This is a genomic window from uncultured Clostridium sp., assembly GCF_947072515.1.
Lineage (GTDB): Bacteria > Bacillota > Clostridia > Clostridiales > Clostridiaceae > Clostridium.
This window is the reverse complement of record NZ_CAMTIG010000025.1, coordinates 1-45881: the sequence shown is the minus strand read 5'-3', so window position 1 is coordinate 45881 and position 45881 is coordinate 1. Positions and strand designations below refer to the sequence as shown.

The window sequence follows — 45881 nt, the reverse complement described above, 5'->3', positions numbered from 1 at the left end:
TACATTCCTACTTCAGTACATTCTCCCATGAAGTTAGCTCTTAATCCTTCGATTACTCTCTCATCAACACCTTGTGCTACTCCTACTTTATGTTCGTCAGCCCAAGCCATATCTCCTGATTGTTCATTGAATTTATCAGCTCCAACACCACATACTGGACATTTTTCTGGTGCAGATTCCCCTTCATAAACGTATCCACATACTGTACAAATATATTTTTTCATAATAAATTTCCTCCTCTTATTTACACACATTTTATTTATTTCGCTAAGCTTTTATATCTTAGTTTATATTCTTTTTTTGTGTACCTCTTTGGTACATTTATTATTATATAATAATAATTATTAATTGTAAATACCTTTTTTAAATTTTTTTATTTTATATAAAATAACTTCTCTAAGCTTTACATATAAACAAAGTAAACCCCATAAGATATTCTTATGGGATTTTCTAAAGTTAAATTTTATATGGTAAACATGCTAAAATACATTTTTCTATTATACTTTTTTCTTTTACTTCTATAATACTTTTTATAGCATGAAAAAATTCGTACAAATATCCTAAAATAAATAATGGTCCCAATACAATTATCATTTTATTAAATTGTATTGCTTCTAAAATATTTAATCGTGATAAATTAAAAAAAGCCCTACTAAAACCACAGCCTATACATTCTATTCCAAATATATTATTTAGCATACAAAAGCTTCTTCCCTCAACATACTCTAAAGGAACCATATATAAAACTATTATTGCAATTATAAGTATTACTATTTTATATTTGTACCAGTTCTTTATCACCATTCACTTAAAACTTTATCTTCTGAATCTTTAAACTTATCAGTACAGATAAATACTATATCTATAATTTCTAATATTAAAGCTATAATACTTGTTACTCCGCATGTTAAAAATCCACTTAATGTTAAAACTATATATAAGATAGCTTTTCCTATTCTTCCTACATAAAATAAATGTGCTCCAAATCCTCCTAAAAATAATGCTAATAATAACGCTGGCATTTTTTTCTTTCCTGTACTCCCAACTTTCTTAAATTCTATTCCACAATTTAAACAGACTTCTTGATTTGGATTTATTCTTGCTGTGCCACAAGCTTGGCAAAACTTATCACCATTTTCTTTTTTTACCCCACAACTCGTACAAAACTTAGCTTCATCACTACCAAGTTCCGCTCCGCATTCTTTACAATACATATTAAGTCCCCCTTTAATTCAATATTCCTTTATTAAATATATTAAAGAGGGACTTTTTATATTCAGTTTAAATTAAAATATTTTCTTTACTCATCTCTCTAAAAAATTCAATTGTTTCTAACTCATGATTCTCATCCATAAAACCTGGATGTGCACTAGTTTTTATTATTACTGTGTTTCTTTTAGGATTTATATAAATCCATTGACTATAAATACCTATAGCAAGAAATTCTTCTTCATCTCCTTCTGGAATCCACCATTTGTATCCATATCCTAATGCACTATACGAGTCATTATTTGCTCTCGGTCTTAAATGTTTTTCTTCTATATTTATAGTATCCTTTATCCATCTCTTCGGAATTATTTGTTTCCCATTCCATTCCCCATTATTTAAGTATAATCTTGCAAACCTTGCATAATCTCTTAAAGTTATATTTAAACCACCCATAGCTAGTTCTTTATCATTGCTTAATGTCCAGTATGCCTCCTTCTCTACACCAATCTGCTTCCATATCTTCTCTTCTAAGTACTTACTTAAAGTATATCCTGTCGCACTTCTTATAACCTCTCCAATTATTTCTGTATTAATACTTGAATATTTTCTCTTCTTTTCCTCTTCATCTTTAACTTTTAATTTTGAAATATATTTGATTGCCGGTTTTCCAAGTAGCATAGAAATTGACATTTTACTCATATCTGTATCTTCATCAAAATCAATTCCAGAAGACATTTGCAAACAATCTTTTATTGATACATTTCCCACTTCTGTTCCTTTTAATTCTGATACATATTGCCCTACTGAATCCTCTATACTCTCTACTTTCCCTTCAGATACAGCTATTCCTAATAATGCTGAAACAAATGATTTACAGATTGAGTTTGATGCAAGTAATGTATTTTCTGTTGCTCCTAAATAATACTTTTCATGAATAATCTCATCATTTTTTATCATTAATAATCCTGTTGTATTAGTATCCTTAATAAATTGTGCAACTGACTTCTTTTCTTCATTAAATTCAAATAATCTGGGTAACTCTTCTATATTTTTTTTAAACTCAAAAACTCTGGTACCTCTATTAATTTTTTTTGATGGTTGAATCTCATACATTCTTTGAAAACTATCAGCTAGATTTTCCTTTTTAAATGCTTTTAAAGATCTATATAAAAGTTTTGCTTTTTTTATCATTTTACTTCCCCCTTTAATATTAATAGCTATATTTTTTTTGATATTTTTTTAATAAATAGATTGAAAGAATAAGCGCTAACACTTCTGATATAGGAACTGATAGCCATAATCCATTAATTCCCCATATTAATGGTAATAAAAGAATTGCTGCAACTAAGAAAATAAATGTTCTTGAAAATGCTATAATCGCTGAAATCTTACCATTAGATAATGCTGTAAATAACATACTTGCAAAAGTATTAAAGCCTACGAATAATAAAGCTATAGAAAATAATTTATTTCCACCTATTGCAAGGTTATATGATGTTGAACCAACACTCGTAAATGCTGACACTAATATTTCTGAACCTACATTGCTATTGTCCCAATAAACCCTATACTTATCTTTCTAATCTTCTTAAGTTTATAAGTCTCTTGAGCTCCATAGAAATAACTCAATAGAGGTGAAACACCAAACATATATCCCATATATAATGCACTCATAAATCCAAATACATAAAAAGTTATAGTACTTGCTGCAACACCACTTGGACCTGCTATTGCAAGCATTCGATTATTAAACAACATAATAACTACTCCACTTACTAAATTAGATGAAAACTCTGATACTCCATTCGTCATTGTTCTTATAACTACTTTCAAGTTAAAGCTAATTTTTGAAAAATATAATAATTTCTTTTTATTTAAAAAATTTGCCCCTAAAATAATACACGGCACAAGCATTCCTAATCCACTAGCAATTGCAGCCCCTGTCATTCCCATATTTTTTATTAAAATTGCATCAAAAATTATATTTATAACTCCACCTGCCAAAGCACTTACCATTGCAAGTTTTGAATCTCCTGATGCTATAGTGTAAATCTGTAATACAGAAAATAAAACTTGTGCAATTATAAAAAAACTATATGCAAATAAATATTCCCTACATAATTCAGTTACAACAGTATTTGCACCAAAAATACTTACTAGATATTTTGTAAAAAGTAAAAATACTGTACTTAAAACTATTCCGATTCCTGCGACAACTAAAGTTAATGTAGTAAAATCAGATCGTGCTTCTTCCTGCTTTTCTTCTCCCATCTTCTTCATTACAACGGCACTCCCTCCAGATGCAAACATAGCTGCAATTGCAATAAACAAACTAAAATATGGAGAAATTAAAGTTAATGACGACAATGCTTCATCACCTAAAATATTTGAAATAAACATTCCATCAATCATTGAATATGATGACTGAATCAATGTCATTAAAATTGTTGGAATTGTAAAAATTAAAATCCTTTTTAAATTAAGCTCTTTTGTATAAATAGCTGTATTATCCATCTCTTTCCCCTTTACCTAAATAAATTTCATAATATTTCCTATTCAATATAATAAGCATATACTTTACAGTTACTGTATAGTCAATATCTAAATTTTGTTTTATTAAAACTTATCTTTTAAGGTACTATCTTTTTAATATTTCAAAAAGTTAAACAAAAAAAGCTCAGTAGTTTTTCTCTACTAAGCTTCTTTTCAATTTATCTTAAATATTCTTATTCTATTGTGGTAAATATACAGTTATTCTTGTTCCTATTTCTTTTCTACTTAGAACTCCAAAGTACCCTTTGTGATTATCTATAATCCATTTAGCTATTGAAAGTCCAAGTCCTGTTCCACCATCTTTACGCACTCTTGCTGCATCTGCTCTAAAGAATCGTTCAAATATGTGTGGTAAATCTTCTGTTTCCATTCCTATGCCATTATCTTGTACAGAAAAATAAGGTTCTCCTTTTTCATTTAAGCCTGTTCTAAGAACTATTTCTTCATTATCATCTGTATATCTAGCTGCATTTTCAATTAATATTCTAGCAGTTTGCTTTAGAAGCCCTATATCTCCCTTAATGGATATTTCTTCTGATTCTATATATCTATATTCATGCTTTTTATCTATCATTTTAGATTCCTCTAAAACTTCATTCATCATATCATTAAGTGAAACCTCTATAATTGTAAGTCCCATCTTTCCATTAATTCCTCTAGCTAAGAATAATAACTGCTCAACTAAATTTTTCATATTTTCTGACTCACTTTTTATTGCAGTAATAGATTCATCTAATATGCTTTCATCATTTTTTCCCCAACGATCTAACATATTAGCATAACCTTGAATTACAGATATAGGTGTTCTAAGTTCATGAGATGCATCTGAAACAAATCTAGCTTGCTGTCTATATGCTTCTCTCATTCTATCTAAAAGATTGTTTATAGCCTCTTCTAAGCCTTTAAGTTCACTATCTCCTATATAAACTCTCTCATTAGATGTTACTGTTTCTATCTTAGATATAGCTTCCTCTAAACTATGAAATTTTTCCTCATTTATTGCCATTTCACTTAACCTATTTGCAGTTTCTACAATTTCATTAAGTGGCTTTAATACTTTCCTTGCTTTTGCAGTTCCGAATAAAATTTGATGTATTAGATATATTACTTCAACTATACTTATTCCTATTATGATATTCTTCACATTATTTAAAAATAAACTAGCACTCTCTACCATAGTTCTTCCATCAGGCCAAACAACTATATATTTAGCATCTTGTATTGGATAGAAATCAAAACTTCTCTTTGCATTTTGAACTAAGCTCCCATAAAAATCTCGTTCATTTTGAGCACACCATAATACAGTCATAATAACTATCAAACATATATTTAGAAAAAGAAATTTAAAAAATAAATCTCTCACATACATGGAATTAATCTTTATTGCAATAGATGATACATTTTTATGCTTCTTCTTACTCATCTTTAATTACATATCCTACACCACGAACCGTAGTAATTATTTTCTCATTTACTGCATCATCTATTTTAGTTCTTAAATATCTTATATATACATCTATTACATTTGTTTCACCAGCATATTCGTATCCACATACCTTTTCCATAAGCACATCTCTAGTTAAAACTATATTTTTATTTTCTAATAACACTTGAAGTAGGACAAACTCTCTATTAGTTAGTTCAATCTCTTTATTTCCATAAACAACTTTATGTCTTAGCTTATCTAAAGATAATAATCCACATTCTAATTTATCATTATCTTCTTTTTTATCTATAATAACTCTTTTCTTTAATGCTGTCCTTATTCTTGCAAGCAACTCTTCAATTGCAAAAGGTTTAGTTATATAATCATCTGCTCCTGCATCAAGTCCTGAAACTTTATCCATCACTGCATCTCTTGCAGTTAACATTATTACAGGAATATCTGATATTTTTCTAAGCCTTCTCAACACTTCTAATCCATTAAGTTCTGGAAGCATTACATCTAAAATAATTAAATCAACTTCTCCTTTTTCTGCGATTTCAAGTCCAACTCTTCCATTATCAGCTTTTATTATTTTATAGCCTTCATGAGTAAGTTCTAGCTCTAAAAATCTTGCTATATTTTTCTCATCTTCAACAATTAAAATACTTACCATTACTTAAACTCCTTTTTAATTTTTTCTTTTATAATTTTCACATACTTAGTTATCTTCTTAAAAACCTCATTTGTTTGATTAACCTTAGTTTTATCAATATTTTTAGCTTCTATTGAAAACTCTAAATCAAAAAATAATCCAACTATTATAGCTGGAACTAAAATCCAAAATCCAAAGAACAAAAGAACTAAAAGTACTGTTAATGGGACTTTTAATAATACCTTATTTTCTTTTTTTATTTCAAAAAATATATTATTTAAAGTATCTATCCCTCTACATATCGCTTCAAAAAAGCCTGTCGGATTATTCTTTTTTTCTCCCTCTTTATAATTTTCCTCTTTATATAAATCAAGATTTTCCCTAACTATTTCTTCATTAGTATAAAATATATCTATAGTTGGCTTTTTAATTTTCCCTTGCCTTTCTAAAGAAAGTACTGCATCTAATATATCCCAATCATTATTTTCCAAAGCATCTTTTGCTTCTTCATAACTTATATCAGTTTTTTCTCTTAATTTTTCTACTAATTTAAGATTCTCCATAAATAATCCTTTCCCTTATCTTTGCTTACTTTAATACACTCTTCAATTATTAAATTATATCATTTACCCACATATTTCTAAATATAATTAAATACAAAAAAGGTTGTTACACAACCTTAATTTAGTAACAGCCTTTTTTAATCTATATTAACTTTCATAACCAGCTTTAAAGTCTTTTTTTACAGAGTCAGCTGACTTAGAAACTTCTTCAAAAACAGTATTTACTCCATCATAGTTAACCTTTTTTCCTGCAAGAGAGTACTTATACCCACAGAATAATCCTACTATTAATAAAACTACTGTTGGAACTGATAAAAATACTAATAATAAAATCGATATTGTTAATGATATTCTAATTGGCTTCTCATTATTTTTTCTAATTTCAAAATAGTTTTCATTTCCCTTTTTAATAAACTTTCCTAAGAACTTAAACATTCTTCCTACAAGTTCACCTACACCGCCAAACTTCTCTTCTTTCTGTTTCTCTTCTTTTACTTCAATAATTGTAGTTACCTCATTATTTTCAACTTTCCCCTCTCTTTCTAACTTTACGACAGCATCTAAAACGTCCCAGTTACATTCTTCAAGAACTCTTTTTGCATCCTCATAACTAACATTTGTTTTTTTCATTAATAATTCAATTTTTTCTTTATTATCCATTATTATATTACCTCCACAATTTGTTTTTCTCATTCATCATGGTTATATAATACTTTTTCAAAATTAATCTAAAATATAAGAAAGATTAAAATTAGATTAAAAAACAATTTAATAAAATTTAAAGCCGGCATATCTCTATGCCGACCTTCTTAATAATATCCATTTTCACATAATAAATCGTAACAAGCATTTACTTCTTCATCAGTAAATAATGCTCCGTACTTAGGCTTAACTATTACTGCTTCCATAGTTAAATCAAGTCTTTTTACTTTTGCTAACTTTTCAAAACAATCTGAAGTTCTACCTTTTCTTAATATCTCTTGAATAGTTCTAACTGCCCCAAATCTTTCTATAGTCTGAAGAAGACGAGTCATTTTACACTCATAATCTTTTTCTGCCACAGCACAATTCTTTATAATCTCTTCTGTTAATTTTTTTTCTAACATTCTTATTTTTGCTCCTTTTGGTTAAATCTAATATTAATTTTAACAATCTCATTTCTTGATGCAAGTCTTACAGGTGGTCCCCATGTACCAAGTCCTGATGTTACTATAGTTTGTATTCCTGATTTTAATTTTACATAACCATAATGATTTTCAAAATGCATTTTAGTTATTAAATTAAAAGGAAATATCTGTCCTTTATGTGTATGTCCTGAAAGAATCAAATCGACATCTTCTTTGTTATACTCTTTGAATATAGGTTGATGGTCTAAAAGAATTATAGGAATATCTTTTACTCCATCTTTATTCCAATCCTTATGTCTAGTTCCTCCACTAAATCCCATAGGACTTAAATCTCTTCTTCCTCCAATTGCAAACTTTTTATCAAAAGTTACTGTTTCATCTTCTAACAACTTAATGTTTGTACTTTGAACAAAATTTTTCATACCTTCAAAAGTTCTTCCTGCATCATGATTCCCAAAACTTAAATATGTTCCATAAGTACTTTTTATCTTATTAAATATCTCTATAGCTTCATCTTCACCTTGCAGTGCTTTAAAGTTTTCATCAAACAAATCTCCTGCAATAGCTACTACATCTGGTTTCAAACTATTTATCTTTTCTACATTTCTTCTAAATTTTTTATTATCATTAAAATATCCTAAGTGCAAATCACTAATTAAAATAACTTCTAGTTTATCTAAACTGCTCTCTTTATCAATTTGTATATCATAATTAGTTATTTTCACTTTACCAGCATTATATCTTCCATATAAAAATACTATTAGTATAATAATTATCTGAACTACCCCAAAATATTTTTCATGAGTTGTTCCTCCAAGAACAATTTTCCCAATTAAATCTGTAATCAAGATTGTAAAGAAAGCCATCACTGAAAATCCAAAAGAGTATAACCCTATCTTTCCTGTTACTGCCCCTACATTTTTAGATAATAATCCAACTGTTATAACAGCTACTATAGTTCCTATTACTACTAAAATCAATAATATGTATTCTATATTTATATCAAAGGCATTAATTAATGCCCTATTAATTGTATCAGCTATGAAAACATTCATTAGTGCATACAATACTACAAATATAATCATTGCAATATTTTTTAATATTTTCATATCTATTCACTCCTCTCTTTAGTTAATCTCTCATTTTATCATTTGATTTTATTTTTAATATATCATTTTTTATTTAAGTATAATAGCACAAAATCTATTTGATAAATTTTGTGCTATCTTTAAATTTTTATTCTTTAATTTTTCTTTTCTATAAATTTAATTATTTTTGCTGGATTCCCACCTACAACTGCATTATCAGGAACATCTTTCACCACAACAGCTCCTGCTGCAATAACAGCATTGTCACCAATTGTGACACCTGGTGTAATCACTGCACTTCCCCCAATCCAAACATTGTCGCCAATTGTGACAGGTTTTCCAAACTCTACTCCTGATGTTCTTTCAATTGGATCAATAGGATGTGTCGCAGTATAAATACATACTCTTGGTGCAAGCATACAATTCTTACCTATTTTCACTTCACAAACATCTAATATAATACAATCGAAGTTTGCATAGAAGTTTTCTCCAACATAAATATTCGATCCATAATCACATCTAAAAGTTGGTTCTATATAAATATTTTCTCCTGTCGCACCAAAAAGTTCTTTTAATAATTGTCCTCTATAATCCACTTGTTCTTCCGTCGTATTATTAAAAAGTCTTGTTAATTTTCTTGCCTTTAAAAATTCTACCTTTAATTCTGCATCTTGTGGATTATACATTTCTCCAGCTAACATCTTTTCTTTTTCTGTTTTATTACTCATATTCTTCTCTCCTTGTATAAATAAATTCTCACTTCATATTACCATATTATCCCACACATTATCTATTTTTTTATAGCTGTTGCACAAAGCCATGAATTTTCTTTATTGTAATCTACTTTTATTTCTGAAAAACCAGCATTCTTTAATAACTTTTCTAGCTCTTCTGGTGATGGACAATTCATATTTAAATGATTTGCTATAGCTGAACTTTTTTCACTTAAGCTTCCTCCAACCATTTCTAAAACAGTCATGAACTTTCCACCTGTTTTTAAAACTCTAAATACTTCTTTTAAATCTTCTTGTTGATTTGGCCAGAAGTATAAACTTTCAACTGAATATACTGAATCAAATTCTTCATTTGAATAATCTAAATTTGAAACATTACTTACCTTTAAGCTTAATCTTCCATTCTTTATGATTTCTTCATTTTTTTCAGTTGAACATTCTATAGATGTAGGTGAAATATCACATCCACATATTATAGTTTCAGGATGCATTTTTGCAAGACGAGCTATAGCTCCTCCACCTCCACATCCAATATCTAAAACTTTCTTACCAAAGTTTATATGCTCAAATCCCCAACTAGTAAGGTCTCCATGATTTTCATTCATATTACTTAAAATCTGAGTTCCTCCATCTCCCTTTGGAAATGCTGCATTTTTTATAAAATCAAAATCTATTTTTTCTGACATAGTAAACCCTTCCTTTCTACCTATAAAATTTCTAATATTATTTTTATTATAACACTTCTATTTTTATTATCCGATGGCAACTTACTATAAAATCTCTCTTTTAACTTTATATAAGATAAAAACCACCAAAAAAACTTTTGGTGGTTAATTTTAATTTTGACATTCTATTTTTTGTTTTCTTTTATTTTCAAATGCCTTTATATCTTTTCTATTTAAATCTTCATTGCTCATGCTTATAGCTGATATCTGTGAATTTTCATAAGTTTTATAATAATAAGTACAGCTTTCACTACACATTGCCGCTGTATATAAAGTAAAGTCTAATTCCTTACCATCTTTTAATACTGCACCTTTAGGAACTTCACAATTTGCAAGAATATGAAAAAGTGAAGTAACCCCATCAATTTCATCTTTAGCAAGAACAGATACACTCTTTAAGTACGCTGCTCTAACAAATCTTGATGGTGGAGTATAATCTCCTGGAATACTAAATGTTCCGCCACCTTGACTAAATGCACTTAAATCTAATCCTGCCCAATTTACAGGATTGTTTTGAGTAGGTTTAACTCCTATATATTGACGTAGATTAGTAAAATGCCAACCAATTTCAGGACTATTAGTCATTACTCCTATTTGATTATCTGTAATTTTAAGTCCATCAATTGTATTTTCTATAGTTATTGATTTTCCGCTTCTATCAGTAACTATCCAATGTAATGGTGGTGTAAGTCCTAAAAATGATAATGAAACATCTATAAACTCTACATTTTTCACCATTTCACTAACTTCTTCTAAATCTGAACAATTTGCTAAAGCATAATAAACAAAATCATATGGTGCTAAATTTATCTTATCTTCGCTTAAATTCTTTTCATAATGTGCAAAGCCTGGAAAATATAAAGTTGCAACACAAAGCCCCTTTTCATTAACTCCATCTGCAAGTATTGGATGATTATTCATAACTACAGACATTCCAAGGCTTGCATATTTGCTCTTTTGCTCCTTTTTATCTGCAACACTATACCATTTAAAATCTCTAGGAATTAAATGTACACTTTCATCAAATGCTAATGGAAAATCCATTGTACGTGCTAAAAAGTTCTTATTATCTTCTGATTTTAAAGTTAAACTAGTACACATATTAACCACTTCCTTCTAATTTAAATAATCTCTATAATCTAATTTTACATATCTTGCTTTATTAAGTAAAATTAAATAAACTTAAACTATAGTTAAGTTGTACTTAACTATAAAACTTTACTCTAATTTAGAGTATGCTATATTTTTATATATTTTATTTATATCTAAAGGAGTTATTATGAATTTTGAACAACTTAAAATTTTAGTTGCTTTAGGAGAAGAAAAGAATTTTTCTCGTACGGCCAATCGATTAAATTTAACTACTTCAGCTGTCAGTCAAGCTGTTTCATCCCTAGAGAAAGAACTAGATATCAAACTTTTTAATCGTTCTAAATCTGGTAGTTTTACTACTGAAAAAGGACAATATATTTTAAGAGAGGCCATGCAAATTTTATCTATTCAAGAAAAAATTTATAAGTACTCAAGTGATAAAGAAAATAGGAAATTAAAAATTAAAATTGGTATTATTCCAGGTGTAAGCTATCCTCTAATGAAAGCCTTAAAAAAGTTAAAAGAAGAGTATGAATTTTTAGAGGTTTCTGTTGAGGAACATGATACTGAAATACTTTTAAAAGGACTTCAAAGTAAGAAATATAACTTTGCTATAATTTCCTTTGCTGACACTATAAAGAATCAAAATATAAACTATAAATCTTATAAATTAATAGAAGGAGATTTTTGTTTTATGATAAGCAAAGCCTCTCCATTAGCATTAAAAAATTCTTTATCTTTTAATGATGTCATTAAAGAAAATATTGCTGTATATAACGATAAGTTTCTCAAAAACTATATTAGTTATGTTGAAGATTGTTGTACTAAAAAAGCAGAAATATTTTTGCAAAGTAATAACATAAATTTTATTTTAAATGCAATAGAAGAGAATATGGCTATTGCTCCAACTTTAAATTATCTTACAAGACAGTTTCTATCTAATACCTCATCAAACATTAAAATTATAGATGTAGAAAAAAAAGAAAATTTTATTAATCCTAGTTTATGGTTTTTAGAATCTACTGATTTTTCAGGTCAAACTTTTTCTAAAGACTTTTTATCACATTTAAAAAAGGCAGTATTAGAAGTAAATTAATCTTCTAATACTACCTTTCACTATACGACACCTTCATATAGGTAAAATTTCATTTCATTTTTTACCTTAATAGGTACTTCATGTACTTTTTCTCCACATCTTAAAAGTCCTTGATGCTCATAAAATCCATAGTTACAAGTATCATCTGTATATAAATAAAAGTCATCTATTTTTTCTTTTTTAAAATATTCCATAGCAAAATTAAATAAAGATTTTCCTACTCCTGTTCCTCTACACTTTTCATTTACTGCAAAAAAAGCTATCTCACCTTTATATTCTTTATTTCGTTGTTTCAATAATTCTTTATCTAAATCACTTATACCTGAAAAAACCTTTAAAGTTTCTCTTCCTTCTTTATTCAAATATAATCTCAGTCCTTTCTTGAACTGATTGAACATAAGTCCTACTTTTCCTTTATATCCTTTTATATTTTTTGCCATAATAATTCCAACAGGTTCTTTATCTATTAACGCAACCTTTGTATATGTCTGATTTGCTAAGCAACTTGCAAGATATAAACTCGCCATATTTCTTGCCACTTCTTTTGAACAAAACAAGTCATATTGCCATGTTTTTCTTATTATATTTTCAAGAAATACTCGATCTTCTATTCTATATTCTCTAAACTCAATTTTTCCTTTCATATGACATCCACTCCTTCTTTTCTAAAATCTTATGTTATAATTATTATAAGGCTTACAGTAACTGTAAGGTCAATAGGAGGGTCAAATGAAAAATAATATTGCATACTTCACTGCTGGAGAATTTGCTAAATTACACCATCTTAATAAAAGAACTCTACATTATTATGATGAAATAGGATTATTTTCACCTAGGCATAAAGGGGATAATGGCTACAGATATTATACTTATGAGCAAAGCATAGAGCTAGAAAATATACTTGCTTTAAGAGAGTTAAATATGTCAATTAATGAAATAAAAGACTATACTAAAAAACCAAATAGTGCTGATTTTATTAAAATAGCTAACTTAAAGATTGAAGAAATAGATACTACTATAAAAAAATTAAAAAAACTAAAAAATGTTCTTTATAAAAGAAAAGAAATGCTTAGTTTATCTAACGAAATTTATGATTGTAAAATTGAGCTTGTTGAACTTAACGAAGAGTATCTCCTTACAACTCCACTAAATTTAAACTTTGATCATATAGAACAAAATGCCCTTCCTATAATGGAACACTTAAAAGAAGCTTGGGATTTGTGTTCTTATAAAAAAAGTTGTGGAAGCTTTATTTCATTAGAAAAAGTAAGAAAAAATCAACTTGATGAATATGATGGTATTTTTACTGTTATTGATATAAAAGGAACAAATCTTTTTCTTAAACCAAAAGGGACTTATATTCGTGGTTTCTTAATTGGTGACTGGAATAGACTACCTCTTCTTTATAATAAACTTTTTAAATTTGCAGAGGATAACAATCTAACTTTAACAGGATACGCTTTTGAAAGAGGTATTAATGAGTTTGCAATTTCTGATGTAGACGAATATGTTACTCAAGTTGAAATTCATTGTAAATAAAAAAGATTGCTGTCGCAATCTTTTTTTATTTATTACCAAATTCTTTGATTTTCTTCTCTAAACTTTCTCTATTTTTTTCAAGATCTTTTAATCTATTTACATTAGCTCCTGATGGATGTGGAAACCCTTTTAATATCTGGTTTTCATCTATTATATTCTCTTCTGAAAGCTTATATAAAACTTCTTCCACAGCTTTTCCAAGTGGCACTAAAAGAATACTTTTAAAGTTCTCAATCCTCTTTAACTCATCCATAAAATTACCTTGTACGTATTTCATTAAAAACTGGCTCTTCAATAATTTCGGAGTATGTCCTGTATAATTTTTTTTCTTCACAAAAACAGGATATGGAATTAATGATACTGTGTGTAATAAGTTATCTTTCTCTCCAAATAGCTCTAAACAACTCTCCACTCCACAAATTTTATTAAGGCCTACACTATCTAACATATTAATCATGTTCTTTCTTAAGCTACCACTAAACCTTGCAGCTGCCTTACAATCATACTGAATTTCTTCAATACTCTTTCCTTCTTCTAAATCTATTCTTGCTGTAGAAATAGCCTTAGACATTTGCTGAAACCCTGGAGTTATTCCAACAATAAAAATCTTTGCCTTTGCATTTAAATACTCATTATGCGGTGCATAATATATTTCAATATTACCATCTCTTTCTACCAATAAATCCTCTATTAATAATTCATCTTTTTCATACTTATCCTTTAAAGGAAGCTTTCTTATAACTTCCTTATAATCATATAATGTCTTCTTCATTTGTTTCACACTTTCTTTTAGTTTCTTTGTTTTTCTCTTTTTCTAAAAATATAATATGCACTAACACTAGATATTACCGTTATTATTATTACAAAACCATTTTCTTTCATAAACTTCTCATCTACCCTCTTATTTTTTTATCTCTATTTTAAACTTTATATTTGCTTCATCCTTTTCTACTTCTAACTTTCCATTGTGTAATTCCACTATTCTCTTAGCTATATTTAAACCTAATCCCGATCCCTCAATTTCATCACTTCTTGCTATATCAGCTCTATAAAACTTTTCAAAAATCTTATTTAAATCTTCTTTCGCTAATTTTTCGCATTTATTTATAAAACTAATTTCTGTTTTATCTTCAAAATCTAAAACCTGTATTTTAAACACTGAATTTCTATCACTATATTTCTCTGCATTTTTTATTAAATTTTCTAAAACTCGTGTAAATAATTTTATATCTACACTACATAATATCTCCCTATATGGATTATCTAAATTAACTTCAATATCTCTTTCTACAAATCCTAAAATACTTTCTCCAACAATCTGATTTAATAAATTAGATATATTAAATTTCATTTTATTTAATTTAATATCAGGACTTGTTAATTTTGTATATTCAAATAATTCATTTACTAATCCCTTAAGCCTTAAACTCTTATCATAAGCTACTTTTGAATATAACTTTTTCTTTTCAGACTGAATATCCTCTCTATTTATAAGCTCTAAATAACCTATTATAGACGTTAAAGGAGTTTTTAAATCATGTGAAATATTAGTTATAAGCTCATTTTTAGTCTCTTCTATTCTCTTTTCATTTTCTATTTTCTCACTTAACTCTAAAGACATTTGATTAATACTTTCACATAGTTCTGCAATTTCGTCATTTCCTTTTACTTCAATAGTTTTTCCAAAGCCTTCATCTTTAATTTTTTTTACTTCCTTAGTTAAAAATGTAATATATTTAACTTTCTTATTTATAAATAAAGTAAATATAACAACAAAAATAACTATACCTAATCCAATAGTTATTAAGCCTATATTTAAAGCCATAAAATAATTATTTTGCATATATTCTATAAGTTTTGGTGTAATATGTGGTCCTAAAATCATTGTCACAATAACTGCTGCTTCAACGGTTACAAATACTGATACTATAAGGGCTATAAGCAAATATATATTTAACCTATTTAAATTAAGCCTTCTCATTCTTTTTATATTAAAAATTACTATTGTTCCTATAAATATTATAAAAGCTAAAATCTGAACCCATATAATATTTTCTCTTGGCAGTCCATAGTCAATTATCCCTTGCTTTTGCTGTATAGATACCGAAACTGCGTACCCTTCTGCTAATACTAATTGAGCTAAAATAAATCCTACAATTGCACCCACTATTAAGTTATATTTATTTTTTATTTTACTTATCATACCTTATACCCAACTCCCCAAACAGTCTTTATATATTCAGGGTTTTTGGGATCTTTCTCAATTTTTTGTCTCAATTTAGTTATATGCACCATTATAGATGTATCTCCTACTGCATATTTATCTTTCCATATAATCTCATAAATTTGCTCTACACTAAAAACAACATTTCTATTCTCACATAAAAGTTCAAGTATCTTGTATTCTGTCGGTGTTAAATTTACTTCTTCACCTAAAACTGTCACACTATGCATTTTTACATCTAAAACTAAATCCCCTATATTAATTACTCTTTTATCTTTATTATTAAATACTGTATATCTTCTAAGTTGTGATTTAACTCTCGCAATTAACTCCATAGAGCTAAATGGCTTTCCTATATAATCATCTGCTCCTAATGTTAATCCCTTTATCATATCAATCTCTTCAGTTTTTGCAGTTAAAAAAATTACTGGCATTGTATGCTTTTTTCTAACCTCAATAAGAGTTTCTATTCCATCAACCTTAGGCATCATAATATCTAAAATAATCAAATCATAATTATTTTTCTCTACTAACTTTAAAGCCTCTTCTCCATTACAAGCTTTGCTAATTATAAACTCTTCCGATTGTAAATAAATTTCTATAAGCTCTCTTATATCCTTATCATCATCTACAACTAATATATTTTTCCTCATCTTTCTCTCCTCTACATTCAAGTACATAAGCTGGTGGTAAATTTCTTATCACTCTTTTATATTTAAGTTTAGAAAAATACTTCTTAAAAAAACCTAACTTTAAAAGAGAATATTGAAAGGTTATAAATCCCGCTTCATCTTCTAATATCTTTGCTGTTTTAGTCAAAATTTTTCTTGAAACATCACTCGGTAGTGATGTAAAAGGTAATCCTGATAAAATATAATCTACCTTTTCTATACTATACTCTTTCAATATTTTATCAATATTTTCAGCACTCTCATTAAGAATTATCACATTGTTTTTATGTCCATATTTATCCTTTAAAATATTATAAAACTCTTTGTTAATCTCTATCAATATAACTGTAGTATTTTCTTTAACTCTTGAAAGAATCTTCTCTGTAAATATTCCCGTTCCTGGTCCATATTCAATAATGCATTTTGCATCTTTAAAATTAATATCACTAATCATTTTTTCAGCTAAATACTTACTGCTAGGTGCAATCGCTCCTACAGTCCTTGGATTTTTTATATATTCTAATACAAACATTTTGTATTACCTCCACTCTCTTTTTTACTATTATAAAAATTAAAGCTTAAGTAATACCCTATAAAATTTTTAAGATTTCTTAATATTTAAAGTATTATTTTTACATCAACTCCATCTGATTTTATTCTAAAATAATTAAAAGGATGTGATTTTAAATCACATCCTTTTAATTTTATAAAGATAAATCTCTCTTTGAAAATATATATATTCCTATAGCATAAAAGACTGCTGCGACAACTAAAAACACTACTATAGGTGTCGCAATACTTTTTCCTGCTATTATATCCGATGGATTAAATAAAGTGAAAAGTGTACAATACTTTAATCCTTCAAGTTTATCACCCATCTGTGCTAACGCTTGTAGTAAGTAAAATAATATTGGTACTCCTGCTCCTATCATAAAATAAAGCTTTGGATTATTACTTATACAAGATGCAAAAAAGCATATTCCACTTATAGCTAATTGCAAGCACCATAATACTAAGTTTAAAAGGATAAACTTTTCAATATCTAAAGCTCCTGGATGCAACATATTACTTAAAATTATAATTAATCCTGAAGTATATAAAAGCAATACTCCACTAGCTATCCACATAAATACACTTTGAGTCAATGCAATTTTAGCTCTTTTATTTGGTGTTGCTAATAAATAAGCCATAGAACCCTTATCCACATAAGATACTATTAATTTATTCCCAAGAATTATAATGCAAAGTATAGGAAACATAAGCACTATGAATCCATATAAATAGTTTGCAATATACTCAGTTATATTTGTTACTACAGCAGCCATTCCAAAGGCTTTCATCATCTCTGGCATACTTTTAGCCATTTCCTCAAAAGCATTAGTAGTTGAAGGATCATACATATAAACAATACTTGTAGAATATAGCGTTAATACAACTAAAAATATAAGTATTATCTTATAATTTGACTTTACTTCTTTTTTTAAAAGAGTTAAACTAATCATTTTCCTTACCTCCATAAAAATGCATAAACAGTTCTTCTAAACCTTGAGTTTTTACATCTAAACTCTTCACTTCATATTTACCTAGAGTTTTTATAAATTCATTTACATCTCCTTCAACAGCTATAGTTATTATATCCTCTTTCATTTCTTCTACTTTAAATCTTTCATCTGCAAATTTTAATGCTGTATTCTTATCCTTAAACTTAATTACATAAGATTTATGCTTAGATTGCGACAATGTTTTTACATTCTCTATTGCAACAACATGTCCATCTTTTATAATAGCCGTTCTGTCGCAAGTTTTTTCAATTTCATCAAAGATATGAGATGACATAAATATAGTTTTTCCCTTAGCTTTTTCCTCTAATATTAGTTCAACAAACTTGTTCTGCATTAACGGATCTAATCCACTAGTTGGCTCATCTAAAATTAAAATTTCTGGATTCCCCATAAAGGCACAAACTATCCCTATCTTTTGTTTCATTCCCTTAGACATTCTTTTAATTTTTCCTTTAGGATTAAGCTCAAATAACTCAATTAACTCTTCTGCTCTTTTAAAGTTTTTTAATCCTTTCATATCTGCAATAAAATGAATAAACTCCATCCCTGTCATATCATCCATAAATGCAATTTCTCCAGGAAGATACCCAAGTCTATCTTGAATTTTACTACTCTCTTTACCACAATCTATTCCGTCTATAGTACAACTTCCTTTACCAGAATGTATAAATCCCATAAGATGTCTTATAGTTGTAGTTTTTCCTGCTCCATTTGGTCCTAAAAACCCAAAAACCTCGCCTTGCTTTATACTAAGATTAACGTCAAAAATCCCTCTATTATTTCCATAATCCTTTGTAAGATTTTTTATTTCAATTACACTCATCATTCTTCTCCTTATATTTATTCCAAATATAGTTAATTAAATTGTATTACTATTTTCCCTTTTATAAAAGACCTAAAAAAAGATTTTCAAATAAATTTTTATCTGAAAATCTTGGTGTTATTATTTAAATAGGATATCAACTGTCATTAACATTAATAAACTAATTACTACACACCCTATAATAAAAATATATGGTGAATTAATAACAAATAAGCTCGGTAATTTTATATTAAAAATCCTACTATTAATGCACTTACCACTATAAATGCTATATTAAAACTCCATTCAATTTGTCTTTTCTTTCTTCTTCTAGCTTTTCCTAAACTATACCCTTTCGAGCATACTATTCCTAATATCTCTCCAATTATTAAAGCTGCTGCTAAAAATACTATATCTATAGTAAACTCTAATACCCCACCTTTAATTCTTGTTAAGCTTATTGCTCCCATCCCCAAAATTAAATTTGATAATATCCGTCCACCTCTAAAAGCAAAAGAATCTTTTTTCTTAAAGCTCCCTAAGATATCTTGGATAAATTCTTTAGGATTATCTCCAACTATCTCTTTTGCGGATGTTCCATCATCTTGTGCTGACAGAAACATATCTAATATGTCATGTCTAATCTCTTCCTGATTAAATCTATTTATCTCCTCAATATCAATTTCAATCATTATCTCTTTAAAAGTTTCTAAATATTCCCCACTTAATCTTTGCTCATAGCCCATACCCTTTAGCTCCCCTTAACTAATTATTTGCCCATAATCTTTGAATATTCCCATTTATAATATCCCAAGCTTCTCTAAATTCCTCTACTTCAATCTTGCCCTCTTCAGTTAAACTATAATATTTCCTATCAGGTCCAAAAGGTGATTTCTTTTTCTTCGACTTTATTATCTCATTCTTTTCAAGCCTTAAAAGAAGTGGATACAATGAACCTTCAGCAAACTCTTCAAACCCATAACTTTGAAGCTTTTGATATATTTCATATCCATAAGTTTCTTCCATAGAAATTATTTTTAAAATAATCCCCTCCATAACACCTTTCATTAGCTGTGTCTTATTTAACATCTCATTCACCAACTTCTCTACATTGTATAGCAATGTAGTATATTTAAAAAATTTTATCTCTTTTTACTACATCTATATTGTAATACATTGTAGATGTTAAAACAATACTTTAATTCCTTTTTATTACAATTATTTCATAATCCTATTTTAGTTTTTATAAAAAGCCTATAGAATCTCTCTATAGACTTATCAATTTTAAATACTTAAAATTTTATATCTTTTTCCACTTTGCATTTCTGCCTTTTCCAATACTTTGTATTTTTCCTTCTTCTTTCATCTTTTCAAAAACTCTATTTACAGTTGACTCAGCTATATCAGGACAAATAGTTTTTATTTCACTTTTTGTAAAATATCCAAGTTTTCCTTCTATGGCATTTTCAACTCTTTCGCTTTTACTTCCTTTAGCATTCTCAATATATCCAACTCTACTTTCTAACTCTTTATAAGCATTTACAATAACACCAAGAAAATATTCTATCCAGATATATAAATTATTTTTCCCATCATGCCATAACATAGATGATTTATTTAATGCTTCATAATAAGTTTCCTTACTATCTTCAGTTATTTTTTCTAAGCTAATAAATCTACCCACTTCAAATCCATTTTGATATAAAAGCAATAAAGTTAATAATCTTGACATTCTTCCATTTCCATCATTAAAAGGATGTATACAAAGAAAATCTAAAATAAATGTAGCTATTAAAATTAATGGCTCTACTTCCTCTTTTGCAATCTCTTTTCTATACTCCTCACAAAGTCTTTCCATATAATCAGGAGTACTAAATGCATCTATAGGTTTAAATCTAACATAACTAGTTCCATCTGGTAATATCTCTTCAATTACATTATCAGTATTTTTATAGATTCCTCCTCTAAATGAAGAGTATTTATATAAATCTCTATGAAGTTGTAATAATACAGATGATCTTACAGGAATTGCATCAAAAGCACTATGAATGGTATTTAACACATCTCTATATCCTGCTATTTCACTTTCACTTCTATCTTTTGGTTCTACTTTATTGTTCATTATCTCACGTAATCTTTTATTAGAAGTATAGATTCCTTCTATTCTATTAGATGATTCTGTACTTTGTATTATAGAAACATTTTTAAGTGTTTTTAGTATTTGTGGCGACTGCTTTTTATATAAATCTTGCTTTCCTTTATACTCATTTATAGTCGTTAATAATCTTACTATATTCATAGGCAATGCTAATTTATTTAATCTATTATTTTCAAATGAAATCATTTTACTTTCTCCTTTCTCACTCTATATATTTATTATTATCATTTTATCATAAATATACTCATTTACCCCTAAATGAATATATTTAATGTGAAAATAGCATATAAAAACGCAAAAGAATATATTCATTTGCTTCCAAATGAATATATTCTTTATATTTATGAGTAGTAAAATAGCCTTAACCAAAGTTTTGGTTAAGGCTACAATTTCTAATAAAATCTATGTGCTGAATAGTTTTCTACAACTACTCCTTCTTTTACTTCTCTATATTCTAATGGTCTAAAACTTTCACCATTTCTTGTATCTATACAGTTAATCATTCTTTTATTTTTTATCATCTCTAATATCTTCTTCATTCGTCTTACCTCATGTATATGTCAATCTTTCTTAATGGTATTATATACTGTTAAGAAAACATTTTCAATAGAATTTCATTTGTTAATTTATCTACTTTCTTTTATATAATAATTCTCTTTTTTCTTTTTAATATTTCTCATATAATTAAGATAAGTTTTTACGAAAGGACTGAAGTTATTTGAGAGTTTATATCGCTATAGATTTCCATAATTCCACAAAAAAATATTTTGAATCCATAGGTAATAGTATTAAACCTTTCTGTTTAGAAGGAAAATTCACCGAAGTAAATAATTTTCATTTAACACTTCGTTTTATAGGAGACGTAGATGAATTAGAAATTCCTAAATTAAAAGAAGTAATAGATTCAGCTACATGCAGTATAGAGCCATTTTCTTTAAAAATATCTAGCTTAGGCATCTTTTCTAGAAAGAAGACTAATATTTTATGGCTTGGTATTGATGAAAATCAAATACTTTCTACTATTTGCTCTAAACTTTCTATTTTACTTCAGCAAAATAAAGTTCATTTTTATGATAAAGGTTTTATGCCTCACATAACACTTGGTAGACAGGTTACTCTTATAGATTCTTTTGATATTAATTCATTTTCTAGTTTTGAAAAATCTAATATTATCATAAATAATATCTCTTTAATGCAAAGTAAAGAAATCCATGGAAAACTAAATGGCGTTCCTATTTATACAGTTTATTTTTAAATATATTATTATCCAAATCTTAAATAATTTAATTTTAAAGGGAGTACTCATTTAAAGTACTCCCTCTTAACTTCATCTATTTAAATGATTTTTGTAATATCGAAACAACATTATCATTTGTTATTTCTATTGGATCTACTACAAATAATCCACCCATTGTTTCTCTTGCATTTATTGCATACTTTTCTAGTTCATCATACTTCACACCAAAGTCTGACATTTTTATATTATCTACATCACAAGCTTTTTGTAATTCTACTAAAACACGGACAAAGTCCATCGCTTTTGTCGCATCTTTTTTTCCAAGTGCTTTAGCCATTTCTATCATTCTTTCATCACAAATTCCACTATTAGCAATATGAGTATAATAAGCTTCACTTATCATTATAAGTCCTGCACCATGTGTAATATTTGGATGGAATGCACTTAATGCATGTTCTATTGAATGTTCTGATGTACAACCTGATGTTGATTCAACTAATCCTGATAAAGTATTTGCAAGTGCTACATTTGCTCTAGCTTCTTCATTTTCACCATCATTAACTGCAACTTTTAAAGATTTTCCTATAAGTTCAATAGCTTTAAGAGCATACATGTCACTCATTATATAAGCTGTATTATTTAAATAGCCTTCAGTACTATGAAATAATGCATCAAACCCTTGATATGCAGTAAGATTTTTTGGTACTGTCATCATTAATTCTGGATCAACTACAGCTATAACAGGAAATGTTTTTTCATATCCAAAGCCAATTTTTTCTTTAGCTTCTTCATTTGTTATTACAGTCCAAGGATCAACTTCTGTTCCTGTTCCTGCTGTCGTAGTTATTGCAATTATAGGTAAAGGATTATTTAAAACAGGTTTTCCCTTTCCAGTTCCTCCACTTATATAATCCCAATAATCACCTTCATTAGTAGCCATAACAGCTATACTTTTAGCTGCATCTATACTGCTACCCCCTCCTAAACCAATAACAAAATCACAATTATTTTCACGAATAACTTTAGCTCCATTTCTAACATTTTCAAGGGTTGGATTTGGTTGAATTTCATCAAAAACAATATAGCTAACATTAGCTAATTTCAATTCATTCTCTAACTTTTCTAAGTATCCAAACTTTCTTGTTGATTTACCTGCTGATATTACTATTAAAGCTTTATTTCCCGGTAAATTTTCCTTATGCAAATTCCCTAACTGACCCTTTCCAAATAAAAGTTTTGTTGGCATATAGTAATTAAAATTCATTTATATTTCCTCCTAAAAATCTTTCTGACCTCATGTTAAACCTTAGAGTAATCTCTAAGTCAATAAGTATTTTTAAAATAATTTTATTACTTTATAGTCTATGTAGTATAATTTGTTTATATTAAATAATTTAGGAGTAATTTTTATGTATACAATAAAGCAAGTTTCTGAAATAACTAATTTAAGTCCTTATACAATAAGATATTATGATAAAGAAGGTCTCCTTCCATTTGTAAGTCGTAAAGAAAGCGGTATAAGAAATTTCTCTGATACTGATTTAGAATGGATTAATTTAATAACATGCCTAAAGAACACCGGTATGCATATAAAACAAATTAAACAATATATTGACTGGTATATTCTTGGAATTGATACTTTTGATGATAGAAAAAATCTCTTATTATCTCATAAAGAAAATGTTATTAAACAGATGGCTGACTTGCAGTCTAACTTAAATAAAATAAATAAGAAAATTGAATATTATAACATTGAAAAATCTGTTCATCCTGAACTAAAAAGATAGTACAATTCTTCTCTTTTTTAAATATTCAATAAATTTATTCGTTCTAATTTGAAACTAAAAAATGCCTTAACTAAATCTTTAGTTAAGGCTAAAATTTTTATCTTTTAAAATCTAAAAGCTTATTCTTTAATTGCTCTTCAATGCTCTTTAATTCAGTTTCCGCTTCTTTACGTTTTTGACGTCCTTCTGTTTGTATATTAAGAATTTCATCAAGTGTTGATATTAAAGATTCATTTGTTGTTTTAAGTGTATCTATATCAACAATTCCTCTTTCTGATTCTTTAGCTGTTTCTATAGTTGCTATCTTTAATATTTCTGCATTTTTCTTTAAAAGCTCATTTGTCATATTCGTCACTTCTCTTTGAACTTTTACAGCATCACTTGCATGAGTAACTCCAAGAGTTAAAACAATTTGACTTCTCCAAAGTGGAATTGTATTTACTATTGTAGATTGTATTTTTTCCGACATTAAGGAATCATTGTTTTGAATTAATCTGATTTGTGGTGCCATTTGCAATGATACCATTTTTGTTAATTCTAAATCATGTATCTTTTTCTCAAAGCGATTGCAAAGAGAAATAAAGTCATTCAATTCTTGAGCATCTTGTGGGTTTCCACTATTTCTTGCCTTCTCTTGCAACTTAGGTAACTCTTCTTGCTCTAATATTTGAAGTTTCTTTTTTCCTGCTAAAATATACATCGTAAGTTCTTTAAAGTATACTTTATTCGTTTCATACATTTTATCTAGCATAGCAATATCTTTTAGTAATTGTATCTGATGCTTTTCTAAGACATTACTCATTTTTTGAATATTACCCTCAACTTTTTCATAACTAACTTTCATTTTTGAAATCTTATCTTTACTTTTTTTAAAGAATCCTAAAACACCTTTTTTATCATCTGTTTCCTCAACTGTTTTTAATTCATATACCATATTCGTTAAGATCTCACCAATTTCACCTAAATCTTTTGTTTGCACATTTTCTAAGGCTGATTGAGAAAAATTCGAAATTTTCTTTTGTGCTCCTACCCCATATTGTAGGATAGAATTTGAGTTATTTATATCTATTTTCTCAACAAAATCATCTACTATTTTTTTCTCTTCATCTGTTAATTGTACTTCATCTACTATATTTTCATTTACTTTATTATCATTTGTCTTAGTCTCAACTTCATTCTCCTCAAAAGAATCAAAAGTTAAACTTGGTACCTTATTAAATTCTTCACTCATTTTAATTCCTCCTAAACTCCACCTTTATTTTTTAAAATCCTTTTCTCCTAAACCTTCTTGCTTAAATAAAGTTTCAAGTACAGAAATATCTGAAGAAATATCCATTGCAGTTTCTTCAAATAATTCATCTAACAATCTTTCAAATGCTATATTTATAGTATCTATACTATTTTCGATTTCATTTTTAGCATTTTTTATATTATCACTTTGAATTTCTTGCTTGTCTAGCTCACTATATGAATTTATTAATTTTATAGTTATTGGAAGATAATGTATCACAAATTTATTGATATCCTTTATCTTTTTAGGATTTTTTTCAACATAATTAATAATTTGATTTGCTATATTTACTAGCCTTTCAAGCTTATTTGTTAAATCAGTTTTATACAATTTAGCCCTTATTGAATTTATTTGTTCAATATAATCTCTTCCTATTTCAATTGTTGATTTTTCCTCTTCATCCTCAACATTTACTTTTTCTTCTTCTTCTTCAACCTTATCATTCATCTGTTGCTTTTTTAAATTTATATAATCTCTATATACATCATCGCTTAGCATAAAATGAGTTTTTTCTTCATCTATATGTGCTTCTAAAAACATTCCTGAATTACTCATTTTCTTTAAATCTTTAATAAGAAATTTTTCTTTAAGTCCTGATAAATTAGCCAAATCACTAATTAAAATATAACTCTTATTATTCATAAGTTTTATATATTTCTTGAATCGTGTTAATCGACTTCTTAAAGTAACACCTCTTGCTAAAAATAATGCACTACCACCTAAGAATGCCAATAACATTCCTATTCCAATATAGGTTCCTAAAGTAAATACATTACTAATTACCATGCTAAACATTGAAAAAATTACTAGTAAGAAACTAAAAATAGTTACTCCTAAAATTCCAATTATTATATATACATATCCTTTTACCTGCCCATTTGGCTTTTTGTTAATATAATTTTTTATATCTCTTTTATTTTTTGCGACACTGTATCTATCACTATATTCATCAACTTTTGTTTTAATCTTATTTACTGTATAATCACGTTTATCTCTAAGATCACCCTTTAAATTAACAGAATCTACTGCCTTAAGTGCTTTATTAACTATAGACGTAATTTGATTTTCCAAATCTGAAAAATTTCTTCGACTCATTTTTCCACCTCCAGATTTTCTATGTTAGTAAAATTACATATCTATTTTAATTATATCATTTCCTAATTCAATAAATTTGATTTATACTCCAATCTATCAAATTTATAATTAAATTTTCACTAAACTTTTTAAATCTAAACCTCATATTCTATCTATTACTTTTGCAATATTATATCACAAATACTTTTAATAAAAATAACCTTTCATAATATCTTGATAAAACAAAAAGAATAGTAGAAAAAATCGAGAATGATTTATAAAAATCATTCTCGATTTTTTCTACTTAACAGGTATATTTAATATTATCTCTCAATAATACTTTTATCTAAATTAAAATCAAATACATTTATATTTTCTTTTAAGCCCTGTGCTTGTCCTTATAACAGAAATTTTTTATAATTTTTATATTGAGTTGATATCTCCATTGCTCCTGTGAAAATCAATTCTATTCCTAAAAAGATAATATGATGTCCAATACTTCCAAAGGGATCAAATATTAAAATAATTGAAAGTATGAATTCAGTTATACCTCTTATTAATTTTAATATCCATTTTTGTTTATTAAAAATATTATATGAAGCTATATTTAAATATTGAGCTGCTTTTGTTAATCCGTGAAGTCCCCAAAAAGCTCCAACAATAAATAGTGCATCATTTCTTCTAATTAAAATACCTATTCCTACTGCAATTAAAATAAAAGAATTTTCTAAATCCATTCTTTCAAGACTAAGATAATCTTTTTCTTTAATACCTTCAATCGCCTTAACAATACCTTTTATAACTAAAGTACCGCCACAAATTATTGGTACTATCGGAAGCAATTTTTCTCCATACATAATACAAATGAATCCATTAAGTAAAGTTATGCATGCTGCTACATAATCTAATCTCTTATTTTCCATTTCCTTTTACTCCTTTATATATAAACTTCTTTTATTTAAAATCTAATACTTCTCTAAATCCAACTTTTGAATTCATCGTTATATTTTAATTCTAACTCCTAAATCTATTCTGCTCATTAACTATCTTTTACATTATAATTAACAAAATTGAGGTGATAGACATTACGTCTATCACCTCAATTTATATTATCTAAACATTTCATATACTTCTTTAATATTAACTACATTACTTCTTCCAAACCTAAGCATTTCTAATCCCATTTGTTTTCTTTCAGAATTAAATGATGCTGTTGTTTCAATTGGAACTACACAATTATAATTTAATGAAAATGCATAACTACAAGTTTCTAATACACAAACATCTGTAGCTGCCCCTACTATAACTAAATTTTTTATATTATTTTCTTTTAATATTTCATCTAGATTTGTATTGAAAAAAGCATTCCATCTATTCTTTATCACTAATTTTTCACCTTCTCTTGGCATTAAAGGTGGAATAATTTCGGCATCCTTTGATCCTTCTATAAAGTGCTTATACTTCTTAACTTCAAACCTCTCATCAAGCATTTTCCAATCACTTTTCCCCATTTATTTCTCCTATATTATATTCATATTTTAAATTTGCTTTTTATTTACTTTGATTATTTGCATCTATAATTTCACTAAGCTTTACCTCTGGATTACGCCATCTTTCAATGCTTTTTTCTTTTTTAAGATGAATTGCTTTCTTTGGACATGCATGAATACAAGCTTGACAACATACACAATCTTCAAAAAACTCTACATAATCTGTAACTTTAATATTACCTTTTGGACAAACTTTAGCACATATCCCGCACTTTACACAATTATCATCTACAGTATATTGCTTTGCATAATCACTTTTCTCAAAATTAAGTACATTACTCATAATCCAAGTTCCTGCTTTTCTTCCTAATCCATTTTTAGCTTTAAGCTTCTTTTTTCCTTTTATATCTTCAACAATCTTAGTTAAATTCTCCTCTACATTTTTCTTAGGTAATTTTTCTTTTTCTTTCGCAATATCAAAAGAAGGCTGATAATTATCTAGCATCATTATTGAATTTATATAATCAAAGTGGTATCCACATTCCTCAGCAATAGTCTCAGCTACTTTTCCTGTACCTCCCTCTACCATTCCATAAGTATTTATAGCAAATATATAATTTGCTTCAAGCTTTGCTTTTTTCAAAAATTCTCTTACAATCTTAGGTACATTCCATCCATAAGTAGGAAAAACAACTCCTATAACTTCATCTTTATAACTTAAGTTTTTCTCATTTATTATTTGTGGTATTGAAATTAACTCACCTTCAAATCTTTTTGCAACTGCTAAACTATTTCCTGTTCCCGTAAAATAAAATATCTTCATATAAACCTACTCCTTAAAATCTCTACTTGTTATCTATTTAAATTTGTTATAAAATCGATGTAACATATGTGACGTCTTAACAAGTGTATCAATAAATTTTATGCAATTCAATATACTCAACCTCGGATGTCACAAATAGAAAGGAAGTGTTACGTTGGATAATAACACAGAACTACAAAGAAGAAATATACTTCGTCAAAACAATGAGGAATCTAATGCAATTACTCGTGAATGCATTGAATCAGCCTTAATTCAACTTATGAAAACAAAGTCTTTCCAAGAGATTTCAATTACTGATATTGCAAAAAGAGCTGGTGTCTCTAGAAATGCTTATTATCGTAATTATTCTTCTAAGGAAGATATCTTATCAGGATATCTACAAAATATTCTATCTCAAATGGCTTCTGCCTTATGCAAATACAGCCCTTTGACAGAGACAAAGGAATGTTGGATTGCACTTTTAGAATCTCTAGAACCTTTTTATGTGCAATTCAAACTTCTTTTAGACGTTGGCTATGGTGATCATATACGTTCTGAATTTTTTAAAAGAATAAGCCTAGACCTTACTCCTGATACTCAACAATATTATTCTAACTGCTACTTAACAGGTGCTCTTTGTAATGTGATTTTTGAATGGATACGAAATGATATGAATCTTCCTCTCAATGAAATTGCTGAAATAGGGTGTAACTTAATGATTAATGGAATTAAAGTTATGTCAGAGTATTGTTCTAATGAATAGCTATAAAAACAGTAGCTTCCTAATCCATAAGAAAGCTACTGTTTTTATTATATTAAATTAAAGTCACTGTTTGTTGGCTCTAAAAGTTTTTCTCCATTTCTTAGGTGTCTAAACTTTGATAATTCAGTATATATCTTCATTCTTGCTCTATTAAATTCTCCTATCGGTGTATGTTCAATCAAAGAATGTCCTACATTGAAAGATAATAATTCTGCTAAGTCATTCCTCTTCTTATCCATAACATTTTGTTTATCTATTATAATTTCTGCAACCTTTATATATGGTGATTTTCTTTTACTCCATATAATTGATGGATCATCCTTCATTCCTTCTTTTTGAATTTGTACTTTAAAATCAAATATTATTTTTTCTTCATCCAATTGTTTCTGCATATTATTAGATAAATATGATGCTGTCATGTCCTTAGGCATTTTACTCATCTGATGATTTCTTGGAACAATACAATAACGTACAACATTTCCTCCAAATTTATAAGCTGTTGTACTAAAATAACTTATATCAAAAGGACTAGTTTGATTTTTAGGAATTACTGCAAGCTTAATTAAGTTAGGCAAATCTCCCTTTAAAATAGTTTTAACTACATAACATGGTAGTTTTCCTTTATCTCTTGCATAAACTAAATCATGAAAAGCCTTTAAACTAGAAAAAGGGAACACTTCATTACTTAAAAGAATAAAATCTTGTGTATTCTTTTCATCTTTAAGAACCTTTGCTCCTTGTACATTTATAAGCTTAATTGCGAAACCTCTAGCATCCTTCTTATCATCTCCCTCTACCTTAGGTGATGAACTGGATATTCTTATAAAACTATTATAGGATTTTGCCTCTTTAAATAATCCAACTCTCAAAAATTCAGGCAAATCTTTCACCACTTTAAACTCTGCTTTAAGCAATCCTAAAGTTTTAGGATGTGCATCCCTCTTTGTAGTACCCTTTAAATAATCATTTTCCATATTCTTTCTAAGCATTGAAATTAAAGAATCTATATACTTTTCCTCTGTCATCTATACTCCTCCAAAACTAATAGTTACCCTTAGTATATTCAAATATAGATTTTTTAGTTTCAGTTTTTCTATTATAATAGTTTAATTTCCAAAAAATGTTTATCGAGAAACATTTTTATGTGTAATAAAAAATAGTAGTATTCCAACTTTAAATTAGAATACTACTATTTTCAGCTTTAAAATTCTTTATTTATTATTTTTACCATACCCTCTAAAGCTTCTTCTATTATTAAGTCACCCTTTTCTTTTGAACTAGTTCTTCCTAATGATAAAAGACCTGATTTTGGTACTAAGTCAGTTGGTATTGGATACACTTGATAAGTTGGAACTTCTTCTATTTTTTCATCTATTAATCTATCCATGTGTACCATTTCTGGAGCAAATTTTAATATTAATGATGTTTCTGTAATTGCAGCATGTTCTAATGCCCATCCTGGGAATTCCACTTCATCAAAAACTTTATCTATAGTTTTTTGAGTTATTAAATCCCACCAACTCATCATTAAAATTTTTGTTCCTTCTGGCATTGTTCTACTTACTAAATCTATTGCTTCTAATAAGAATGCTTGGTTCTCAAAATGAGAGTTTACTAAAGCTATTTTCTTTACTCCATCTCTTATTAGTTCTTCTATAATATCTTTTACTAATGCTACTAATGTTGCTCCATTTAAATCTATTGTCCCGGGAAATAATGGTCCCCCTCCAGATGCTGGTTGAGACTTATATCCATAATTTACAGATGGCATAACTATACCATTTACTTTATCCGCTAAAAGAGTCGCAAACCCTTCTGATATTATTGTATCTGTGTAAAGTGGTAAATGTGGTCCATGTTGTTCAACAGATCCTATTGGTAGTATTACTACATCATTATCTTTTCTTTCGTTAAATTCAAACCATGTCATATTCTTCATTAAAGTCATTTATCTTCCTCCTTAGCATTTTTTTAATGCTTTTTCCTAAAGTAATTTTACTTTCATAATTATAACATATAAGCCTATCTCTACCGAAATTTATGATTGTTCTCCAATTAAAAATAGTAGCCGGATTTTTAATTAAGCTACTATCTCTTTCTTTATTTATTTAATTTCCATTTCTTTATTGTTAATATCTAAAATAACTATTTCACTTGTTCCACCTAAATTTTCTTTTACTTCTTTTGATAAGAATTGTAATGCTTCTTCAAAATCCTTCACTCTCTTTTCATCTATTGATTCTATAACTAAGAATGCATCCTTTGTTTTTTCAGTAAGCATAGTTCTTGTAGATTCACGCCAATTCCAACATCTACAGATAGCACCTGAATTATCTTTATATATTACTTCACCTTCATATGGAGGTTGATTTTCATCTGAACCAAATGTTCTAAACTCTTCTTCACCAGTAGCTCTAGTTAATTTAATATCTCCATCAAAAGTAGATATATCTTCACCACCACAAGGTAATGCAAATTTTAATGAAGCTGCATTATAAATATCAACTAAAGGATTGATAGCTCCAACACCATTTCCATTCGCAGCTCTCTTTAACATTGCTTCAATAGACGATCTTGCTCCTTTTTTTGTTTTAAACTTTTTATAAGCATCTCTCCATACTTTAACCACTGCATTACTACTAAATTCACTGTTAGGTAAATATTTAGTAGCTTCTTTTTGTGCTTCTGAAATCATATCTAAATACTTATCCTCTTGCTCTATATTGTTATTGATTCCATGACATACAATAATCCCTATTTTAGCTTCTGGAAATAGACTCCAAAATTCTTCTTCAATTATAAATTTTTTCATTACAATTCCTCCTAAGTTTATATAATAAAAAGATGCTCTCCCTTCACATAGGATTAGCATCTTTTTAAGTTTTTCATTCAATATATTTTGCTGTCTCTTTTAAGACTTAATATTTCACTATTTTCCTACATCTAAACCATAAAATTAACGATGCAGATACAAAAATAACATACATCACGCCAAGCATTATAACTTTATTACCTAAATTTAAAGATATAACAATCATTCCAATACTCTCAAGCATTGTATTTATAAAGTTAATCATTGACGATGATGCTCCTATATGGTCATCTTGCTGTGCAAGTGCTATATTTACTCCTATTGGGTAAAGCATATTTCCAAAGAAAAGTGCAAATATCATGCAAACTAAGAATAAATATTTTGATTTCCATCCAATTCCTATTAATAAAAGTCCACATATAATAAGAATTATTAAGCATACTTTTATTATAGTTTTTACTCTTATCATTTTTGAAAGTCTGATATAAATAAGTGGCCCTAATACTAAAAATATTCCTCCTATTGCAAAGAAATATCCATATGCTTCTTCTGATACTCCAAATCCATTTATATATATGTAAGATGATATTGTTACATAAGCTAAAAGAGGTAGTAGTGTTAATGCAAAAGTTATTACTACTAATAAAAACTTCTTGTTTTCACTTACAGTTTTAAGAGTAGAAAATACCTCTATAAAGTTTCCTTCACTACGCTCTTTATGTGTTTCCTTAAAAAATAAAGTACCTATAATTGCTATTATACTTACTAAAGTTAATATAATAAAAATTCCGTGCCATGATGTATACTTTAAAATAAAAGCTCCTATAATTGGAGATATAATTGGCGAAGTCATCGATATTGATTGTACAATCGCTAACTTAGAACCCAGTTCCTCACCTTTATAAATATCCTTTAATATTGCAGTTGCTACTGCTACTGCTGCTGCACTTCCTATTGCTTGAATTATTCTAAAGAATATAAGCATATAAATATTAAAGGAAAATGCACAAAATACACTAGCTACAGCATATAAAATCATACCAACTAAAAGGATAGGCTTTCTTCCATGTCTATCACTAAGTGGTCCCCATATAAGCATTCCTATTGCATAAAATATAAAAAATAACGTTATAGTTAAGTTTAAAACAATAGGTGTTGTATTAAATAATTTCGTCATATCAGGAAGTGCTGGTAAATAAAGATCCGTTGACATTGGTATAAATGCACTTAAAAATCCAATAAATATTACAAGCGATAATCCTTCCCTTTTACTTTTTTCATTTGTTAAATTCATCCAAAGCTCCTCTCATTTTTCTTTTTATCTTTTTATCCTTATTCTATTTTAGTGATATCTTTCGGCCTCGTAAAGTAATTTATTTTAAACTTTTATCCCTTTCACTTTACCTTTAGATAATATATTTAACTATTATGTAACATACCACTCAATATTTCTTCCTCTTCTTTTCAAATCTAATTATTATTTTCAAAATTACAGCACATCTGTTAAATATAAACTTTATTATCAATATTTATATTTAGCTCAACAAATTAATATTCTACCACTTTAAATGTAAAACCTATTTGTTATTATTCTGGTGATTTAAGTGTAAAAATCACTCTCATTTCAATAAAATAATCTATCTATAATTTTAATGTTTTACTAAGGTTTTTCTAAGTAACTAATAAAAATCTGCATTATTGCGCTTTAATTATTTCTATTTTATACTCATATCAAATAAAGGTTTCGAGGAGAATAACTATGAATACATTAGACGCAATTATTAAAAGAAAAGGGGTTCGTAATTTCACAGATGAACAACTATCAAAAGATAAATTAAAGACTCTTATACATGCTGCAAATACTGCTGCTATAAGTGGTGGTGGTAGACCAGATTCTGATTCTGCTAGACAGATAACTGTAGTTCAAAATTTAGATGTTCTTAATTCTATAAATGCTACTATAGAAAAATCTATTGGACTACCAAATGCACTTTACAATGCTAAAACACTTATAATTGTTTCAGCACCTAAAAATCAATATGGAGCTGAACAACTTGATTGTGCTTTAGCTGTACAAAATATAGCTTTAGCTGCAACAGATATGAGTTTAAACTCAATTATAATGACAGCACCTCTTTATGCTATAAACATGAATGAGGATTTAAAAAACAACTTAAATCTGCCTGAAGGATTTACGCCGTATCTTTGTATATGTGTTGGATATACTAATGATACAAGCATAAAAACTAGAGAGTATATAGATACAAATGTTAATTACATATAGATAATTAAGTTATCTATATAGATTATATAAATATTATTTTAAAAGGAGGTATTATTATGCCATTAATCACAGTTGAAATTGGAAAAATCTCAAAAGAGCAAAAAGCTGCACTTGTTAAAGAGTTAGTAACTAAAGCAGGTGAAATATGTAATATTCCAGAAGAAGCATTTCTAACAATTATCAAAGAAAATGACTACGATAATATTGGAAATGGTACTAAATTATTTTCTGAAGTTATAAAAGATAGAAAATAATTTTAGCTTATTTTATAAAGTTAAAAAGTTAAGCAAATAAAATTCACTTTTATTTGCTTAACTTTTTTATTTAGTAATATATTATTGTATTCTTCCCCATAAAGATAGCTCTTCCATAACATTTGATAGTTTTTTCCCATTATCAGTTAATGAATACTCAACTCTTAATGGAACTTCATTATATTGTTTACGGCTAATAACATTATCCCTCTCAAGTTCTTTCAAGCACTGTGAAAGCATCATATCTGTTATTCCACTTATATTTTTCTTAAGTTCTCCATAACGAACATCTTCATTCTGCAATAATATCCATATTATAAATATCTTCCACTTTCCCCCTATGATGCTCATGGATTTTTTTATAGGGCAATATTCATATTCTTTTACTAATACTAGCTCTCTTGAGTTTTTCATATTCTCACCTCTTTTTAGTTTTGATTCTAGATTTCTAATTAATATCTCTGTTATTAACTTGTGGATAATTTTTAATGATTACACTAAGTGACTACTTTTTCAGTAGTCACTTTATAAATAGCTATGCATGATACTACTTTAAATGTATTATCACATATAACTTCTTAGGTAACTTTCCCATGATACTACCAAAAAAGTAGTATCATAAATAAACATACTACATCTCAATTCTATTTGTATATAATAAATATATTTTTTCTATTGTTAGCTACTAATATTGGTTTTTCATTTTCTACAATCCAATCTATTATTTTATCTAGATCTGATTTTGAGTATTTAACTATTAGTTCACTATTAACTTAATTCTCTCCTTAAAATATAAAATCCCCTTAAGATACAAACTAAACTAGAGTATCTTAAGAGGAGTTATTTTAACAAGCTCTTATAATTTTACTAATTAATAATCTACTACCTTCTTTGTATAAAATTCTTTTAATTTATTCATAATACAAAAAACTCTTTGCTCAGGGTTCTTTATAGAAGCCCTAAAAAACATTTTCTTTTAAAATAAATATAATTTTTTTATTTAACTAATTTACTTCTCTCTTATTATTTATTTCTAATTTTGCTTCATTTAAATCTATTCTTGCCTCATACCCATGTTTTTCTAGCATATGCAATAAATTTGCCCCATTTAGTAATGTTATCGGCTTATCATTTGCAAACTCATATGAATCTGCTCCATAATTTGAAGTTGTAACTAATATTCCTTTAGATGCACCTTCATTTAAAACTGTTCCATATAAATCTCTTACTGCTGATACTCCAACAACATTAGTATATCTTTTAGCTTGAATTACATATTTTCCTCCTTTAATGGGATCTGGGTCAAACATAACAGCATCTACTCCACCATCTCTACTCGATTGAGTTATCCTTACCTCAGATCCATTTTGTGAAAACTCTTTTTCAAATAATTCTCTAATTAAATGCTCAAAGTCTTCCCAATGCATTTGTGCTAAATTAATCCCTCTAATTTTTTCTCCAATTTCTCTTGATTCTATAAACCTTCTATCTTCATTATTAATATTTGCTATTGGTGCAACTGGTATTAATTCCACTAACTTAGCTCCTGCTATACCTTTAAAACTTTTAAAACACTGTTTTGGATCAACTTCTGATAAATTTAATTGTGAAAATTTTTCCTTAGTAGATTGTAATGACAAAATACATTTTGTTTCCTCTTTTCCATTACTCCTATTTATATCTGTCAAATATCCATTAAAAACTATTGATTCAACATTATTTAATTCATCAATAGCATAAATATCATTAGTAACTCTTAACGATAACTGATATATTCCATTTTCATATATTTTATTTATCTCTGAATCTCTTATGTAAGTTTCACTATATTCTTTTCTTGTTTGAATATACTTAACCTGTTTAATTTTATTTATCTCATCTTTCTTTGGAAGAGTGTGTTCTATAACTACCATTTTGTTTTCTTTATTATATTGAAAATCCCAATCTAATCCATAATAAGCTGGATATTCTCTATTAGATAACATTTCATTAAAGAAAATTTCAACACCTTCCTTTTCACCTTTTACATACTTTTCTTCTAAAATTTTCATTTCATTATTGAACTCTTTTTGTTCAGTTTCAAACTTTAATTTTCTTTTATCCCATTCTTCTTGTTTTTTTCTATTTATCTCATTATATTTTTCACATTGTTTATTCCATTCTTCCAAATCAGATTCTAATTTAATTCTCATCTCTTCTTCTTTTTTCATCTTTCTAGAAGAAAAAATTATATCTACTATTGAAGATTTAATTTTATAATTCTCTTCATCAGGTTTTAATGGGATTTTTTCAACTTCTAATCTCTCTTCAAATACTGAATTATCTTTTAATTTTTCCCAGTCAAATTTTTTCTTTTTTATATTTATATTATTTAACAAACTTACAAATTCTTTTCTTTCATTTTCTGCTTCTTCTGTTAACTCACTTGCATATTGAATAGCTTCTTCTTTTTCTAAAATTCTTCTTTGCTTTTCTATCATTTTTTGATACTTAATTTCTTCTCTTTCTCTTCTTGCCATTTCAGCATTTGCTCTTTTATTTGCCCTCTCAATTTCTCTAGCCATTCCCATAAGACCATACCCTCTTCTTGCCATAAATACCTCCATATCTCATTTTCATTATTTTACCATATAATTATATATCACTCTTAACTCTTTATCTATATATTTCATTTAATTCAAAATCTAAATATCATAATATATCATCTTTACCAATACCCAAGGCTATAAAGTTTATCTTTACTAATGGTTCTTTGCGAAAGAATTTACTCCCATCTATATTACTTTAAATATAGTATGATCTATAATTAAAAAAATAAATTCCCCATGCTACTACTAAAAAAGTAGTAGCATAAATAGATTACATTAACTTTTTATACTCCTGTATTTATACATTATATACTTGCTATTAGCTTGTGGATAACTTTTAATAATATAATAAGTGATTACCAAAAAAGTAATCACTTAAATAAATATATACTAACTGATTACTTTTAAAATTTTATAAATTATCTCTCACACTAGCAATTTTCTTCATTCAGACTATTTTTTATAACTTTAAAAACTCTTCTTAAATAATTACTCATATACAATAAAAATTTCTTCTTTTTCATTCTCTAATAATATAGGCTTATCATTTTCAACAATCCACTCTATTATCTTATCTATTACCGTTCTAGAATATTTAATTATACTTTCACTTTTCCCATGGTACTCTATATGTATAATTTTTTTCTCTTTGCTTATCACTTTTATCCGTTTTAAAATCTCAATTATTGCCTCGGTATTTACTTCACCTTTATCCGTATATATTCCAAGCTCTACTGCAATTTGAAATACATCTAAGAATATTTCCTCCTTTAGCTTAATTTTAAAATCTAATCCTACACTATTATATAAAGATTCCAAAATCTCAAGTTCGTCATTATTTTTATTATTTCTAATTTCTTTAATTAATTTAAATGTTTCATTTACAACTTTTATTTTTTCTAAATTTGAAATTTCTTTATTATCATCTTTCACTTCTATCAGACTAAATTTATCATCCAATTTCTTTTCCAACTGATATATCTCATTCACATTTTTATAATTTTCACTTTTATAATAACCCTTTTCTCTAATACTAGGTAACACTTCACTTCTAATCCACTTTTTAAATGCTATCGCAAGTTTCTTTTGGGAATATTGTAAAAAACCATATACTCCAATTTCAGTAAATATAATAAGTTTTGATACTCTTTTTAATTTAATAAAATTATTTTCTCCAACTTTCCCCTTAAAAACTTTAAGTTCCTCTCCCTTTAATATAAAGAATTCCTCCCCCTCTTCAAAATCTTCTTTCTTTATACAATCTTGTATACTTTTAGCTTCATCTGCATAATCTAAAGCACTTGCAACTTCAAAAGGTAAAAAACATATTTTATCTCTCCATAAAAATACAGATATATTTTTCCCTTTAAAATTATTTCTCAAAATATCATTCATATTTAACCTCCTTTAAACTTCAAGAAATAAAAAAGCCTTCTAAGATATTTAGTACTAACCCAAATTATCTTAAAAAGCTTTATTTTAATATCTATTACATAAATACTATAGACTATTTATCAAAACCTCTTAGTATAAAAAACTTATAAACTGTACATAATACAGTAGAAGTCTTTGATTTTAGAATTCTTTAGATAATTAAGGTATCTATTGAATTTACAGGTGTTGGTCGCACCTATAAATCATGGACTTTTTTACTTTGCTATTAGTATGTTCTATATCTTATAATTTATGTAATCTATTTTATTTTCTAAAAATCATACTCCTTATTTACCCTACAGCTTTCATGTCATATACTAATAAACTGATAAAAAAAATAATAGCCTCAATTTATTATTAAAGGCTATTATTTTTATAAATTAAATATTCAATCTATTTTACTTTAATTTTCTTATTTTATATTCACTGCTTGTCTACTCTTAGAGTTCTTTATGTAAGAATTTTCTCTTACTTATTATAATTTAACTATTTATATATTTCTCATACATATTCAATATATTAACATTTTTATTATGCTGTCTATATTTGTACTCTAATAAATCAGATTTATCCGACTCATGGGTAGACATTATTACTTGAGAATCAGTAAATGAATCTACTAATAAATCTGTAAAAGAAAATGCACTTATATCATCAATTGACTGGAGTGGATCATCTATTAATATTAAGTCTAACCCATCCTCAAAATCAACTGTGCTTCTTACTGATAACATAATTGACAGTGCCACTCCATTTAATTGTCCCATACTTAAATAATTAAAAATATCCTCTTCTTTACCATCAGTTTGAAAAACAACTTGATTCTCCTTTATATTTACATTTATCCCTAATCCCATAGGATAGTTTTGTATTATTTTACCTGAAATTATATACAATGGTATCTTTATGTTTTCCACTAAATTTGTTTGATATGTTTTAAAAGCAGCATCATATTTCTTTCTATATTCCCTAACTGTAACTTCTGCTAATTCATTTTCCTTCTTTATTTTTTCATATTCAATAGTTTTATCCTGAAGTTTCCTTTTTTCCATTGATATCTGTCTAGAATATCCTGTAGAATATTTGTCAGCAATAAATGCTATTTTATTATTTATATCAGATTCATTATGATTAATTTTACCTTTATAATACTTATTGATTAAATTTTCATAATCCTTAAATTCCTTATCAGATAATCTTTCGCCTAATCTATTAATTTCCTTTCCAATATTTAATTTAAACAAAGTATACTCACTATCAAACTTTTCACTTACATAATCTTTTTTATTAATAAAATTGAACTCAACCATTATTTCTTTTTCTTCTATATATTTAGATGTATCAATATTAATTAAATTTTCTATCTCTAAATATACAAGATATTGTTTATTATTTAAAAGCCTAGTTTCTTCATTTATCAATTTAACCTCATCAAAATATTTATCAATCTTCTCTTTGATTAAATCCAAGTCTTTTTCTACCAATGTATTATTTTCTTTTAACACTTTTTCTGTCATATTAAATAACTTTTCCAATTCCATATATGTACTTCCGCACAAAGGGCATGTATTTTTATCTAGATTATTATTTTTAACATTTTTATTAAAAAGCTCTATTAGTTTTTTTCTATTAGTAATAAAATCAGTTCTCTCCCTCTGATTACTCCTTAAATCTGCTACTAATTCATTATATTTTCTTATAGATAATTCTATTTGAATTATCTTTTCCTTTGGAATACTAGCCAACTTTCCGATTGCCACTGCATCACTATATTTTCTTTCTTTTAACATGTTATCTATATTTTTTATATTACTTAAAATATCTACCTTTGATTTAATATTTTTAATAATATTATCATAATATATAGCTCTCAAATTATTATCAACTAAATTTTCAACTTTTTCTAAGTGTACTATCCTCTTAGTATTTTTATATTTATTTTCATTTCTAATAACGTTTATAATTTTATTTAATGGTTCAATCTGCATATCGTACTCTATATTATAATTTAGCTTCTCTAAATCAAATTCATATTCCATATCTTGAAAAAGTCTTTTATATCCAACTTCCTTAGGTAAATTAGATACATTCTTCTCTTTATCCACTAAAAGATTTAAACTAATAGTTAAGTTATTTATTTCATCTTCATATATCTTTTTAGTTTCTTCTACTTTAATTTTAACTCCTCTCTCAAAACTCTTTATAAACTCACTTTTTTCTTTAATATTATTGCTATCTAATATTCCTGAAATTATACTCTTTCTATCTCCATATTTTTTTTCGAGAAACTCTAAAGATTCTTTTTGTGAAATATACATACCAATATCAAAAATATTCTTATTAAACTTTAATAACTCCCACAATTTATTTTCATCATATTCTTCTTCGTTAACCTTTATAATAGATGTACATCCATCATTACACTTAATCGTTCTTTCAACAATTAAAATATTTCCTTTTTTATTAACCAGTTTTGCAGTAATTTTAATATCCTTCAAAGAATCATTAGCTAAAATTGATTTAGATAGATTTCCTCTATTTAAAAGTGTTGAATTAAAACTCTTAATATCTCCTGTTAATAATAATTCTATAGCTTCAAATGTAGTTGTTTTACCATATCCATTTGGACCATTTAGAAGTACTAAATTAGCTTTTTGAAAGTTAATCTCCACTCCTAATTCATCACTATATTCTATAAACTTAAAGTTATTAATCCATATTTTTTCAACTCTATATCCCATATTATTCCTCTCTAAAACTTAATAAATAAGAATTTACAGCCTCATCTAAATTCATAGCCATCAATTTATCAAGTCCTTCTTCATTTAATTTATATATATTACTTTTTATAGAATCCGTCCTTATCTTTTCTAATTGTTTTAGTAATTCATTTTCAAAACTTATTCCACTTTTATATCCTAAATCCACCTTTATAAACGTAAATTTTATTAAAATTCTAAGCATGAATTTTAATGCCATGGAATCCTTATTTTTTTTATTGATTATCCCATTATTGCTCTCAATTCTAACTAATTTATTAAAGCTAGTTTCTCTATTCTTTTTAACCCAATCTTCGAATGCATTTACTTCATTATCATTATAATAAAAAACACACTTTTTACAAAAATATTCATTTTCTTCTATTTCAATTATTTCCTTATTCATCTCTGCTTCTATATTAGGTATCTTTAAAATAATTATTGCATAAATAAATTGTGGTTTAATCTTTCTTAAGATTTCATTTTCATTGCAGCATGTCTCTATATATGTCATAATTTCTTCTGTATTTATCTTATTATAATCAAACTCAAATATACAAAAATGATTCTTTATTCTATTTTTTAAAATTGTAAACTCCTCATTATAAACAATCGATTCAGAATCTTGCATGCCACTTATTAAACTTCCATTGTACTTCTTTATAATTTCTAAAATTCTGTTCATAAATTATTTTTCTTCCCTTCATTAAAATATGTAATTAAATCTTCATTATTAACTATTGTTATATTTTGAGAAAAAGTTATTTTCTTATTTTTTACATTTATATTATCTAATATCTCTTTCATACCTATTTCTTTTTCTATAACTATCTTCCCATTATTCATAAGATACTCTCCATCTGTATTAGTAAACTTATCACCCTCTGTTTGCAATACTCTACATCCAATATTTCCTGATAAAATAAAATCTCCTTCAAGATCTTTATATATTTCATTTTGATTAATTTTAATTAAAGCTTTAGATGCCCTTAAATTTGTATTGCTAATTTGTATTATAGTAGGAATAATTTTCAATTCTCTATCAAAATGAATAAAAAATATTAAATCTTTTTCTTCATTTATACTATTATAATCAACTACCTTATAAACTGAACATATATTATCTGTATATATATGCTCAGTAAATATGCTTTCTAATGGCTCTTCTTTACTAGCCATTGGATTAATATAACTGATATATTTATCTAATGATACAGCCTTTGTTAATTCATAATTTCTAGATACTCCACACTTTTCGTCACAATCTCCCTCACACTCGTCACAGGCTTCTACAGTATCACTCTTTATTTTTTTATTTATGTATTTATATATACACTCTTTAATTTCTAATCTCTTTATTTCATCCCTACATATACTAATATTTTTAATATAATCAATCATTTCACTAAACAATATATTATAATTACTTTTCTTTCCCTCATTATGATACTTTGATATTTTTTTATCAATAAAATCACAAAGAATAAAGTAAATATCTTCCTTTGAAGTAGTTATATTTATACTCTTAAGTAACTTTTCTAATTCCATCTTAATATATTCAATCACATCCAATATAGACACAATCTTATCTCTATACATATATAATTCAATTTCATTCTTATACTTATTGTCATCAATATCCCAGTCCGTTATATTTTCTGCTGATATCAATATACATTTAGCATTTTGATTGTTATTAAAATCTCTATCTTCTAGTAACTTTTCCAATGCTCCCTCATAACCACCTATAGTTTTTTTAGATAAACAAGCCTTTACTTGATATAGTGAATCTACTATACCATCTCTTATAAATACAAAGTCTTGCTTTTTTTCTAATTCTACACTCCAGTTATTAAAACTAGTTTCGCCATCAAAACTTAATTTATTTATCATTTGCAATGTCAATAGTAACATCATTTTTCCTTGATAGTTATATCCACTCCACGATGGTATTGCATCATTATTACTTTCCTTTTTAAATAATCCATACTCTTTATATATCTCATACCATGTTCTTATGGTTCTATATGTCGGCTTTCCTTCTTTTATCATTCTACTAATGTCTTCATCTTTTTCCAGTGCTAAAACTATTTTATTTTTAAACTCTACTGGGTAACTCATTCTAATTCTCCCATCTTATTTAATTCTTTCCTTATCCAATATTATACCTTAATACCCATTTTAATACTAATTATCTTGTATTTAGACATAAATTAAATACTTATTAAATCATCTGAATATTAAAACTTTATCGTCTACAATCATAAATCTTATTATTAATAATGTTTATCGCTTCCACCTACACTTTATTATCTATCTAATTTGATTAATGGAATATAGCAATTACATAAATATGTATACCTATTTGATTCTTTCTAAGCTACTCATCATTTATATCTATAGCTAAAAAACCATATCACTTACTTGTGATATGGTTCTCCGTAACTCTTTTAAGTGAGGTTTCTTTATAAAGCTATCACTTACTTAGTTCTAATTTCTTCATGATTCTATTTTTATTTAGCTGTAAAAATGTTTCTAATAATCACTTCTGTTTCTAGGCAAATTTTCTATTGCATTAACAAGATCTTCAATATTGCATTCATCTTTAAGAAGATAATTTAAAATCTTTTTGGTAGTACTATCTCCTTCATTTGAATTTATAGGATTAAACTTTGCACAAATTATAAAATTGTATTTTGTTAAATATCTTATGCGTATTTTTGCATTCATATCAAAATCAACACATTCACCATTAATAACCCCTGCTCCATCATCATACTCACTACGAGTTATTGGATGATTATTATATATTGCATATTCTTCATTTGCATAGCCATAATAGTCCATTTGCAATTTTATATTTTCTTCAGAATTTTCATAAACTCCCACAGGATTCTCAGGCTTTAATTCAACATAAATAAAACTACGATAATAATCACTACTTCTATAAACATATATTTTATCAACTGCACATTCCTTACACTCAATTATACACTTTTCTGTATTGATAACTTCAAATTTATTTATATCAAGACAACTTGTTCCTCTAAACCACCAAATAGGATTTGTCATCCCCTTTTTATTAAGTGGCTCCTTTAAAAGTATTTTTAAGCGATTTATAATTTCTTCAGGATTAGTAAACCACTTTCCTCCCCTAATTCCTGGGAATGCCTTCCCCATTCTGTAATCAAAAAATGGAGTTGAGTATGAAAACTGATCAATATCAGTACTTTCTTGAATTTCTTCTGTGTTTTTAACTAATACAGTATTTTCTTTATCTTTATCTTTATTTAAGTTATTATTATTATTCCCAAATGCAATATCACTTAACATACTCACATTATTACCATCTAACGAAACTATACTACCTAACTGTGGTTTATTTATGAGTGGTTGTCCAGTAATATATCTATATAACTTCTCAAATTCTCCATTTTGATATAATTTATAATGTGTATATGGTTGTAGCGCTGTTGGAATCGGCTGATTATCTGCAAAAAGTATAGGTAACACTTTTGAATTATATCCTTCGTTGTACAATATCTGCTGTATATACTTCCCCTCAAATTTTGCTCCAAGCCCAACGCCTATTTTTTCTTCATTTTCAAACCTTTTTTTATAATTTTCTGTACAAACACATAATATGTAATCTGACTTCAATATATTCTCTAACATATATTGTGGCCATCCTTGTGCAGGATTTGTAGTATATTGGTCTATTTCAGTTTGAACTCCATATTCTATTAATGTATCTGAAAGACTTTTAACTTTCTCCTCTAATTTCTGTGAATCATGACTATAACTAATAAATACTCTAGGCATATTACCCCTCCAAATTACCAAAATTGTATACTTTTATCATTCTAATTCATTACATATTATACCATAAAAGGAATATTAATATATTGTGTAAATAAATACTAAGAACTTATTATTTTATTATCTTAATCTAAATCCTTATCAGTAAATATAACTTTTTTTAATTACTATAGCACTTATGATAAAGTATTTTTACTTAAAAATAGCCTTAGGCAAGTTATATCAATGCCTAAGGTTATAAACCTCATTTACTTATGGTACGGTTC

Annotated in this window: 50 protein-coding genes; 7 read left to right on the top strand and 43 right to left on the bottom strand. The window is 27.0% G+C overall.

What is annotated here, in order from left to right; genetic code table 11:
• The 15 genes from Q0W06_RS10760 to Q0W06_RS10690 form a co-directional block, all read right to left on the bottom strand.
• A partial coding sequence (locus Q0W06_RS10760; protein WP_366516770.1) for a rubredoxin-like domain-containing protein occupies positions 1-224 on the bottom strand: 224 nt, incomplete at its 3' end.
• Positions 225-456: 232 nt separating this feature from the next.
• Positions 457-804: a DUF2752 domain-containing protein gene (locus Q0W06_RS10755; protein ID WP_297635052.1), complete on the bottom strand. Its 348-nt coding sequence runs from the start codon at positions 802-804 to the stop codon at positions 457-459.
• Positions 798-1214, bottom strand: coding sequence for an NINE protein (locus Q0W06_RS10750; RefSeq protein ID WP_297635049.1), 417 nt, complete (start codon positions 1212-1214; stop codon positions 798-800). Before Q0W06_RS10750 ends, Q0W06_RS10755 begins: the two co-directional genes overlap by 7 nt.
• Positions 1215-1281: 67 nt before the next feature.
• Complete coding sequence (locus tag Q0W06_RS10745) at positions 1282-2400, bottom strand: serine hydrolase (protein ID WP_297635046.1); 1119 nt, start codon at positions 2398-2400, stop codon at positions 1282-1284.
• 19 nt (positions 2401-2419) lie between these two features.
• Positions 2420-2734, bottom strand: a complete 315-nt coding sequence (locus Q0W06_RS10740; RefSeq protein ID WP_297635043.1) for a hypothetical protein — start codon at positions 2732-2734, stop codon at positions 2420-2422.
• 14 nt (positions 2735-2748) lie between these two features.
• Positions 2749-3723, bottom strand: coding sequence for an MATE family efflux transporter (locus Q0W06_RS10735; RefSeq protein ID WP_297635040.1), 975 nt, complete (start codon positions 3721-3723; stop codon positions 2749-2751).
• A 217-nt stretch (positions 3724-3940) separates the two neighbouring features.
• Positions 3941-5185, bottom strand: a complete 1245-nt coding sequence (locus Q0W06_RS10730; RefSeq protein WP_297635037.1) for a HAMP domain-containing sensor histidine kinase — start codon at positions 5183-5185, stop codon at positions 3941-3943.
• Positions 5178-5861 (bottom strand): response regulator transcription factor, encoded by a 684-nt coding sequence (locus tag Q0W06_RS10725; RefSeq protein WP_297635034.1) that lies wholly within the window; start codon positions 5859-5861, stop codon positions 5178-5180. The genes Q0W06_RS10730 and Q0W06_RS10725 overlap by 8 nt, the downstream gene beginning before the upstream one ends.
• Positions 5861-6403, bottom strand: coding sequence for a ubiquitin (locus Q0W06_RS10720; protein WP_297635032.1), 543 nt, complete (start codon positions 6401-6403; stop codon positions 5861-5863). Before Q0W06_RS10720 ends, Q0W06_RS10725 begins: the two co-directional genes overlap by 1 nt.
• Before the next feature lie 147 nt (positions 6404-6550).
• A complete protein-coding gene (locus Q0W06_RS10715) occupies positions 6551-7063 on the bottom strand; it encodes a DUF4342 domain-containing protein (protein WP_297635029.1) in 513 nt (170 codons plus the stop codon).
• Between the two features lie 149 nt (positions 7064-7212).
• Positions 7213-7509, bottom strand: coding sequence for a hypothetical protein (locus Q0W06_RS10710; protein WP_297635026.1), 297 nt, complete (start codon positions 7507-7509; stop codon positions 7213-7215).
• 2 nt (positions 7510-7511) lie between these two features.
• Complete coding sequence (locus tag Q0W06_RS10705; RefSeq protein WP_297635023.1) at positions 7512-8639, bottom strand: metallophosphoesterase; 1128 nt, start codon at positions 8637-8639, stop codon at positions 7512-7514.
• Positions 8640-8773: 134 nt separating this feature from the next.
• Positions 8774-9346 carry a maltose acetyltransferase domain-containing protein gene (locus tag Q0W06_RS10700; protein ID WP_297635020.1) on the bottom strand — a complete coding sequence of 191 codons (573 nt, stop codon included), beginning with the start codon at positions 9344-9346 and terminating at the stop codon, positions 8774-8776.
• 62 nt (positions 9347-9408) lie between these two features.
• On the bottom strand, positions 9409-10038 hold the full coding sequence (locus Q0W06_RS10695; RefSeq protein ID WP_297635017.1) for a class I SAM-dependent methyltransferase: 630 nt from the start codon (positions 10036-10038) through the stop codon (positions 9409-9411).
• A 150-nt stretch (positions 10039-10188) separates the two neighbouring features.
• Complete coding sequence (locus Q0W06_RS10690) at positions 10189-11178, bottom strand: choloylglycine hydrolase family protein (RefSeq protein ID WP_297635014.1); 990 nt, start codon at positions 11176-11178, stop codon at positions 10189-10191.
• A gap of 178 nt (positions 11179-11356) precedes the next feature.
• On the opposite strand from Q0W06_RS10690, the gene Q0W06_RS10685 reads away from it, so the two are divergent.
• Positions 11357-12265 (top strand): LysR family transcriptional regulator, encoded by a 909-nt coding sequence (locus tag Q0W06_RS10685; RefSeq protein WP_297635011.1) that lies wholly within the window; start codon positions 11357-11359, stop codon positions 12263-12265.
• Between the two features lie 20 nt (positions 12266-12285).
• Here Q0W06_RS10685 and Q0W06_RS10680 read toward each other — a convergent pair whose 3' ends face one another.
• On the bottom strand, positions 12286-12909 hold the full coding sequence (locus tag Q0W06_RS10680) for a GNAT family N-acetyltransferase (RefSeq protein ID WP_297635008.1): 624 nt from the start codon (positions 12907-12909) through the stop codon (positions 12286-12288).
• Between the two features lie 85 nt (positions 12910-12994).
• Between Q0W06_RS10680 and Q0W06_RS10675 the strand changes: the two genes are divergently transcribed.
• On the top strand, positions 12995-13804 hold the full coding sequence (locus Q0W06_RS10675) for a MerR family transcriptional regulator (protein ID WP_297635005.1): 810 nt from the start codon (positions 12995-12997) through the stop codon (positions 13802-13804).
• Between the two features lie 25 nt (positions 13805-13829).
• Here Q0W06_RS10675 and Q0W06_RS10670 read toward each other — a convergent pair whose 3' ends face one another.
• The 10 genes from Q0W06_RS10670 to Q0W06_RS10625 all read right to left on the bottom strand — a co-directional run bounded on the left by Q0W06_RS10670 (position 13830) and on the right by Q0W06_RS10625 (position 21760).
• Positions 13830-14576: a hypothetical protein gene (locus tag Q0W06_RS10670; protein WP_297635002.1), complete on the bottom strand. Its 747-nt coding sequence runs from the start codon at positions 14574-14576 to the stop codon at positions 13830-13832.
• Between the two features lie 129 nt (positions 14577-14705).
• Positions 14706-16007 carry an ATP-binding protein gene (locus Q0W06_RS10665; RefSeq protein WP_297634999.1) on the bottom strand — a complete coding sequence of 434 codons (1302 nt, stop codon included), beginning with the start codon at positions 16005-16007 and terminating at the stop codon, positions 14706-14708.
• Positions 16004-16681: a response regulator transcription factor gene (locus tag Q0W06_RS10660; protein ID WP_297634996.1), complete on the bottom strand. Its 678-nt coding sequence runs from the start codon at positions 16679-16681 to the stop codon at positions 16004-16006. The genes Q0W06_RS10665 and Q0W06_RS10660 overlap by 4 nt, the downstream gene beginning before the upstream one ends.
• Entirely contained in the window at positions 16653-17231 is a 579-nt protein-coding gene (locus tag Q0W06_RS10655) for an rRNA adenine N-6-methyltransferase family protein (RefSeq protein WP_297634994.1), read from the bottom strand. Before Q0W06_RS10655 ends, Q0W06_RS10660 begins: the two co-directional genes overlap by 29 nt.
• A gap of 172 nt (positions 17232-17403) precedes the next feature.
• Positions 17404-18201, bottom strand: a complete 798-nt coding sequence (locus tag Q0W06_RS10650) for an ABC transporter permease subunit (RefSeq protein WP_297634992.1) — start codon at positions 18199-18201, stop codon at positions 17404-17406.
• Complete coding sequence (locus tag Q0W06_RS10645; protein ID WP_297634990.1) at positions 18194-19084, bottom strand: ABC transporter ATP-binding protein; 891 nt, start codon at positions 19082-19084, stop codon at positions 18194-18196. Before Q0W06_RS10645 ends, Q0W06_RS10650 begins: the two co-directional genes overlap by 8 nt.
• Positions 19085-19308: 224 nt before the next feature.
• Positions 19309-19809, bottom strand: coding sequence for a hypothetical protein (locus Q0W06_RS10640; RefSeq protein ID WP_297634988.1), 501 nt, complete (start codon positions 19807-19809; stop codon positions 19309-19311).
• Between the two features lie 19 nt (positions 19810-19828).
• Positions 19829-20152 (bottom strand): PadR family transcriptional regulator, encoded by a 324-nt coding sequence (locus Q0W06_RS10635; protein ID WP_297634985.1) that lies wholly within the window; start codon positions 20150-20152, stop codon positions 19829-19831.
• Between the two features lie 211 nt (positions 20153-20363).
• Positions 20364-21407 (bottom strand): Fic family protein, encoded by a 1044-nt coding sequence (locus Q0W06_RS10630; protein ID WP_297634982.1) that lies wholly within the window; start codon positions 21405-21407, stop codon positions 20364-20366.
• A 206-nt stretch (positions 21408-21613) separates the two neighbouring features.
• Complete coding sequence (locus Q0W06_RS10625; protein ID WP_297634979.1) at positions 21614-21760, bottom strand: hypothetical protein; 147 nt, start codon at positions 21758-21760, stop codon at positions 21614-21616.
• A 179-nt stretch (positions 21761-21939) separates the two neighbouring features.
• On the opposite strand from Q0W06_RS10625, the gene thpR reads away from it, so the two are divergent.
• Positions 21940-22476, top strand: a complete 537-nt coding sequence (thpR, locus tag Q0W06_RS10620) for an RNA 2',3'-cyclic phosphodiesterase (protein WP_297634976.1) — start codon at positions 21940-21942, stop codon at positions 22474-22476.
• A 76-nt stretch (positions 22477-22552) separates the two neighbouring features.
• Here the strand turns inward: thpR and Q0W06_RS10615 are convergent, their stop codons facing one another.
• Positions 22553-23722 (bottom strand): iron-containing alcohol dehydrogenase, encoded by a 1170-nt coding sequence (locus tag Q0W06_RS10615; protein WP_297634973.1) that lies wholly within the window; start codon positions 23720-23722, stop codon positions 22553-22555.
• A gap of 145 nt (positions 23723-23867) precedes the next feature.
• Here Q0W06_RS10615 and Q0W06_RS10610 point away from each other — a divergent pair, with 145 nt between their 5' ends.
• Positions 23868-24245, top strand: a complete 378-nt coding sequence (locus tag Q0W06_RS10610) for a MerR family transcriptional regulator (RefSeq protein WP_297634970.1) — start codon at positions 23868-23870, stop codon at positions 24243-24245.
• A gap of 97 nt (positions 24246-24342) precedes the next feature.
• On the opposite strand, the gene Q0W06_RS10605 is transcribed toward Q0W06_RS10610, so the two are convergent.
• The 5 genes from Q0W06_RS10605 to Q0W06_RS10585 form a co-directional block, all read right to left on the bottom strand.
• Complete coding sequence (locus Q0W06_RS10605; RefSeq protein ID WP_297634968.1) at positions 24343-25476, bottom strand: toxic anion resistance protein; 1134 nt, start codon at positions 25474-25476, stop codon at positions 24343-24345.
• A gap of 24 nt (positions 25477-25500) precedes the next feature.
• On the bottom strand, positions 25501-26631 hold the full coding sequence (locus tag Q0W06_RS10600) for a 5-bromo-4-chloroindolyl phosphate hydrolysis family protein (protein ID WP_297634965.1): 1131 nt from the start codon (positions 26629-26631) through the stop codon (positions 25501-25503).
• 377 nt (positions 26632-27008) lie between these two features.
• Complete coding sequence (locus tag Q0W06_RS10595; RefSeq protein ID WP_297634962.1) at positions 27009-27533, bottom strand: DUF308 domain-containing protein; 525 nt, start codon at positions 27531-27533, stop codon at positions 27009-27011.
• A 186-nt stretch (positions 27534-27719) separates the two neighbouring features.
• Complete coding sequence (locus Q0W06_RS10590) at positions 27720-28121, bottom strand: isochorismatase family cysteine hydrolase (RefSeq protein ID WP_297634959.1); 402 nt, start codon at positions 28119-28121, stop codon at positions 27720-27722.
• A 40-nt stretch (positions 28122-28161) separates the two neighbouring features.
• Positions 28162-28923, bottom strand: coding sequence for an EFR1 family ferrodoxin (locus Q0W06_RS10585; protein ID WP_297634956.1), 762 nt, complete (start codon positions 28921-28923; stop codon positions 28162-28164).
• A gap of 154 nt (positions 28924-29077) precedes the next feature.
• On the opposite strand from Q0W06_RS10585, the gene Q0W06_RS10580 reads away from it, so the two are divergent.
• A complete protein-coding gene (locus Q0W06_RS10580; RefSeq protein WP_297634952.1) occupies positions 29078-29665 on the top strand; it encodes a TetR/AcrR family transcriptional regulator in 588 nt (195 codons plus the stop codon).
• Positions 29666-29712: 47 nt separating this feature from the next.
• On the opposite strand, the gene Q0W06_RS10575 is transcribed toward Q0W06_RS10580, so the two are convergent.
• The 4 genes from Q0W06_RS10575 to Q0W06_RS10560 all read right to left on the bottom strand — a co-directional run bounded on the left by Q0W06_RS10575 (position 29713) and on the right by Q0W06_RS10560 (position 33771).
• Positions 29713-30690, bottom strand: coding sequence for a hypothetical protein (locus Q0W06_RS10575; RefSeq protein ID WP_297634949.1), 978 nt, complete (start codon positions 30688-30690; stop codon positions 29713-29715).
• A 176-nt stretch (positions 30691-30866) separates the two neighbouring features.
• Positions 30867-31613, bottom strand: coding sequence for a creatininase (locus Q0W06_RS10570; protein WP_297634946.1), 747 nt, complete (start codon positions 31611-31613; stop codon positions 30867-30869).
• Positions 31614-31769: 156 nt separating this feature from the next.
• Positions 31770-32477 carry a B3/4 domain-containing protein gene (locus tag Q0W06_RS10565; RefSeq protein WP_297634944.1) on the bottom strand — a complete coding sequence of 236 codons (708 nt, stop codon included), beginning with the start codon at positions 32475-32477 and terminating at the stop codon, positions 31770-31772.
• A gap of 106 nt (positions 32478-32583) precedes the next feature.
• Complete coding sequence (locus tag Q0W06_RS10560; RefSeq protein WP_297634941.1) at positions 32584-33771, bottom strand: multidrug effflux MFS transporter; 1188 nt, start codon at positions 33769-33771, stop codon at positions 32584-32586.
• Positions 33772-34236: 465 nt separating this feature from the next.
• Between Q0W06_RS10560 and Q0W06_RS10555 the strand changes: the two genes are divergently transcribed.
• The gene (locus Q0W06_RS10555; RefSeq protein WP_297634938.1) at positions 34237-34761 is read left to right on the top strand and encodes a nitroreductase family protein; all 525 of its coding nucleotides are present in this window, start codon (positions 34237-34239) and stop codon (positions 34759-34761) included.
• A 56-nt stretch (positions 34762-34817) separates the two neighbouring features.
• Entirely contained in the window at positions 34818-35015 is a 198-nt protein-coding gene (gene dmpI / locus Q0W06_RS10550) for a 4-oxalocrotonate tautomerase DmpI (protein WP_297634935.1), read from the top strand.
• An 81-nt stretch (positions 35016-35096) separates the two neighbouring features.
• Here the strand turns inward: dmpI and Q0W06_RS10545 are convergent, their stop codons facing one another.
• The 7 genes from Q0W06_RS10545 to Q0W06_RS10515 all read right to left on the bottom strand — a co-directional run bounded on the left by Q0W06_RS10545 (position 35097) and on the right by Q0W06_RS10515 (position 45618).
• Positions 35097-35429, bottom strand: a complete 333-nt coding sequence (locus Q0W06_RS10545) for a helix-turn-helix domain-containing protein (protein WP_297634932.1) — start codon at positions 35427-35429, stop codon at positions 35097-35099.
• Positions 35430-36019: 590 nt separating this feature from the next.
• Positions 36020-37609: a restriction endonuclease gene (locus Q0W06_RS10540; protein ID WP_297634929.1), complete on the bottom strand. Its 1590-nt coding sequence runs from the start codon at positions 37607-37609 to the stop codon at positions 36020-36022.
• Positions 37610-38092: 483 nt separating this feature from the next.
• Complete coding sequence (locus Q0W06_RS10535) at positions 38093-38998, bottom strand: BRO family protein (RefSeq protein ID WP_297634926.1); 906 nt, start codon at positions 38996-38998, stop codon at positions 38093-38095.
• Positions 38999-39519: 521 nt separating this feature from the next.
• Positions 39520-41778 carry a hypothetical protein gene (locus Q0W06_RS10530; protein WP_297634923.1) on the bottom strand — a complete coding sequence of 753 codons (2259 nt, stop codon included), beginning with the start codon at positions 41776-41778 and terminating at the stop codon, positions 39520-39522.
• Between the two features lies 1 nt (position 41779).
• On the bottom strand, positions 41780-42481 hold the full coding sequence (locus tag Q0W06_RS10525; RefSeq protein WP_297634920.1) for an ABC-three component system middle component 1: 702 nt from the start codon (positions 42479-42481) through the stop codon (positions 41780-41782).
• Positions 42478-43917, bottom strand: a complete 1440-nt coding sequence (locus tag Q0W06_RS10520) for an ABC-three component system protein (RefSeq protein WP_297634917.1) — start codon at positions 43915-43917, stop codon at positions 42478-42480. Before Q0W06_RS10520 ends, Q0W06_RS10525 begins: the two co-directional genes overlap by 4 nt.
• 414 nt (positions 43918-44331) lie before the next feature.
• Positions 44332-45618: a toll/interleukin-1 receptor domain-containing protein gene (locus Q0W06_RS10515; RefSeq protein WP_297634914.1), complete on the bottom strand. Its 1287-nt coding sequence runs from the start codon at positions 45616-45618 to the stop codon at positions 44332-44334.
• Between the last annotated feature and the right edge of the window lie 263 nt (positions 45619-45881).

What these genes read in the sequence shown, in the direction of transcription:
- Q0W06_RS10755 (WP_297635052.1), bottom strand. Translation starts at nt 804, where the DNA reads ATGGTGATAAAGAACTGGTACAAATATAAAATAGTAATACTTATAATT.
- Q0W06_RS10750 (WP_297635049.1), bottom strand. Translation starts at nt 1,214, where the DNA reads ATGTATTGTAAAGAATGCGGAGCGGAACTTGGTAGTGATGAAGCTAAG.
- Q0W06_RS10745 (WP_297635046.1), bottom strand. Translation starts at nt 2,400, where the DNA reads ATGATAAAAAAAGCAAAACTTTTATATAGATCTTTAAAAGCATTTAAA.
- Q0W06_RS10735 (WP_297635040.1), bottom strand. Translation starts at nt 3,723, where the DNA reads ATGGATAATACAGCTATTTATACAAAAGAGCTTAATTTAAAAAGGATT.
- Q0W06_RS10730 (WP_297635037.1), bottom strand. Translation starts at nt 5,185, where the DNA reads ATGAGTAAGAAGAAGCATAAAAATGTATCATCTATTGCAATAAAGATT.
- Q0W06_RS10725 (WP_297635034.1), bottom strand. Translation starts at nt 5,861, where the DNA reads ATGGTAAGTATTTTAATTGTTGAAGATGAGAAAAATATAGCAAGATTT.
- Q0W06_RS10720 (WP_297635032.1), bottom strand. Translation starts at nt 6,403, where the DNA reads ATGGAGAATCTTAAATTAGTAGAAAAATTAAGAGAAAAAACTGATATA.
- Q0W06_RS10715 (WP_297635029.1), bottom strand. Translation starts at nt 7,063, where the DNA reads ATGGATAATAAAGAAAAAATTGAATTATTAATGAAAAAAACAAATGTT.
- Q0W06_RS10710 (WP_297635026.1), bottom strand. Translation starts at nt 7,509, where the DNA reads ATGTTAGAAAAAAAATTAACAGAAGAGATTATAAAGAATTGTGCTGTG.
- Q0W06_RS10705 (WP_297635023.1), bottom strand. Translation starts at nt 8,639, where the DNA reads ATGAAAATATTAAAAAATATTGCAATGATTATATTTGTAGTATTGTAT.
- Q0W06_RS10700 (WP_297635020.1), bottom strand. Translation starts at nt 9,346, where the DNA reads ATGAGTAATAAAACAGAAAAAGAAAAGATGTTAGCTGGAGAAATGTAT.
- Q0W06_RS10695 (WP_297635017.1), bottom strand. Translation starts at nt 10,038, where the DNA reads ATGTCAGAAAAAATAGATTTTGATTTTATAAAAAATGCAGCATTTCCA.
- Q0W06_RS10690 (WP_297635014.1), bottom strand. Translation starts at nt 11,178, where the DNA reads ATGTGTACTAGTTTAACTTTAAAATCAGAAGATAATAAGAACTTTTTA.
- Q0W06_RS10685 (WP_297635011.1), top strand. Translation starts at nt 11,357, where the DNA reads ATGAATTTTGAACAACTTAAAATTTTAGTTGCTTTAGGAGAAGAAAAG.
- Q0W06_RS10680 (WP_297635008.1), bottom strand. Translation starts at nt 12,909, where the DNA reads ATGAAAGGAAAAATTGAGTTTAGAGAATATAGAATAGAAGATCGAGTA.
- Q0W06_RS10675 (WP_297635005.1), top strand. Translation starts at nt 12,995, where the DNA reads ATGAAAAATAATATTGCATACTTCACTGCTGGAGAATTTGCTAAATTA.
- Q0W06_RS10670 (WP_297635002.1), bottom strand. Translation starts at nt 14,576, where the DNA reads ATGAAGAAGACATTATATGATTATAAGGAAGTTATAAGAAAGCTTCCT.
- Q0W06_RS10665 (WP_297634999.1), bottom strand. Translation starts at nt 16,007, where the DNA reads ATGATAAGTAAAATAAAAAATAAATATAACTTAATAGTGGGTGCAATT.
- Q0W06_RS10660 (WP_297634996.1), bottom strand. Translation starts at nt 16,681, where the DNA reads ATGAGGAAAAATATATTAGTTGTAGATGATGATAAGGATATAAGAGAG.
- Q0W06_RS10655 (WP_297634994.1), bottom strand. Translation starts at nt 17,231, where the DNA reads ATGTTTGTATTAGAATATATAAAAAATCCAAGGACTGTAGGAGCGATT.
- Q0W06_RS10650 (WP_297634992.1), bottom strand. Translation starts at nt 18,201, where the DNA reads ATGATTAGTTTAACTCTTTTAAAAAAAGAAGTAAAGTCAAATTATAAG.
- Q0W06_RS10645 (WP_297634990.1), bottom strand. Translation starts at nt 19,084, where the DNA reads ATGAGTGTAATTGAAATAAAAAATCTTACAAAGGATTATGGAAATAAT.
- Q0W06_RS10640 (WP_297634988.1), bottom strand. Translation starts at nt 19,809, where the DNA reads ATGGGCTATGAGCAAAGATTAAGTGGGGAATATTTAGAAACTTTTAAA.
- Q0W06_RS10635 (WP_297634985.1), bottom strand. Translation starts at nt 20,152, where the DNA reads ATGTTAAATAAGACACAGCTAATGAAAGGTGTTATGGAGGGGATTATT.
- Q0W06_RS10630 (WP_297634982.1), bottom strand. Translation starts at nt 21,407, where the DNA reads ATGATTTCATTTGAAAATAATAGATTAAATAAATTAGCATTGCCTATG.
- Q0W06_RS10625 (WP_297634979.1), bottom strand. Translation starts at nt 21,760, where the DNA reads ATGAAGAAGATATTAGAGATGATAAAAAATAAAAGAATGATTAACTGT.
- Q0W06_RS10615 (WP_297634973.1), bottom strand. Translation starts at nt 23,722, where the DNA reads ATGAATTTTAATTACTATATGCCAACAAAACTTTTATTTGGAAAGGGT.
- Q0W06_RS10610 (WP_297634970.1), top strand. Translation starts at nt 23,868, where the DNA reads ATGTATACAATAAAGCAAGTTTCTGAAATAACTAATTTAAGTCCTTAT.
- Q0W06_RS10605 (WP_297634968.1), bottom strand. Translation starts at nt 25,476, where the DNA reads ATGAGTGAAGAATTTAATAAGGTACCAAGTTTAACTTTTGATTCTTTT.
- Q0W06_RS10600 (WP_297634965.1), bottom strand. Translation starts at nt 26,631, where the DNA reads ATGAGTCGAAGAAATTTTTCAGATTTGGAAAATCAAATTACGTCTATA.
- Q0W06_RS10595 (WP_297634962.1), bottom strand. Translation starts at nt 27,533, where the DNA reads ATGGAAAATAAGAGATTAGATTATGTAGCAGCATGCATAACTTTACTT.
- Q0W06_RS10590 (WP_297634959.1), bottom strand. Translation starts at nt 28,121, where the DNA reads ATGGGGAAAAGTGATTGGAAAATGCTTGATGAGAGGTTTGAAGTTAAG.
- Q0W06_RS10585 (WP_297634956.1), bottom strand. Translation starts at nt 28,923, where the DNA reads ATGAAGATATTTTATTTTACGGGAACAGGAAATAGTTTAGCAGTTGCA.
- Q0W06_RS10575 (WP_297634949.1), bottom strand. Translation starts at nt 30,690, where the DNA reads ATGACAGAGGAAAAGTATATAGATTCTTTAATTTCAATGCTTAGAAAG.
- Q0W06_RS10570 (WP_297634946.1), bottom strand. Translation starts at nt 31,613, where the DNA reads ATGACTTTAATGAAGAATATGACATGGTTTGAATTTAACGAAAGAAAA.
- Q0W06_RS10565 (WP_297634944.1), bottom strand. Translation starts at nt 32,477, where the DNA reads ATGAAAAAATTTATAATTGAAGAAGAATTTTGGAGTCTATTTCCAGAA.
- Q0W06_RS10560 (WP_297634941.1), bottom strand. Translation starts at nt 33,771, where the DNA reads ATGAATTTAACAAATGAAAAAAGTAAAAGGGAAGGATTATCGCTTGTA.
- Q0W06_RS10555 (WP_297634938.1), top strand. Translation starts at nt 34,237, where the DNA reads ATGAATACATTAGACGCAATTATTAAAAGAAAAGGGGTTCGTAATTTC.
- dmpI (WP_297634935.1), top strand. Translation starts at nt 34,818, where the DNA reads ATGCCATTAATCACAGTTGAAATTGGAAAAATCTCAAAAGAGCAAAAA.
- Q0W06_RS10545 (WP_297634932.1), bottom strand. Translation starts at nt 35,429, where the DNA reads ATGAAAAACTCAAGAGAGCTAGTATTAGTAAAAGAATATGAATATTGC.
- Q0W06_RS10540 (WP_297634929.1), bottom strand. Translation starts at nt 37,609, where the DNA reads ATGGCAAGAAGAGGGTATGGTCTTATGGGAATGGCTAGAGAAATTGAG.
- Q0W06_RS10535 (WP_297634926.1), bottom strand. Translation starts at nt 38,998, where the DNA reads ATGAATGATATTTTGAGAAATAATTTTAAAGGGAAAAATATATCTGTA.
- Q0W06_RS10530 (WP_297634923.1), bottom strand. Translation starts at nt 41,778, where the DNA reads ATGGGATATAGAGTTGAAAAAATATGGATTAATAACTTTAAGTTTATA.
- Q0W06_RS10525 (WP_297634920.1), bottom strand. Translation starts at nt 42,481, where the DNA reads ATGAACAGAATTTTAGAAATTATAAAGAAGTACAATGGAAGTTTAATA.
- Q0W06_RS10520 (WP_297634917.1), bottom strand. Translation starts at nt 43,917, where the DNA reads ATGAGTTACCCAGTAGAGTTTAAAAATAAAATAGTTTTAGCACTGGAA.
- Q0W06_RS10515 (WP_297634914.1), bottom strand. Translation starts at nt 45,618, where the DNA reads ATGCCTAGAGTATTTATTAGTTATAGTCATGATTCACAGAAATTAGAG.